We start from the raw sequence: 56,121 nt of genomic DNA, 5'->3' as shown, positions 1-56,121 counted from the left end.
TAGGGGTCCCAGAAGAGCTGGGCGTCGTAGTGGGTGTGGGGGTCGACGAAGCCGGGGGCGAGGACGAGCCCGTGCGCGTCCTCGCTGGTACGGGCTTCCTCGGTGACCGACCCGATCACGGCGATACGACCGTCCCGGATCCCTACGTCGGCGGTGCGAGCCGGCGCACCCGTCCCGTCGACGACAGTCGCGCCTTTGATGACGTGATCGAGCATGGGGCTTGCCTCCTCAATCTCCGGTGCGCTGGACGCGCCCCAAAGGGGCGCGGGGAACTGCGCGACCAGCCACAACCGACCCGCACCCCGCGACGGCGATCACGCCCCCTGCCGAAACCGCGTAGTCCTGTGCACAGGATCCGTATCGATCTTCGGAATCACGTGCTCCCCGATCAGCCGGATGGTCTGAAGGGTCTCCTCCTTCGGCACCCCCACAGGCAACCCGAAGCTCAACTGATCGGCCCCCGCCTGCTCCCACCGCTTGCACTGCGTGAGCACCTCGTCCGGATCCCCGCAGATCAACAGCTCCTCCTCGATGAGGAGTTCGACGAACTCGGCGGTGTACTCGGGCAGCGTCTCCGGCCACACGGGGAACCCCTCCGGCCGCGGGAACGTGTCGTGGTACCGGAACACCAGCGAGGGCAGATAGTGCAGCCCACCGTTGACGGCGACCTCGATCGCCTCGGCATGAGTAGGCGCACAGATCGCCGTCGTCGTCACCATCACGTTGTCGTTGACGAAGTCCCCCACCGGCTCGGCGTCCACGACCGCCGTCTTGTACTGCTCCAGCACCCACTCCATGTCGGAGACCTTCTGCACACTGAACCCGAGCACCCCGAGCCCCTTGCGCGCGGCCATCGCGTACGACGGCGGCGACCCGGCCGCGTACCACATCGCCGGGTGCGACTTCCCGTACGGCTTGGGCAGCACCTTCCTCGGCGGCAACTGCCAGTGCTTGCCCTGGAAGCCGACGTACTCGTCCTGGAGCCACATCTTGGGGAACTCGGCGATCGTCTCCTCCCAGATCTCCTTGGTGTGGTTCATGTCGGTGATGCCGGGGAGGAAGCCGAGGATCTCGTGCGAGCCGGCCCCGCGCCCGCTGCCGAACTCGAAGCGGTTGCCGGAGAGATGGTCGAGCATGGCGACCTTCTCGGCGACCTTCACGGGGTGGTTGACCTGGGCGAGCGGGTTGAAGATCCCGGAGCCGAGGTGGATGCGCTCGGTCGCGTGCGCCAGGTAGCCGAGGAAGACGTCGTTGGCGGAGAGGTGGGAGTACTCCTCCAGGAAGTGGTGCTCCGACGCCCAGGCGTACTTGAAGCCGGAGCGGTCCGCCTGGATGACGTACTCGGTCTCCTCCATCAGCGCCTTGTGCTCGGCGAGCGGGTCGGTCTCGGCGCGTTTGCCCACGTATCCCTGTACAAAGAGCCCGAATTCCAAGGAGGTTCACCGTCCTCAGTTGTTTCTGACGATACGTCAGATTGGCTTGCCGCCGACTGTGGCACCGGGCCCGTGGACCGTCAATAGCTGACGGCTCGTCAGATGATGCTGACCCCGGCCAGCCAGCCCCCGTCGATCACGAACGGCTGCCCGGTGATGTACGAGGAGTCGCCGGAGGTGAGGAAGAGCGCGAGCCGGGCCACCTCCTCCGGCTTGCCGATCCGGCCCAGCGGGACGAGCTTGCGGTACAGCTCGTCGAGGGCCCGAGAGGTCTCCTCGCCGTCGGCGGACGGGTCCAGGAGGGCCGGGTTGGACATGGCGGTGTCGATGGCGCCGGGACACATGGCGTTGACCCTGATGCGGCGGGGCGCCAGCTCCAGTGCGGCGACCCGGGTGAGCCCGAGGATGGCGTGCTTGGTGGCCGTGTACGTACCCACGGCCGCCATGCCGGTCATCCCGGCGTACGAGGCGGTGTTGACGATCGTGCCGCTGTCCTCCATCTCGGGCGCGACGGTCTTGACGCCGAGGAAACAGCCGACCTGGTTGACCCGTACGACCTGCATGAACTCGTCGAGGGGCGTGTCGACGAGGGCGTTGAAGCGCAGGATGCCGGCGTTGTTGACGAGCCCGTCGACGTGACCGTGGGCGTCCTTGGTGGCGGTGACGGCGGAGCGCCAGTCGTTCTCCTCCCCCACGTCGAGGTGGACGTACAGCGCGCCCAGCTCCTTCGCGAGGGCCTCGCCCTGTTCGTCGAGGACGTCGGCCACGACCACCCTCGCGCCCTCCGCCGCGAACAGGCGCGCCTCCTGCTCCCCCTGCCCGCGCGCGGCACCGGTGACGATGACGACACGGCCGTCCAGCTTGCCCATGCGGGGCCCCCTTCAACTCGGTGGGCTCAGCATCGTACCGCCGGAACTGACGATTCGTCAGATGGTGCCCGTCGCGCCCTGCTCCCGGAAGTGTGATTGCACAAGCACACAACAAGTGACCTACAGGTAGGGACATTTGACTCTGTCGGGGCGGCCGGGGAACTCCAATAATCCCCCACGGAGAAGTAAAGCCACCCCCAAGAGCGGAGCAGGCATGGCCAAGAGGAGACTGAAGAACAGGAAGGCCCGTTATGTGGCGGTCGGCGCGGCACTGGCGACCGGCGGCGGAATCATCGCCCTTCTTCCCTCGGCGAACGCGGCCGACGAGAAGACGCCGGAACAGATCATGGCGATGTGCGAGCGGTCCGCGGTCGTCAGCGGCAAGCAGCGCTCGGTACGCGACTTCAACGGCGGTTTCGCGGACGGGTTCCAGGCCGACAACTGCGATTTCGTCGAGACGAAGTTCGAGACCTTCGACGGCCCCACCGAGAAGGCGTCGATCGACTTCCCCAACTGCGAGCCGAACGCCACCGACCCGGCGAAGGTGTCCGTCACCTGGTCGGCCACCGCGGCCCAGGGAGAGGGCAAGTACACCGTGACCCAGCAGGGCGGCGGCGGGGGACTCTTCGGATTCCTGAGCGGGTCCTGGGTCAAACACAAGGGAACTCTGGACATGACCGTGAAGTCGGCGACCGCCGGCGCCACGGAACAGCGGGATGTACCGGTCGGCAAGGTGCTCCACATGGAGTTCACGCCGAAGATGCAGCGCATGACCGGCGAATGGCGGGTGCGGATCGACGCCCGTGAGGCGACGACCGTCACCAACGCCACCCCCGAGCAGAACTTCGTGGCGCCGGACGTCGTCGAAGGGCCCGTGGTCCTGCCGGGCGCGGCCGGCGCACCCGGTGTCGTGGACGGCACGTCCAAGGCGGTCCTGGAGGACTGCTGACTCCATCCCTCCACAGCCCCCCGGCCCACATACACAAGAACCCCCCAGGAGAATCCATGACCACCCGCACCCCCCGCGCGAGAAGGCACCGCGGCAGGAAGAAGCGCATCACTCTCGCCCTGGCTCCCGTGGCGGCTCTCGCGGTGATCGTCCCGCTGATGAACCAGGCCGGCGCAGCCACCCCGTCCGAGGTCACCTCCGACTGTGCCGCGGACTCGGACAAACTGGAGAACTGCGAGTTCGTCGACGTCCAGTTCAGGGCGAACAGCCTCGGGCCCAATCAGCGCGTTTCCCCCGTGACCCAGAACTGCGGAACGACGACCGCGGCGACGAGCACCTTCAGCGTGAGCACGTCCGTCACCAGAACCATCCAGCTGGAGGACGGATTCACGGCCGGCGCCGACACCAAGCTGGGGAACTCGTTCTTCGAGATCGGCCTGAAGTTCAGCACCTCGGAAATCAACATCACGCGCGACGACAAGACGACCGGTCTGGCCTTCAGCCGCTCCGACACCGTGCAGCCGGACAGTATCGGCTTCTTCATGTGGTCCGCCAAACGCACCGACGTGAGCGGATTCCTGAAGGCCACCTACAAGGAGGCCCAGGACGGCCAGAAGGTGTTCTTCGCACCCCGCGAGGGCGCCACGAGCGTGCACGTCTTCTATCCGCAGATACTGAAGAACGGAACGCCCGACGGCCGCCTCTGGCTGCGCAACGTGAAATGCGGAACTCCCGAGGCCAACGGAATCCAGAACTCGGGGAACAGCCTGCGCGCCGAGCCCGGATTCGGTGAGGGCGGCGACAACGCCACCGACGTCGAGATACCGCTGTCGGAGGTTCCGGCCTCCGCCTCCTGAAGATTGTTCTCAAGTGCGAAGCACGGGCGTGGCTCCCAGCCACCGCAGGACCGCGTCCGTGCTGCCGCGGGCGTCCAGCTTGGCGTAGATGTTGCTGAGGTTGTTGCGGACGGTCTTCTCGCTCAGCCGTAACCGCAGACTGATCTCCTGCGCGCCCAGGCCGGTCGACAGCAGCTCCATGATCTGGCGTTCGCGCGGCGAGAGCAGCGCGCGCAGCCGTTCCAGGGCGTCCCCGGCCCTGGGCATCCGCCGGGCCCCCTCGCGCAGCGCGGCGCAGGCGATCGGCGAGAGGTAGGTGTGCCCTACGGTGGCCGCCATCACGGCCGACGACAGCATGTGAGTGCAGTAGTCGCCCTCGACCAGGTAGCCCGCACCGCCCCGGAACACCTCGAGCACCGTCTCGGTGTCCTGCCGGGGGCTGACCACGATCACCGGGACGCTGCGGTCCCCCAGCGCCTTCAGCAGCGCCGGGAGGGACCGCGACGGCTCCTCGCAGCGCAGCAGGGCGACGTCGACGGCCTCGGGGATGCGGAAGGGCGGGGCCAGGTGCTCGACCCGGCCCACGTACCGGTCGTCCGGGGCGGGCCAGTCGTCGTGCGGCCAGGCGCCCTCTGCGCAGGCGAGGGCAACGGAGAGTCGCTGGGAGGATCGCACTGCACGTGTCCTTCCGCCGGAACCATCACGTCCGTACGTTCGTACATACGAGGCTCGGCGTGGACATGTTCAAAGCTTCAAGAAAATTCGGCTCAGCTGTCAGACAGGTGAGGTCAGGCCAGCAGCGGGGCCACCTCCGCCCCGAACTCGCTTATCTGGTCCGTGAGTTCGGTACGGTCCCGGCTGCGCAGCCGCACCTGGATCTGGTCCACGCCCATCACCCCATAGGCCCGCAGCGACTCGGCGAGCACCTCCGGCGGGCCCGTGAGGGTGCGGCGGCCGACGTCCCAGGCGGGCGTGCCGACGTACAGGGGCTCGGCGATGGCACCGACGGTCAGGGGCGCCTCGACGCCGGCCTCGGCGCGCAGCCGCCGGAGCGTGCCGATCTGTGCGGGCAGCCGGTCGCGGGGGTCGCCCTGCGGGAGCCAGCCGTCCCCCTTCAGCGCGGCCCGGCGTACGGCGGCGGGCGAGGACCCGCCGACCCAGACGGGGACCTGCGGCTGGGCGGGCCGGGGCCGCTGTCCGAGGTCGGCGAAGTCGTACAGCTTCCCGTGGTGCTCGGGGAACTCGTCCGGCCCGAGGGCCGCTCTCAGGGCGTCCACACACTCGTCGAGCACGGCCCCGCGCCGCCGGAACTCCACCCCCAGCGTCTCGAACTCCTCCGGTACGTGTCCGGCGCCGATCCCGAGGATCAGGCGTCCTCCGCTGAGGTGGTCGAGGGTGGCGTACTGCTTGGCGGTGACCAGGGGGTGGCGCAGACCGACGATCGCCACGTGGCTGAGCAGGCGGACGCGTTCGGTGACGGCCGCGAGGTGGGCGAGCGTGGCCACGGGGTCGTACCAGACCGTGCTCATCGCGGGTGCCAGGCGGCGCGGGATGGCGACGTGGTCGCAGCAGGCGACGTAGGAGAAACCGGCCCGGTCGGCGGCGCGGGCGAGGGCGACCAGGTCGTCGGGGCCCGCGCCGGCCTCCCAGGGTTCGGCGTAGAGGGTGCTCTGCGACTGGACGGGGAGCTGGATGCCGTAGGCGAGGCCGCCGCTCACCGGGCACCGCCGCCGCCCGGCCACAGGCCTTCCCCGGTGAGCCCCAGCAGACGGATCGCGTTGCCCCGGACGATCCGCTCGACGACGTCGGCGGGCAGGTGGCCCATCTGGGCCTCGCCGACCTCGCGCGACTTGGGCCAGGTGGAGTCGGAGTGGGGGTAGTCGGTCTCGTAGAGGACGTTGCCGACGCCGATGGAGTCGAGGTTGCGGAGCCCGAAGGCGTCGTCGAAGAAGCAGCCGTAGACGTGCTCGGCGAAGAGTTCGGACGGCGGCTGGTGCACCTTGTCGGCGACCCCGCCCCACCCGCGGTTCTCCTCCCACACCACGTCGGCGCGCTCCAGGATGTAGGGGATCCAGCCGATCTGCCCCTCCGCGTACATGACCTTCAGGCCCGGGAAGCGCTCGAACTTGCCGCTCATCAGCCAGTCGACCATCGAGAAGCAGCAGTTGGCGAAGGTGATGGTGGAACCGACGGCGGGCGGGGCGTCGGCGGAGGTGGAGGGCATACGGCTGCTGGAACCGATGTGCATGGCGATGACGGTGCCGGTCTCGTCGCAGGCGGCGAGGAATGGGTCCCAGTCGTCGGTGTGGACGGAGGGCAGGCCGAGGTGCGGGGGTATCTCGGAGAAGGCGACGGCACGAACGCCGCGGGCGGCGTTGCGGCGGACCTCCTGGGCGGCCAACTCCGCGTCCCAGAGAGGAATGATGGTGAGAGGGACGAGACGGCCTTGGGCATCGGGGCCGCACCACTCCTCCACCATCCAGTCGTTGTAGGCCCGGATGCAGAGCAGCCCGAGTTCGTGGTCCTCGGCCTCGGTGAACGTCTGGCCGCAGAAGCGGGGGAAGGTCGGGAAGCACAGCGCCGACTGGACGTGGTTGACGTCCATGTCGGCGAGGCGCTGCGGGACGTCGTACGACCCCGGGCGCATCTGCTCGTAGGTGATGACCTCCAGGCGGATCTCGTCCCGGTCGTAGCCGACGGCGGTGTCGAGGCGGGTCAGCGGGCGGTGCAGGTCCTCGTAGACCCACCAGTCGCCGACCGGCCCGTCGTCGCCGGGGCGGCCCATGACGGGCTTGAAGCGGCCGCCGAGGAAGGTCATCTCCTTCAACGGGGCACGCACGATGCGGGGTCCGGCGTCCCGGTACTTCTTCGGGAGGCGGTCCTGCCAGACGTCCGGCGGCTCAACGGTGTGGTCGTCGACGGAGATGATCTGCGGGAAGGGGGCGGAGATGGTCTCCGGGAAGGTGTCGGAGCTGGTCTCCGCAGAAGTGGCGGAGATGGTCTCCGGAAAGGCGTCACGGTTCTCCATGGGCTCACGGTAGCGCCGATCTGACGGCCCGTCAGGAACCCGGGACTGTTCGGCTTTGTGCGGAAGTGTGCGGAGAAGATGTGAGGGGCTTGTGATATCCCGTGCGTCCGGGTGTGCCCTGCCTGTGATCGCGTCCCGCCCGGCTGACGTGTCTGCCATGGACAAGGCAAACTGACCTAGTTGTTGAGGATGCCTAGGGGGACCCCGATGGACGACGGTGTACCGCGCGTGCCCGAGCAGAGGCGGCCCGGCTCCTCCGAGGAGCGGACGGCGCTGCGCTTCGGCCTGCTCGGCCCGGTGCGTGCCTGGCGCGGCGAGAACGCGCTGGCGACCGGTTCCCCCCAACAGCGCGCCCTGCTCGCCGCACTGCTGCTGCGCGAGGGCCGCACGGCGACCGCGGGCGAGCTGATCGACGCCCTGTGGGGCGAGGACCCGCCGTCCCAGGCGCTGGCCGCGCTGCGCACGTACGCCTCCCGGCTGCGGAAGGTGCTCGACCCGGGCGTCCTGGAGAGCGAGTCCGGCGGCTACGCGGTACGAGGGCTGCGAGAGGGCGCCCTGGACCTCACGGTGGCGCAGGAACTGGCGGCGGAGGCGGAGAAGGCGCGCGGGGCCGGAGACCTGTGCCATGCGCGGGAGGTGCTGAACCGGGCGCTGGGACTGTGGGACGGGGAGACGCTGGCCGGGATACCGGGCCCGTACGCGGAGGCGCAACGGGTCCGTCTGGAGGAGTGGCGGCTCCAGTTGCTGGAATCCCGCCTGGACATGGACCTGGAGCAGGGCTGCCACGCCGAGGCGGTCTCCGAGCTCACCGCGCTGACGGCCGCACACCCGCTGCGGGAGCGGCTGCGTGAACTGCTGATGCTGGCCCTGTACCGCTCGGGCCGCCAGGCCGAGGCGCTGGCCGTCTACACCGACACACGCCGACTCCTCGCCGACGAACTCGGCGTCGACCCCCGCCCCGGCCTGCGCGAGCTGCAGCAACGCATCCTCCAGGCCGACCCGGCCCTCGCCGAGCCGTCCGCCCCCGTCGCCGAACCGGCCGTCGTCCCGGTCCGCCCCGCCCAGCTCCCTGCCACGGTCCCCGACTTCACCGGCCGCGCCTCCTTCGTCGCCGAACTCAGCGACGTGCTGGCGTCGGCGGAGGGCCGCGTGATGGCCGTGTCGGCCCTCGCGGGCATCGGCGGCGTCGGCAAGACGACCCTGGCCGTGCACGTCGCCCACCAGGCACGGGGGGCCTTCCCGGACGGGCAGCTGTACGCCGACCTCCAGGGCGCGGGCGCTCGGGCCGCGGAACCGGAGACGGTACTGGGCGCGTTCCTGCGGGCCCTCGGAACGGCCGACTCGGCCATCCCGGACTCCCTGGAGGAACGGGCCGCCCTGTACCGCTCGGTTCTGGACGGGCGGCGGGTGCTGGTGCTGCTGGACAACGCGAAGGACGCGGCCCAGATACGCCCCCTGCTGCCCGGCACGGAGGGCTGCGCGGCCCTCGTCACCTCCCGCGTGCGGATGGTCGACCTCGCGGGCGCCCATCTCATCGACCTGGACGTCATGTCCCCCGACGAGGCGCTGTCCCTCTTCACGAAGATCGTCGGCGAGGAGCGGGTCGGATCCGAGAGAGAGGCCGCCCTGGACGTGGTCGCGGCCTGCGGTTTCCTCCCCCTGGCCATCCGCATCGCCGCCTCCCGCCTCGCCGCCCGCCGCACCTGGACGGTGTCGGTCCTCGCGGCGAAACTGGCGGACGAACGGCGCCGGCTGGACGAGCTCCAGGCCGGCGACCTCGCCGTGAAGGCGACGTTCGAGCTGGGATACGGGCAGTTGGAGCCCGCCCAGGCCCGGGCCTTCCGGCTGCTCGGGCTGGCCGACGGCCCGCACTTCTCGCTGGCGGCGGCAGCGGCGGTGCTGAACCTGCCGGTGGAGGACACCGAGGACCTGCTGGAGTCCCTCGTGGACACCTCGCTGCTGGAATCGGCGGCGCCCGGTCGCTACCGCTACCACGACCTGGTGCGACTCTACGCGCGTGCCTGCGCGGAACGGGACGAGTGGCCGCCGAGCGAGCGGGAAGCCGCTGTCTCCCGTCTGCTGGACTTCTACCTGGCCACCGCGGCCGGGGTGTACGCGATCGAGCGCCCCGGCGACCGCCTGGTGGACCACCTGGCCCCGACGCAGTACCCGGGCCTCGACTTCCCCGACCGCCGGGCCGCCCGCGACTGGCTCTACACCGAAGCCAACTGCCTTCTCTCGCTGGCCCGCCAGTCCGCAACCTGCCCGAACACCCTCCCCCGGGCCATCGACCTGCTGTGGGCCGCGCTCGACCTGTCCGAGTCGGGGGCGAACTCCCGGGAGTACGAGGCCACGGCGAAGGCGTTGCTCGAGGCCACCCAGCGGGCGGATGTGGCGCAGGTCGAGGCACGGGCACTGATGACGCTGGCCCACGCCCACCTCGACGGCGGCCGCTTCGACATGGCCGACGAGGAGGCGGAGCGGGTCATCCGCCTCGCCCACGAGGCCGACGACCTGTTGCCCGCGTGCTGGGCCGGCAACGCCCGAGCAGTCATCGCCCTCTACCAGAACCGCACTTCGGACGGCGAGGAACACCTCTCCCGGGCGATCGAGGACTTCCGCACCCTCGGCGACCGGCCGGGCGAAGCCAGCTCCCTGTGCAACCTCTCCCGCATCCACCTCGCCACCGGCCGCACCCAGAGCGCAGTCGCCCTGGCCGAGCAGGGCATGGAGATCTACGACGCCATGGGCAACTCCATGCGGGGCGCCAACGGCCGCTACGCGCTCGGCATGGCGCTCACCCAGTGCGGACAGCTCGTCGCGGCCGCCGACCGCCTCCACGAGGCCCTGGACGTCTTCCGCGACAGCCGCCAGCGCCTGTGGGAGGGCATGACCCTCTTCCGCCTGGCCGAGGTCGACATCGCCGGCCAGCGCTACGCCCAGGCCGCCGCCAACGCCGAGATGGCACTGACGGTACTGCGGGGCATCGGCGGCGAGTGGCGCCGCGGCAACGTCCTCACCGTCCTCGGCCACGCCCTGACCGGCGTGGGCCACACGGGAAGAGCCCGGGTCTGCTGGGAGGAAGCGATGCGGATCTACGAGGAGTTGGGGTCACCGGAGGCGGAGGAGCTGCGGGGGCTGCTGACTCCGCCGGTGCGGGCGGCGTGAGGCGGACGTAGGGGGCGCTGCGTCGGGCGTGCGTCGGGCGTGCGTCGGGCGGGTGTTGGGTGCTGCGTCGGGCGGGTGTTGGGCGCGGCGTCGGGCGGGTGTTGGGCGCGGCGTCGGGCGGGTGTTGGGTGCTGCGTCGGGCGGGTGTTGGGCGCTGTGTTGGGCGTGTGTTGGGCGCTGTGTTGGGTGCTGTGTCGGGCGTGCGTTGGGTGCTGCGTCGGGCGGGTGTTGGGCGCGGCATGGGGCGTTCATCATTCGTTTATCGCGGTCCAGCATTCTCAAGGCAGTCGATCCGTCGTGTCGGGGGGCAAACGGGTCGGCGCAGAGGCCGCGCACCGGCGAACTAGGGTTGGGCGGCCAGGCGGCCCGTCCGAACACCCACGGGGGAGTGCACGGACGGGCCGCCACCGATCACCGACGAACACGCCAAGTGGGGAGCGAACGAACATGAGCGACGAGCCGGTCGTCAAGCCGCAGGGAGACATCCACGCCACGTCGGAGCCTCTCAAGGCCGCCGAGGCCGCGGACGGCACGGTGACCCCTCAGGGCGACATCCACGCCACCGACGAGCCCGTCGAGACGAACGAGGCCAAGATCGAGACGAAGGGCGACATCCACGCGACGTCGGAGCCCTTCAAGCCGAAGAAGTAAGCCTTACAGCAAGAAGAGCTCGGGGGAGCTCCGGGGGAACGGCCGCGGCGGCGCGGAGCACGGAGGGGAGCCGCCGCGGCCGTAGTGCGTTCGGGATGCGTTTGGGGTGGGTTTGGGGTGTGTTTGGTCAGGCAGGGTTCTCCGCCACCTCGCACCACACCGTCTTTCCCCCCGCCCACAGCTCCACGCCCCACCGCAAAGCCAACTCGTCCAGGATCCTGAGCCCACGCCCCGCCTCGTCCTCGTCCGTGGCCTGCCTGAGGACCGGAAGAGCCCGCGCGTCCGGGTCGGCGACCTCGACACGGATCCGGCCGGCACCGTCCGCCCTGAACACCCGCACACGGACCGGGGTTCCCTCCCCCACGTGCCGGATGACGTTCGCGACCAACTCCGTGACACAGAGCTCCACCTCGTCGCAGGTCCCGACCAGTCGTCGGCGTACGGCACGACGCAGTTCCGGCACGGCCTCGGGGACGGCGAGGAGATCGAGGTCGAGGTCCGGCAGCCTGCGTACCGTAGCGGTGTGGTGCATAGGGGGCCTTCCGTACGTGTGCACTGCGTGACGAATCAGTCACACAGTGCCGTGAGAACACGTACCGTAGAAGGGTTTTCAACTGCGCAAGCCAACTGGCAAACGGCGGTGATGAGTCGTGCCCGCACGCAAGGACCCCGACGCGTCGGCGAACGTCCCTTCCTTCTACGGCGCCGAGTTGCGCTATCGAAGAGAGCTGGCGGGGCTGACCCTGGAGCAACTGGCGGAGGACAGCTTCCGCGGCATCCCCTTCCTCAGTCAGATCGAGCGCGGTGAGCGGCGCATGCCGCTGGATCTGGCCCGGCACGTCGACAAGGTGCTGAAGACGGACGGCTTCTTCGAGCGCCGCTGCGAGGACGCCCGCCGGGCACGGCAGTCGGGGCACGCGGAGTACTTCGCCGATGTGGCGGAGATGGAGCGGCATGCGGAGACGATTGAGGATTGACATCCTCCCCCTCTTAAAAGAGGGGGATTCCAACCGGTTTGGGTTGAGGTTCACGGACGTTCTTCGACCGCGTGGGCGGTGTCGTCCCTCCGGCACCGGCTGTTCGCCGGGGGCGGGGGATCCCGCCCTGTCCTGCCGCGACGTTGGATGCTGCGTTGGTGTCCGCGTTGCAGGTGAAGCCACAGGAGGAACAGACGAACTCGGCTTGGCTCTTGCGCGAGTTCTTGTCGATCCAACCGCAGGCACTGCACCGCAGAGACGTGTACGGGGCCGGGACGTCCTCGACCCGGCCGGGGGCCTTGTGCCCGGTGCGCTGCCGGAGCAGGCCCCAGCCCTGGGCGAGGATGCCCCGGTTCAGCCCCGCCTTCTGGCGGACGCCTCGGCCGGGCTGCTCCACGCTGCCCTTCGCGGAGCGGGTCATGCTCTTGATGTTCAGCTTCTCGAAGCGGATCAGGCCGTAGGTGCGGGCGAGCAGGGTGCTGGTCTTCTCGCACCAGTCCTTGCGGCGGTTGGCCTCGCGGGCCTTGAGCTTCGCGGCCTTCGCGTACCCGGCCGTCTTCCGCTCGCTGCCCTTGGGGGCGCGGGCGGCGCGCCGCTGGTGTTTGCGGATCTGTGCGCGTTCCCGGGCGGTGAGCTGGGGGCAGTTCAGTTTCCGCCCGTCCGACAGGGCGGCGGTGATGGTGACGCCGCGGTCGATGCCGATGACCTCGCCCGTGCCGGGCGCGGGCATCGGCTCGGGAACGACGGCAAACGCCACGTGCCACTGCCCGTTCCTCAATGTGACACGGAACGTCTTCGCGCCGGGCAGTTTCGCACCCTTGCCCCGGGCACTGAGACGGAAGCGCACCCAGCCGCAGCCGGGCACCTTGACCTGCGCCCACCGCCGGTTGAGCTTCCGTACCACGACGGACCGGCCCATGACCTGCCTGCCGGTCTTCGCGTTCAGCTTCGCCGAGCCGTCTGCGTGGTACTCGGGCACACGGTCGGTGCCGATGACACGGAAACCCTCGTGCACGAACTTCCTGCGCCAGGTCGGCTCACCGAACCCGGACGTGAAACGTGCCTGCTTGGCCGTGGCGAAGTCCTTGAGGGCCTGCTGCTGCACATCCGCGTTCCCGGCAGCCAGCCACTCGTTGTCCCGCCGGGCCTCGGTGAGCTGACGGCACTGCTCGGCGAACCCCGGCGCGGACTTGCGTCCCTTCCGCCAGTGCGCGTGCTGCTCGACGGCGAGGTTCCAGATGTACCTCGCGTGCGCGCAGTGCAGCAGCATCTGCCGCTCCTGCCCACCCGTCGGGTACATCCGAAACCGTGCCATGCCGTGAACCTAGACCACACGTTCCACGGCCGCGCGCACCATCGATCACCATCACCCGTGCGAGTGACCACCCCGCCCACCACCAGCCGCCGGCCATCAGCCACCGGCGCCAGGTCCCTCGACTCCCCGTCACCACCACCTGTCCGTGGCCACCCTCCGCATCCCGGACGAGAACCCCGGATCGCCCTGACGGCGATCCGGCTACCCCTGCCCCGCTCCGCGGGAGCAAGCACTCACCCCGGCCCTGAACGACCGGGCACCCTGCCCAAAAGCCAGGTGGAGGAGCGGAGGGCGTTGAGAGAGTTGGCCGTGGGTGGCGTGCTGCTCAATGCGCGTGCCCTCGAAGCCGGCTGGCCCCGGCGAAGCCTGAGCCGGGCTCTTCGTGCGGAGGGTTGGAGTCGACTCCAGGCGGGTGCCTGGGCGGAACCGGGGCTGCGTCCGGACCTCGTGACACGGCTCCGGGCGGTACAGCTCCTCAAGCCCGGCCTCGTCGTGAGCCACCGTTCCGCTGCCGTGCGAGGTGACCTGCGCCCCTCGGCGTTTCCAAGTCGCCGTGGGGCCGCCCGCTTCTTTGCCAGTGTCGTGCTTCCACGGCCCGCCTCAAGGGCGCTTCGCGTCGGCTGCGCCGATCGGCCTGCGGCCGACCCTTGACCCGGTCCGCTCCAGCACGGGTGAGAAGCGAGCGGGCGGCCGGGGAGGAGCGGGTCGCCTGGGCGTGCTTGCGGGTGGGGGCCTGCTGCGTTGCGGGCCGGGGCTCGCGGGCGCGTCGGCTGGTCGGGGGCACGCCGGGCCTGCTCAGCGACGGGGCCGTGTCCGTTTTCCCGGGTGGGCGGCTGCAAGGGGCGTTCGTCACGCTCACCTACTTCAGGAGCAGGCCACTCCCCCGCCAAGAAGGGGTTCTTGGCAGGTGTGGGCCACTTTTCACCGGGGCCGGGCCCTGGGGAATGGCGCAGGTCCTCCAGGGTCCTCGGGTCAGCCGGCGCCAAGGTGGCGAGCGGGCCTCCGCGGTCGTCTTGAGGTCGTGCAGCCAGGCTTCGAGGCCGGTGCCGAGGGCTGTGGTGGCGGTGGGGACGTCTGCTTCGACCTGGGGGCCGGTCCAGGTTTCCTCGGTGTGGACGTGGATGCCGGCCTTGGTCTTGGTGAAAGTCCACAGGTGGACGCCCTCGTCGATGCGCAGGCCCTCGCGGGTTGCCGTGGTCGGCTGCGCTATGGGGTCATGACGACCTTTCCGGTGGCCGTTCCCGACTCGGCCAGGCTCAGGGCCTCGGCGGCGCGGATGAGGGGGAGTCGGGCGGCGATGCGGGGGGTGACGTCGCCTCGCTGGAGGGCTGTGAAGAGGTGGGTGAGGTCTGAGGCGACGCGGGAGCGGAAGCGGGTCTTGGACAGGGCTCGGCCGGCCAGGACGTTGTAGAAGTAGGCGTGGCGGCGGTTGGGGAGGGCGTTCCAGAGCCATACGCGGGCGAGCAGCTTGAATACGGGCCACTGCTTGGAGCCCTCGTCGTCGAGGGTGGAGGCGCTGCCGTAGGAGACGAGGGTGCCGCCGGGGGCGAGGAGGTGCCAGGAGTCGACGATGCTTCGGCCGCCGACGTGGTCGAAGACCGCGTCCACTCCGGCGGGGGCGAGTGCGCGGACCTGCGCGGCCACGTCACCCGTGCGGTAGTCGACGGGGGTGACGCCCTGTTCCCGGAGGGCGTCGTGGTGGCGGGGCGACGCCGTGCCGATCACCTGCACGCCCGCGGCCCGCGCGAGTTGGACCAGGAGCGAGCCGACTCCGCCGTTGGCGCCGTGGACCAGGATGGTCTGTCCGGCGCGGACGCGTGCCTTGCGGTGCAGCATCTGCCAGGCCGTGATGCCGTTGAGCACCAGGGTCTCCGCCTCCGCCGCGTCGATCCCGTCGGGGACCGGCACCGCGTCCGCCGCGTCGACCAGCACATGGCTCGCCCAGCCGCCGACCTTGAGCAGTGCGGCCACCCGGGTGCCGGTCAGGGTCGGCTCTACGCCCTCGCCGGTCGCCTGGACCGTGCCGACCAGGTCGTAGCCGGGGACGAAGGGGAAGGGGGGCTGGTCGTAGTAGCGGCCTCGGCGCATCTGCTGCTCGGCGAAGGAGACTCCCGTCGCCTCCATACGGACCAGCACCTGGCCGGGGCCGGGGGTGGGGACCGGTCCGTGCCTGAGCTGCAGGCCTTCCGGGGCCACCTTGCCGGGCAGGACGACCTCGACGCGTTCGTTCATGGCTGGCTCCATGTCTTGAGTGGGTTACTTGCTCTCTTGTTCGTTAGAAGTTGTAACGCAAAGATGCAGTGAGAGTCAATAGGAATAGTGATAGCCTCTAACCATGGTCGAAAACGGGACGCAGACACCTCGCGAGCGCTACCGCGCCCAGGTGCGCGCGGAGGTCAAGGAGCGGGCTTGGGAGCAGATCGCCTCGGCGGGGGCGTCCGCGCTCTCGCTCAACGCGATCGCCAAGCAGATGGGGATGAGCGGGCCCGCGCTGTACCGGTACTTCGCCGGGCGGGACGAGCTGATCACCGAGCTCATCAGGGGCGCGTATCGGAGCCTTGCCGATACCTTCCGTGCGACCACCGAGGCCTCCGGGTCAGGGGCCGACCCGGCCGCCCTGGCGCACGCCCTGCGGGGGTGGGCCCTGGAGGATCCTCAGCGGTACCTCCTTGTCTACGGCACGCCCGTTCCGGGCTATCACGCGCCCGACGACGTCACCGGGATCGCGTCCGAGATCATGGCGACCCTGCTCGACGCGTGCGCCGCGTCGCCCCCCGACGGCCCCGTGACGCCGTTCGACGCGCACCTCGAAGAACACCGGCAGTGGGCGGGCGCGCACCCTGCCCCGCCCGCGGTCCTCCATCGAGCCCTGAGTTTCTGGACCCGGCTGCACGGGATCCTGTCCCTGGAGCTCGCGGGGCACTTCACCGGCATGGGATTCGACCCCGCGCTGCTCTTCGCGGCCGAACTGGAGGACCTGTCGACAGAAAGGTGACGCGGACCTCTTTGCATGACCATGCGTGATTATGCATAATCTTCCTATGTCCAAGGTCCTCACCTCCCTTCCCGCCGGCGAGCGCGTCGGCATCGCCTTCTCCGGCGGTCTCGACACCTCGGTCGCGGTCGCGTGGATGCGTGACAAGGGCGCCATCCCGTGCACCTACACGGCCGACATCGGCCAGTACGACGAGCCCGACATCGCCTCGGTGCCCGGCCGCGCGCAGACCTACGGTGCCGAGATCGCGCGCCTGGTCGACTGCCGGGCGGCGCTGGTCGAGGAGGGCCTGGCCGCGCTGACCTGCGGGGCGTTCCACATCCGCTCGGGCGGGCGTGCCTACTTCAACACCACGCCGCTCGGCCGCGCCGTCACGGGCACGCTCCTGGTGCGGGCGATGCTCGAGGACGACGTACAGATCTGGGGCGACGGCTCCACGTTCAAGGGCAACGACATCGAGCGGTTCTACCGCTACGGCCTGCTCGCCAACCCGCACCTGCGGATCTACAAGCCCTGGCTGGACGCCGACTTCGTGACCGAGCTCGGCGGCCGCAAGGAAATGTCGGAGTGGCTGCTCGCCCACGGCCTGCCCTACCGGGACAGCACGGAGAAGGCGTACTCCACCGACGCCAACATCTGGGGCGCCACCCACGAGGCGAAGACCCTGGAGCACCTGGACACCGGCGTGGAGACCGTGGAGCCCATCATGGGCGTACGGTTCTGGGACCCCGAGGTCGAGATCGCCACCGAGGACGTCACCATCGGCTTCGACCAGGGCCGGCCGGTGACGGTCAACGGCAAGGAGTTCGCCTCCCCCGTCGACCTGGTGATGGAGGCCAACGCCATCGGCGGCCGCCACGGCATGGGCATGTCGGACCAGATCGAGAACCGGATCATCGAGGCCAAGAGCCGCGGCATCTACGAGGCCCCCGGCATGGCCCTGCTGCACGCGGCCTACGAGCGCCTCGTCAACGCGATCCACAACGAGGACACCCTCGCCCAGTACCACAACGAGGGACGGCGCCTCGGGCGGCTGATGTACGAGGGCCGCTGGCTGGACCCGCAGGCGCTGATGGTGCGCGAGTCGCTGCAGCGCTGGGTCGGCTCGGCCGTCACCGGTGAGGTGACGCTGCGGCTGCGGCGCGGTGAGGACTACTCGATCCTCGACACCACGGGCCCGGCGTTCAGCTACCACCCGGACAAGCTGTCCATGGAGCGCACCGAGGACTCCGCGTTCGGTCCCGTCGACCGGATCGGCCAGCTCACCATGCGCAACCTCGACATCGCCGACTCGCGCGCCAAGCTGGAGCAGTACGCCGGCCTCGGCCTCATCGGCACCGGCAGCCCCGCCATCGGTGCCGCCCAGGCCGCCGCGACCGGCCTGATCGGCGCCATGCCGGAGGGCGGCGCCGAGGCCATCGCCTCCCGCGGCGAGGTCTCCGACGAGGACGCGCTGCTCGACCGCGCCGCGATCGAGTCCGGTAACGACTGACCCCGCAATGGAAAAGGCCGGCTCCTCGTCGAGTCGGCCTTTTTGCGTTACCCCAGCCGGTCCCGCAGGGCGCCCTTGAGGACCTTGCCGCTCGCGTTCCTCGGGAGTTCGCCGACGAACTCCACCGTCCTCGGCACCTTGTAGTTGGCCATCTCGCGGCGTGCCCACGCGATGAGTTCGTCCCCGGTCAGCGCTGCTCCGGGCCGGCGCACCACGTAGGCCCTGCCGACCTCCCCGAGTCGCGCGTCGGGCACGCCGATCACCGCCACGTCGGCCACCTCCGGGTGCAGGCCCAGGCGCTGCTCGATCTCCGCCGGGTAGGCGTTGAAGCCGCCGACGATGTACATGTCCTTGATGCGGTCGGTGATGCGGAGGTTGCCCGACTCGTCCAGGACGCCCACGTCTCCGGTGCGCAGCCAGCCGTCGGGGGTCAGGGTCTCGGCGGTGGCCGCCTCGTCCTCGTAGTAGCCGCGCATGACGTTGAAGCCGCGGACCCGTATCTCCCCCGGGACGCCCGGCCCCAGCGGTACTCCGTGCGCGTTCACGACCCTCACCTCCGTGCCGGGGATCGGGCGGCCGGAGGTCGAGGCGATCACCGAGGGGGCGTCGTCGCGGCGGCACATGGTGACGATGCCGCTGGCCTCGGACAGGCCGTACGCCGTGAGGACCGTGTCGACGCCGAGTTCGCCACGGAGGCGTTCGACCAGGCGCAGCGGCACCACGGCCGCGCCCGTCACGACGAGCCGCAGTGCGGAGAGGTCGTGGGTGTCCCGGGCGGGGTGGTCCAGGAGGGACTGGTGCAGGGTCGGGGGGCCGGGCAGGACGGAGACGCGTTCCGCCGCCACGTTGGCCAGGACCGTGTCCACGTCGAACACCGGCTGCGGGATCATCGTCGCGCCCCGCATCAGGCAGGCGATCACGCCCGCCTTGTAGCCGAAGGTGTGGAAGAAGGGGTTGACGATGAGGTAGCGGTCGCCGCGGCGCAGGCCCGCGAGGTCGCTCCACACCTCGTACGCCCGCAGCGTCTGGGCGTGGGTGATCACCGCGCCCTTCGGGCGGCCCGTCGTGCCCGAGGTGAAGATGATGTCCGAGGGGGAGGACGGGGAGACGTCCGCCGACCTCGCCTTCACCTCCGCCTCCCCCACGCCCTCCCCGCTCGCCAGGAAGTCCTTCCACGTGCGGAAGTCGGCCGGGGCGTCGTCCGAGAGAACCACCACCTGTTGCAGCGCCGGGAGTCCCGGCAGCGGGCCGGGGCCGTCTCCGTCGCCCGCCGCCCTTCGTAGGGCCGCCACGTACGAGGTGCCCAGGAACGTGCCGGTCACGAACAGCAGCCGGGCGCCGCCGCGGCGCAGTACGTCCGCCGCCTCCGCGCCCTTGAAGCGCGTGTTCAGGGGGATCAGGACCGCGCCCGCCGACACCGCGCCCAGCGCCGCGACCATCCAGTCGAGGGTGTTGGGGGCCCAGATGCCGACCCGGTCCCCGAGTCGCACCCCGTTCGCCATGCACGCGGCCGCCGCGCGCTCCACCCGCGCGCCCAGTTCGGCGTACGTGATCCGGGTACGCCCCTCGGCGACCGCCTCGACGTCCGCGTACCGCTCGGCGGCCGACCGGACCAGGCCCGGAACAGAGCCCCACTCCACATCTGCGCCCACCGCAGGCCTCCCAACCCAGGAGCTGACTACCCGTCAGATTAGCTGTAACCTGACGCACTGTCAGCAGCCGGGCCCCTCGCCGCGGAGGTAGCCACAGCATGGCCGGACTCAAGGACGCCACCGCCATCGTCGGCATCGGACAGACCCCCTTCGCCAAGCGCCTCCCCGAGGACGAACGGACGCTCGCCTGCCAGGCCGTCCTCGCCGCGCTCGACGACGCCGGCATCGCGCCCGGCGAGGTCGACGCCCTCGCCTCGTACACCATGGAGGAGACCGACGAGGTGGAGCTGGCGAAGGCGGTCGGGTTCGGGGACCTCACCTTCTTCAGCAAGGTCGGCTTCGGCGGCGGCGGTTCGTGTGCCACCGTCGCCCATCTCGCCGCCGCGATCGCCGCCGGGCAGGCCACGGTGGGGGTCGCCTGGCGGTCGCGGAAGCGCGGGAGTGGTCCCCGGCCGTGGACCGACACCGCGGTCCAGCTCCCCACCCCGGGCCAGTGGACGCGGCCCTTCGGCCTGCTCCGGCCCGCCGACGAGATCGCCATGCTCGCCCGCCGCCACATGCACGAGTACGGCACCACCCGCGACCACCTGTTCAACGTCGCCCTCGCCTGCCGCAACCGCGCCAACCAGAACCCCGCCGCCCTCATGTACGACCGCCCGCTGACCCGGGAGATGTACATGACCTCCCGCTGGATCAGCGAGCCCCTCTGCCTCTTCGACAACTGCCTGGAGACGGACGGCGCGTTGGCCTGTGTCGTGGTCTCCCGGGAGCGTGCGCGCGACTGCCGGCGACCGCCCGTCCACGTCCACTCCGCCGCCCAGGGGCTCCCCGCCCAGCACCACGGCATGGTCAACTACTGGAACGACGACCCCCTCACCGGCCCCGCCTGGACCGCCGCCCGCCACCTGTGGAAGCACTCCGACCTCACCCCCCAGGACGTGGACGTCGCCCAGATCTACGACGCGTTCACGCCCCTCATCCCCCTCTCCCTGGAGGGGTACGGCTTCTGCGGGCGGGGCGAGGGCGGCGCCTTCACCGAGGGCGGTGCGCTGGAGATCGGCGGGCGGCTGCCCCTGAACACCGGCGGGGGCGGGCTCAGCGAGGCCTATGTGCACGGCTTCAACCTCATCAACGAGGGCGTGAAGCAGCTGCGCGGGACCAGCACCGCCCAGGTTCCCGGCGCCGCCACCTGCCTCGTCACCGCCGGCGAGGGAGTCCCCACCTCCGCCCTGCTCCTGAGGAGTTGAGATGCTCCAGCCGATCACCGACCCCGACGGCGCCCCCTTCTGGCGGTACGCCGCCCGGGGCGAGCTGCGTGTCCAGGCCTGCGCCGACTGCGGCGAGCTGCGCTTCCCGCCCCGCCCGTGCTGCCCCCACTGCCAGTCCTTCGGGAGCGAGTGGCGCCCGATGTCCGGGCAGGGGCGCATCTGGTCGTACGTCGTCCCCCATCCGCCCCTGCTGCCCGACTACGCCGAGCAGGCTCCGTACAACGTGGTCGTCGTGGAGCTGGCGGAGGCGCCGCGCATACGGCTCGTCGGGAATGTGGTCGGCCGGGCGGGGGCGGCGCTCAACAGCCTGCCGACCGAGCGGATACGGATCGGGGCCCGGGTGCACGTCGTCTTCGACGGGGAGTCCGGGCTTCCCCAGTGGGTACTGGAGCGTTCGTGAGCCTGCGGATCAGCACCTACACGGACACCGGCGTCGCCGTCGTCACCCTCGACCGGCCCAAGAAGCTGAACGCGATCGACCTCGACACGGCCGGAGAACTGGCCGCCACCTGGCGCGCGTTGCGCTACGACGACTCGGTGCGGGCCGTCGTGCTCACCGGCGCCGGTCAGCGGGCGTTCTGCACGGGGCTCGACCGGGACGCGGTCGTGCCGCAGCCCGACTCCCCCTACATGCAGGACGATCCGCTTCTCGCCATCGGGCCGAAGGCGAACGACCTGTGGAAGCCGGTCGTCGCCGCTGTGGAGGGGATGGCCTGCGGGGGCGCCTTCTATCTGCTCGGGGAGTGCGAGTTCGTCGTAGCCGGTGCCGGCGCGGAGTTCTTCGACCCGCACACCACGTACGGCATGGTCAGCGCGTACGAGTCGGTTCTCATGGCGCAGCGGATGCCGTTCGGGGAGGTCGCCCGGATGATGCTGATGGGGGCGGCGGAGCGGATCGGGGCGCGGCGGGCCCATGAGATCGGGCTCGTCTCCGAACTCACGGAGGCGGGAGGCGCCTTGGCGGCCGCAGTGGCGTGCGCCACCGTCATCGCCGGGTATCCCGTCGAGGCCGTCCAGGGCACCGTACGGGCGCTGTGGACGGCCAAGGAGGCTGCGCGGGCGCAGGGGTTCGCGCAGGCGCCGCATCTCATCTCCCTGGGCAACCTGCCCCCGGCCCGCCAGGCCGAGCTGTTCGCCGGGCGGCGGGCCAGGGATCACCGGGTGCGGTGAGCGTCAGGTCACCGGCGTGGCGTACAGGTCGGCCTCGCAGTGGTCGATGCGGGGGAGGAGTTCGGTGTCCTCCACTTCCACCTTCACCGTCGTCGTGCTGTTCGCCGACACATAGGTCTGCGTGCTCTCCAGGGTGACCTGGTCGTCCTGCTCGTCCAGGAAGACGACGTCGAAGGTGAAGGTGCCCCCGGTGCCGTTCGGGTTGGTGACCGAGACGGTCGCGTACGGGGCCTTCTCGGTGGCGCAGCTGACCAGCTCCGTCTCGGCGTTCTCCAGCACCGGCGTGGAGGTGTCGCCGGACCCGCCGCTGCCGGAGGTGTCGTCGTCGTAGTCATCGTCGTCGTAGTCGCGGTAGCCCGAACCGCCCGAACTCCCCCCGGACGTCGACGACGAACTGTCGTGATCCTGGCTGGAGCTGCTGCACCCGCCGCCCCCGCCGCTGCCGTGGCTGCTTCCGTGGCCGTGGCCACGGCTCGTCGAGAAGCCGGTGAGCGACAGGACCACGAGTGCGGCCACCGCTGTCAACCTGATGCTGCGTCCCCGTGATTGCATGGCGGCCACCCTACGCACCACCTGTCACGGTCATGTCACCGCGTGGCGATGGCCGCGTACCCGGCGTAGCGTCTGGGTTGGAAGCGGCGCATGGCCGCTCCCCGATGCGACGGCCGCCGTCTGGATCCCCTTCCGTGCGCCCGGTACGACGGCCGTCACCGGTCGGGTCCGCGAAGCGGTCCCACCGGCCGTCAGGCCGTGCGTGCCGTCCCCGTCCCCTTCTCCGCGTCCAGCGCGTACACGCAGCGGTCCTTGCTGCACGCGTACACGACGCCGTCCCGGACGACCGGGGAGCCGGTGATCTCGCCGCCGGTGGCCAGCTTCCAGCGCAGGCGGCCGTCGTCGGCCTTCAGGGTGTACAGCAGGTGGTCCGTGGAGCCGAAGTGGATGCGGCCCTCCGCGACCGCGGGGGCGCCCACGATGTCGCCGCCCGCCTGGAAGCGCCACTTGGGGGTGCCGGTGACGGCGTCCAGGGTGTAGAGGCCCTTGCCGCTGCCGACGTGGACGTGGCCCGCGGCGACCAGGACCGGGTCGACGGACGCCCGGGACTCGGTGGCGATGCGCCAGCGGTCGCGGCCGTCGGTGGCGTCGAGGGCGTACACCGTGCCGAGGTAGTCGGCGAGGTAGACGCCTCCGCCGGTCACCGCGGGGCCAGGGACGAAGGTGGGCGGGGAGAGGAAGACCGCGGGGGCCTCGAAGTGCCAGCGGACCATGCCGCTCACCACGTCGACGGCCAGGACGCGCGAGCCCGCGGAGACGTACACGTACCCGTCGGGGCCGTGCGTCACCCGGACGGGGACGCCGCCGCAGGAGGCCGCGTCGCCGATCGGGTACGACCAGCGCTCGTCGCCGGTGCGGGCGTCGAGGGCGCGCAGGCGGGCGTCCTGCCAGACGAAGGCCGTGCCGTCGTACAGGTCGGGCCCGGCCTCGGGGGACTCGAAGTCGGTCTGGCAGCCGGTGACCTCCCACAGCTTCTGGCCGCCCGAGGCCTCCCAGGCCTGGACGCCGCCGCCGCGGGTGCCGGTGAGGACGGTGCCGCGGTCGGCCTTGAGGGAGTACACCCAGGCGTCCGTGGACAGCCGCCACAGGTCGCCGCCCTCGCGGGCGTCCAGGGCGAACAGGGTGGGGCCGTCGGAGGCGTGCACGCGGCCGTCGGCGACCGCCATGGACCAGGCGACGTCCCGGGTCTTGAAGCGGCGGCGGCCGGTGGCCACGTCGAGGGCGTGCACCTCGAAGGAGGTGACGTACACGAGGTCGTCGGCGACCTTGGGGGTGCCCCAGACGTCGTTGGACATGCGGAACCGCCAGGGCCGCCAGCCGGCCGCCGTCTCCGGGGGCGCGGGGGGCGGCGCGGGTACGGCGGGGTCGGCGCCGTTGAGACCGGGGCGGGGCCGGGACCAGGAGGCGACCAGGCCGGCCTCGGGCGGGGGTGCCTTGACGGCGGCGGCGCGGGCGTCGGCGACACGGGGGCCGGGGCCGATGGGTACGGCCGCGCCGGCCAGCCGCACGGGGCCGATGTCGGGGCCGCCGACCGAGAGGGGCTGCGGGCCGGGGACGACGGGGTCGTGCGAGGGCGGGGGCGGCACCGCGGGTCCGCTGGGCCGGCCGCCGCTGCGCGGCCCGGTGGACGTCGCTTGCGCGGGCGGGCGGCCGCCGCGGCGCGTCTCGATGAGGGCGACCGCCTTCTCGGGCAGCCACGCCGACGCCGTACCGCTGTCGTCGGAACCGGAGCCGAAGAGGTGGGGGGCCAGCTGGGCCTGGAGGTCGGCGGGGTTGGGGCGGCCCGTCGCCTCCATCTGCATACAGGACTCGATGAGGGGGCGCAGCTCGTCCGGGAGTCCTTCGAGGTCCGGGCCCTCCCGCAGCAGCATGAAGACCGTCTCGACCGGGTTGGCGCCGTGGAAGGGCGGGTGCCCGGTGGCCGCGAACACCAGCATCGAGCCGAGCGAGAACACGTCGCTCGCGCCGGTGACGCTGCGGGAGTCCTTGGCCTGCTCGGGGGACATGTAGGCGGGCGTGCCGACGGCGACGTTCGTCATCGTCAAACGGGTGTTCGATACACCGGAGGCGATACCGAAGTCGATCACCCGGGGGCCGTCCTCGACGACCAGCACGTTGGACGGCTTGAGGTCGCGGTGGACCAGGCCTGCGCCGTGGATGGACTGCAGGGCCTCCGCGACGCCCGCCGCGAACCAGCGCACCGCCTGGGCCGGGAGCGGCCCGCACTCGTTCACTATTTCCTCGAGCGAGGGCGCGGGCACGTACGCGGTGGCCAGCCACGGCACGGCGGCGCGCGGGTCGGCGTCCACGACCGCCGCCGTGTAGAAGCCCGAGACCGCCCGGGCCGCCTCCACCTCACGCGTGAAGCGGACGCGGAACAGCTGGTCCTCGGCGAGCTCCGTGCGGACGGTCTTGATCGCCACGCGTCGGCCGGACGCCGAGCGCGCGAGATAGACCAGCCCCATGCCGCCGGCACCGAGCCGTCCCAGCACCTCGAACGGCCCGATCCGCCGCGGATCGTGCTGCGTCAGCTGATCCACCACTTGCCTGCCACCTCCCCGTACGAGCCGCGTCGCATATGTACGCGACCCCGTGCAGCGTCTCACCACCGCACCGCCATGGCGGCACGCACCCCGATTCTTCCTGGCCGGGCCACAGGTTGCGAACCCGGTGAGAATTGGGGTGTCTCCCTGTTTATCAGGGTTCACCAGGACAAATATGACGGATCAGCGTTGCAGCACCGCGAACGACGCCCCCTGATTGTCGGTGACGACGCCCACCGTCCCGTACGAGGTGTCGAAGGGTCCCGCCTGGACACGGCCGCCGAGCCGGTTCACCGTCCCGAGTGCCGCCGCGCAGTCCGCCACACCGAAGTGGACCAGGAAGTGCGGCGGCATCTCGGCCGGGAAGACGTCGGAGACGGGGGCGCGGCCGAAGTCGGGGTCGGCGTCGGGGCCGAAGAGGGCGTCGTGGAAGAGGTCGCCGTAGAACGTGTTGGCGGCCTCGGTGTCGCGGGCGTACAGCTCGGCCCAGGCGAAGGTGCCCGGCTCGTGGCGGCGGCCGAAGCCGAGGTGCCTGTCCGGCTGCCAGAGGCCGAAGACGGCGCCCTCGGGGTCGGTGGCGAGGGCGGCGACGCCCAGGTCGCCTACCGGCATGGGCGCGGTGACCACCTGCCCGCCGGCCGCCCAGATGCGGTCGGCGAGGCCCTCGGCGTCCGGGGTGGCGAAGTAGACCGTCCAGACGGTGGGCATCCGGCCGTCCGTCTTCCGTCCGAGCGCGGCGACGGGCTCGCCGTCGAGTCGCGCCCACACGGACGGGCCGTAGGCCTCCTTGAAGGTCCACCCGAAGAGCTCACCGTAGAACCGCTCGCCCGCCGCCACGTCGGCCAGCTGGGCGTCCAGCCAGCAGGGGACGCCCTCTCTATACGCGGATGCCCTGTTTTCGGCCATACAGCCAACGTAACGTCGGCTCCCGCAGCCCGCAGACCAGGCACACCCGGCCCGCAGCACCCGCACACCCCATTTGCAGTCGGCCGAATCGCGCTCCCATCACCCCTCGGTAAGCTGACGGCATGACAGGACAAGTGCGTACCGTCGACGGCCGCGTGGCCGGTCGGCGCGGGCAGGCGACGCGGCAGAAGTTGCTCGACTGCCTCAGCGAGATGCTCAGCTCTTCTCCCTACCGGGACGTCAAGGTCATCGATGTCGCCCGGAAGGCGGGCACTTCGCCCGCGACCTTCTACCAGTACTTCCCGGACGTCGAGGGAGCCGTCCTGGAGATCGCCGAGCAAATGGCCGCGGAGGGCGCCGGTTTGACCGAGCTGCTCGAGGGCCGGTCCTGGGTCGGCAAGTCCGGCTGGCAGACGGCGCAGGAACTCGTCGACGGGTTTCTGGAGTTCTGGAAGAAGAACGACGCGATTCTCCGCGTGGTCGACCTCGGCGCCGCCGAAGGCGACAAGCGCTTCTACAAGCTCCGCATGAAGATCCTGAACTCGGTGAACAACTCCCTGGTGGACGCCGTCTCCGAGTTGCAGTCCAAGGGCAGGGTCGACAAGGACGTGAACCCGGCCGCGATCGCCGGTTCGCTCGTCGCGATGCTCGCGGCGGTCGCCTCACACCAGAAGGGCTTCCAGACGTGGGGCGTCAAGCAGGCTGAACTGAAGCCGAACCTGGCGCTGTTGGTGCACCTGGGCATCACCGGCAAGAAGCCGACGAAATAGCCCACGCCCACGTTCGTTCTTACGGTCACGTCCTGTCTGGCAGGCGGCGGTTCACCCTCGGGTGGCCGCGTCATGCGGGCAGTGGCCGCTGTGCGGGCAGTGGCCGGTCCTTCACCACATGCTTCATCACCAGCGTGGACGTCAGCCGCTGCACCCCCGGCAGCGTCGCCAGCCGCTCGTCGTACAGCCGCTGGAAGGCCGCGAGGTCGGCCGTCGCCACCCGCAGCAGATAGTCGGGGTCCCCGAACAGCCGCTGCGCCTCCAGTACGTGCTCCACCTCGCTCACCGCCCGCTCGAACTCGGCGACCGTGTCCCGGTCCTCCTGCCGCATCGAGACGAAGACGAGCGCCTCGAAGGTCAGCCCGACGGCGGCCGGGTCCACGACCGCCCGGTACCCGGTGATCGCCCCCGACCGCTCCAGCTCCCGCAGCCGCCGGTGGCACGGCGAGACGCTGAGCCGCACCCGCCCGGCCAGCTCGGTCACGGTCAGCCGCCCGTCGTGCTGAAGCTCGGCAAGAATCTTGCGGTCCATGTCGTCCATGAGGCAGATCCTCCCCCACTCACTTTGATTCCGAGCAAATTTCGGGAACACCTTCGGCCGGATCGCGCCTAATGTCCCCAGCATGGACTCCGCAACACTCATTTCCTTCCTCGCCGTCGACCTGCTGCTGGTGTGCGTGCCGGGCGCGGACTGGGCGTATGTGATCGCCGCGGGGCTGCGCGGGCGCTCGGTGGGCGCGGCGGTGGCCGGGCTGGTCTCCGGGTACGCGCTGCACACCGTCCTCGCGACGGCGGGGCTCGCGGTCCTGGTCGCCGGGTCGCCTGCGCTGCTGACCGCGCTGACGGTGGCGGGGGCGGCCTACCTGGTGTGGCTGGGGTGGAGTGTGCTGCGCCGGCCGGGGGTGCCGGAGGCGGGCGAGACGGCGGTGACGGGCGGCGGGCGGGTCTTCCTGCGCGGGGCCACCATCAGCGGCCTGAACCCCAAGGGGCTGCTGCTCTACCTCTCGGTCCTGCCCCAGTTCCTCGTGACCCGCGACGCGCACCTCCCGATCCCCGCGCAGACCGCCGTCCTGGGGCTGCTGCACATGGCGTGCTGCGCCGCCGTGTACGCGGCGGTGGGCGTCCTGGCCCGCGCGGTGCTCGGCGCCCGGCCCGCCGCGGCCCGGGCGGTCACCCGGACGTCGGGGGCGGCGATGCTGGGGATCGGGGCGTTTCTGCTGGTCCAGCGGCTGGCACTCGGCGGCTGATCCGGAACAGCCGGATCTCCCGCTCCACCCGCTCCTGGTACGTCGCGTACGGCGGCCAGAACGCCAGCACCGCCTGCCACGCCGCCGCCCGCTCCTCCCCCTCGAGAAGCAGTGCCGTGACCGGGACGTCCTCGCCCTTCCAGCTGATCTCGGCGTCGGGATGGGCGAGGAGGTTGTGGGTCCAGGCGGGGTGGCCGCCGCGGCCGAAGTTGGAGCCGACGAGGAGCCAGCCGCGCCCACCGCCCTCCGGCATGCAGGCGAGCGGTGTTCGACGCGCCTGCCCGCTGCGCGCACCGGTCGAGGTCAGCACGACCCCGGGCAGCAGCTGCGCGCTGAGCAGCACCTTTCCCCGCGTGAGCCGGTGCACGGCGCGGTCCAGCGCCGGAATGACGTGCGGGGCGACCTTCGCGAAGCCGCGCGTCGAGGACACCTTCTGCACCACCCGGACGCCGATCACACCGCCACCTCCGTCCGCTCGAAGAGTCGTGCCGTGTCGGCGGCGTGCGCCCGCAGTCGGTGGACCGGCCCGAAGAGCAGCTCGTCGCCCGCGGCCCGCTTGAAGTACAGGTGGGCCTCGTGCTCCCACGTGAACCCGATGCCGCCGTGCAGCTGGATCGCCTCCCCGGCGGCGGTGCGCAGCGCCTGAAGCGCCTGGGCGAGGGCGAGGCCGCCCACCCGTTCCGTGTGCGCGCTCGCCCAGGCGGCGTAGTAGGCCGCCGACCGCGCCGCCTGCACCTGGACGTACACGTCGGCCAGCCGGTGCTTGACGGCCTGGAAGGAGCCGATCGCCCGCCCGAACTGCTCGCGCTGCCCGACGTACTCCACCGTCCGCTCCAACGCCCGGTCGGCGGCCCCGACGGCCTCGCAGGCCAGGAGGGCGGCGAGCCGGTCACCGAGGGCGGAGAGGGCCGCCAAGATGTCCGCCTCCGGTTCACCCAGCAACTCGGCCGTTGCGTCCCTGAGTTGGACCCGGGCCCGGGGCCGCGTCGCGTCCAGCGCGGTCTGCCGGACGCGGACGAGTCCGGCCGCGTCCCCCGGGACGAGGAAGAGGAGGGTACGGGAGCGGGCGAAGCCGCCGGTGTGGGCGGCGACCACGAGGAGCCCGGCGCTGTGTCCGTCGAGGACCTGGTCCGCCTCCCCGTACAGCCGCCACCCGCCGCCCGGCCCCCGCCGGGCCTGCACTCCGCCCGCACGGCCCCCGCCCGCCCAGTCGCCGCCGTTGCCGCCGGTCAGCGCGAGGGCGGTGGCGAGGCCGGGGCCGGGCACCGCGAGGGCGGCGGTCAGGGTGCCGGCGGCGAGGCGGGGCAGCAGGTCGGCGCGCTGGGGGTCGGTGCCGAGGGCGAGGAGGAGGGGGGCGGCGAGTCCAGCCGTGGCGAGCAGGGGGGAGGGGGTCAGTGCGCGGCCCGTCTCCTCGCAGGCCAGGGCGAGTTCGGTGACCGTGCAGCCGACGCCGCCGTACTTCTCGGGCAGGGCCAGTCCGGGCAGGCCGAGTTGTTCGGCGAGGGCGGTCCAGAGGGCGGGGTCGTGGCCTGTGGGGGTGTCGAGGGCGGCGCGCAGCTCGTGGGGTCCGCAGCGTTTGTGGAGCAGTTCGCGCAGGGTGCGGCGGATCTCGTCCTGTTCGGCGGTGAAGCTGGCGTCCATGGCTGCCTTCCCTCCCGATCTGACGGTCCGTCATGTTAGGGGTGGGGGCCGGAGGCGGGAAGGCTGTCGCGCGTTTCCGATCTGATATACCGTCAGATTCATGGTGACCCCAGGGAACCGCAAGGTGGCCGTGGTCGGCGTGGCCCTGTCGGACTGCGGCCGGGTGGACGACACGACGCCCTACGCCCTGCACGCCCAGGCCGCCCGCAGGGCCCTGGCGGACGCGGGCCTGGACCGTGCGCTGATCGACGGCTTCGCCTCGGCGGGCCTGGGCGTCCTCGCACCGGTCGAGGTCGCCGAGTACCTGGGGATGCGCCCCACCTGGGTCGACTCCACCTCGGTCGGCGGCGCCACCTGGGAGGTCATGGCGGCCCACGCGGCGGACGCGATCACCGCGGGCCACGCGAACGCGGTGCTGCTGGTCTACGGCTCCACGGCCCGCGCGGACATCCGGGCGGGCCGGCGCACGGGCGACCTCTCCTTCGGCGCGCGCGGCCCCCTCCAGTTCGAGGTCCCCTACGGCCACACCCTCATCGCCAAGTACGCGATGGCCGCCCGACGCCACATGATCGAGTACGGCACGACCATCGAGCAGCTCGCGGAAGTGGCCGTCCAGGCCCGGGCGAACGCGGCACTGAACCCCGGGGCGATGTACCGCGACCCGATCACCGTCGACGACGTCCTCTCCGGCCCGATGATCGCCGACCCCTTCACCAAGCTCCACTGCTGCCTGCGCTCCGACGGCGGGGCGGCGGTGCTGCTGGCGGCCGAGGAGTACATACGGGACTGCCGCAGCACGCCGGTATGGGTGCTCGGCACCGGGGAGCACGTCTCGCACTCGACCATGTCCGAGTGGCCCGACTTCACGGTGTCACCGGCGGCGGTGAGCGGGCGGCGGGCGTTCGAGCGGGCGGGCGTGGGGCCCGAGGAGATGGACTTCGCCGAGATCTACGACGCGTTCACGTACATGACCCTCGTGACCCTCGAAGACCTCGGGTTCTGTGCGAAGGGCGAGGGCGGGGCGTTCGTGGAGAAGGGGCGGCTGACCCTGTCGGGAGCCCTGCCGGTGAACACGGACGGGGGCGGCCTTTCGGCCCAGCACCCCGGGATGCGAGGGCTGTTCCTGCTGGTGGAGGCGGTACGGCAGCTGCGGGGAGAGGCGGAGACCCGGCAGGTGCGGCGCGCGGACGGCGGGTTGCCGCGCCTGGGGGTCGCCTCCGGCACCGGGGGATGGTTCTGCTCCTCGGGGACGGTGGTCCTGGGGCGGGACTGACTGCCCGGCAAGGGCCGGCGACGGCGCGGCAACCTTTTCGGTCTTCGGCGACCACTGACGCATCGGAAGTTTTGAAGTTCGAAAGACGTGCTCCGCCGAACCGCGTAAGGATCATCCGTGGCATCCTCCTCGCACCGCCGTTCCCGCCCCGACCGGCGCCCGGCCCGCATACCCGCGATCGCGGTGGTGGCCGTGGCGGCCGTCGCGCTCGTCGTGTCCCTGGTCGTGGCCTTCCGCCCCGACGGCGGATCCGGCGGCGGTCAGGACAAGGTCGCGCCGGTGGCCGGCGCCCCGGCGAGCGTGTCGCCCACGGCAACGGCCTCGTCGGCGTCACCGGAACCGAAGCCGTCCACGGCGTCCCCGACCGCGACGGCCAGTAAACCGGCCGCTGGAAAGACTCCTTCGGCCAGTCCCACCACCGCACCCGCGTCCACGCGGCCGTCGGCCGAGCCCACCCCCAGGACACCGGTCGCCGCCGCCGCACCGTCGGCCGGCCGGATCCGGCCCGGAGCCACTTACAAGGGACTCGCCACCTCCTACGACGTCGGCAACGGCGACGGCGCCTGCTCCTACGGGCCGACCACCGACGTCATGACCGCCGCGATGAACACCGCCGACTACGAGACGTCCAAGGCGTGCGGCGCGTACGTCCTCGTCCGCGCGGGCGGCAAGTCCGTCACCGTCCGCATCACGAACGAGTGCCCGGCGCCTTGTGAGGCGGGCCAACTCGACCTCAGTCAACAGGCGTTCGCCAAGCTGGCGCCCCTCTCTGCCGGCCGGATCCCGATCACGTGGAGCCTGCTGAGCCCGAGCACGTCCGACACGATCTCGATCCGCTACAAGACGGGGTCCACCCAGTACTGGTGCGGCATCCAGGCGATCGGCCACCGCAATCCGCTGGCCCGCCTGGAGGTCCGTACGAACGGTGGCTGGAGCGCGCTGCCCCGCACCGAGTACAACTACTTCCTCTCCGAGCAGGGCGCCGGGTGCGGCGACGCGATCAGGCTCACCGACGTCTACGGGGAGCGGCTGACCGTCGAGGGGCTCGCCGTGCGCCCGGACGCCGTACAGGCGACACGGGTCCAGTTCGCCCGGCGCTAGGGCCTGTCTGACGATTCCCGTCGTCGCCCGGAGGGCGGCCTCGCGGCGTCAGGTGCGTGCTCTCGGCGTGCCGGGCGTAGACCCTCGTACTGGACGTACTTGGGTCTGCGCCCGGTGCGGCGAGAGGGCGTGCATGGCGTCGCGAGGCAGACGGGAATTGTCAGACAGGCCCTAGGGATGCCCGGCGGACGCCGGATACTCGGAGCATGGCTACGGATCTTCATGAGCTGCTGAGGTCACTGCGGGTGTGGGACCCGGAGGTGACCGAGCTTCCGGTGTTCGACCCTGAGACGGCGCCCGGCGAACCCCTGCCCCTCTTCACGGCCTGGTTCGCTGAGGCGGTGGCGGCCGGTGAGCGCGAGCCGCACACGATGACACTGGCGACCGCGGACGAGGAGGGCCTGCCGGACGCCCGCATCGTCATGCTGCACGGCGCCGACACCGACGGCTGGTCCTTCGCGACCCACACCACCAGCCGCAAGGGCCGCCAGCTCGCCGCCCACCCGTACGCGGCCCTCACCTTCTACTGGCCCGTCCTGGGCCGCCAGGTCCGGGTGCGCGGGCCGGTCTCCGTCGCCCCGGCCGAGGAGGCGCAGGCCGACCTGCACGCACGCTCGACGGGCGCGCTGGCTGCCGCGCTGACCGGGCGGCAGAGTGAGGTGCTGGGCTCGGCGGAGGAGTTGGCGCGGGCGTCGGAGGCGGCCTGGGAGCATGCCCGACAGGACCCGGCGGCCGAGTCCCGGACGTGGACGCTGTACCGGCTGCGGCCGGAGGAGGTCGAGTTCTTCCAGGGGGACAGCGCCCGCCGACACCTGCGGCTCCGATACCGGCGGCCGACGGGGGCGTGGGCCAAGGAGCTGCTGTGGCCCTGAGGGTGTGAAGGCGGGCTTTGGCCGAAGTCCTGACAAGCCGGACGCCGACCACCGATACTTTCCGGTGACTTCATGAACCAGTGGTGCCTGCGGCATCGGTGTGGTGTGAATCGGGGGCGCACATGGGCGACGACAACCAGACGCGGAACGACGCCTCCGGCAGGATGCGGAATCTGGTGCAGGCAGGCCCGATCAACGGAAACGTGATCATCCATTCGCCCCCCGATCAGGGCGGCCGGCCGTCCGGTGCGGACAGTGGTGTCACCGCCGTACGCGGCGCGCCCCGCCGAGGTCTGGGCGACCTGCTCGGGGACTGGCTGGCCGGAGGCGGACAGCGGCGGGTGCGACTGGCCGCGGGGCGACTGGAGAAGCGGTTCTCCGGAACGGGCCCGGACGGGACGGCTCTCGACCGGGCCGCACGCTCCTACCGTGACGCCTTACGCGTTGCTCTTCGGGTGGACCCGGATGCGGCCGCGGGATTCTTCCGCTCCTACGACCGCCTCATCCCGGACAGGTGTTACCCGTTCACTCCGTATGACGAAGCATGGCTGGGTCATGTGTCGCTGCGGGACGACCGTCATGTTCTGACCATCGTGTTCGAGATCGCGACCCGTGTGCGGCTGGACGCGCTTCAGATCCAGTCCCGGGACCGTATGGCGGCCTTGCTCGCCGACGGCGGTGACGCCGATTCGCTGGCCTCCCAGTTGTTGCGCTGGCAGGACCTGCACGTGCTCGGTGCCGAAGTCGCGGCCGTGGTGCTGCGCGGATACGTGGCCCGGGCCCGGTTGGAGCACGACACCCAACTGTGGCGATCGTTCTTCGATCACCTGCCGAAGCAGTGTCTGCCGGAGCTGTTCGACGTCCGGTGCTTCCTCGGGCGGGGCGCGGAAGCGGTCCGGCTGGCCGACACGTCCGCGCGTGAGAAGCAGGCGCTGGAGTGCTGTCTGGCGTCGTCAGCGATCGCCGACGCCGAGGCGGGGCTGGAACTGGCCCGCCGTGCGGCGGAGTTCGACGCGGTCGTCCAGCAGGCGAAGCACCTCGGGGACCTGCACTTCGAGGCGATGCGGTACATCGACGCGCTGCCCGCGTACCAGGAGGCCAAGCAGCTGGGCCGGGTGAGTGCGTGTCATGAGCACCTCGGTCAGTTCTTGGAGGCCATCGCCACCTGCCAGGCGGACGAACCGGACCGGCTCGCTCGCCTGGCCGGGCTGTGCCGGCCCGGGATCGACCTCCTGGTGGAGCGGCGGGAGTTCGCCGACGCGGCCCGGCAGGTGCAGGAGCTGGTCGTCCACCTGCAGCGAGCCGTGCCGGTCACACCGGCCGTGGTGAGTCGCCGGGAGGACGTGGACGTCCTGCGGGACGACCTGCTCCGGTCGGCCCGGATGCACTTCACCAGGACCACGCGGGAGCTGGCGGAGGGCGCCGACCGGCGGACCGCATACGGTGCCTGGAGCCGGTTCGAGGAGTCGGCCGGGGAAATCGCCGAAGCGGCGAGACGCGCCGAAGTCGCCGATGAGCTCTACCGGGCCGTGCGCCTGTTCCGGCAGGCCGGACTGCTGGGGGAGGCCGCCCGCGTCCTCAAGGGCGACGAGACACCCGAGGGCCGACACGCTCTCGCGGAGGTGTACGAAGCCGGCGGCGACCTTCTGGGCGCGGCCTCGCTCTACCAGCAGACCGACCGGCCCGGGCAGGCTGTCGACCTGTTCCGTCAGGCGGAGGACTTCGCCGCCGCCACCCGCTGCCTGGTCGACTGGCTGGGCGACGAGGCGATCGAGGACCCCCGCCTGGCCGACTGCCTGCGTCGTACCCGGGAGTTCGACGAGCTGGTCGGGCGTTGCGCGACCGCGATCCGGCTCCGCGGACGAGGCACACGAGCCTTCAACGAGCTGCGCCGGCTCCGTGAGGAGGACCTGGTACCACCCCACCGGTCGTCCGAGGTGGACAGCGTGCTGGCTCAGGCCGGTGCCGTGGAGCGGCATCGGTTCGAGGAACGGGCCGAGGCGTGGGTGGGCCAGGCGCGTGCCGAGACCGACGTGCGCTTCGCCCGGGTCTGGGGCCTCGACCTGGGCACCACCACCAGCGCCGCCGCGGTCTTCGACACCAGGACGGGGAAGCCCGTGCTGTGCCCGTGGAAAGGAGAGCCGCAGTTCGCCTCGACGTTGAGCCTGGACAAGCAGAAGAACGAGCTGATCGGCCTGAGCGGTGAGGAGACACTGGGCGGTCGGCTCCTGGGGCACATCGACGACGCCAAGCGGTGGATGGGCCACCGGAAGGGCTTCAAAATTCCCGGCCACGGCTACCAGCCGGAGGATGTGGCGGCCCGGGTGATCCGCCATGCCCGCAGCCTCGTCGAGGACTTCCTCGCCGCGCAGGTACGCGACCGCGTCGCCGAGCTGGCGCGCGACGAGCTGGGCGAGGTCTGGGACGAATGGCTCTCCTGGGCCGAGCAGAACCACGACCTGAGACTGGATCGTGGAGAGGCGGTCGTCACCGTTCCCGCCTACTTCACCAACAACCAGCACCATGCCACCCGCTCCGCCTGCGAGATCGCCGGGGTCAAGGCGGCACAGCTGATCCACGAACCGACCGCCGCATGCGTCGCCGTCGCGCACGACCGGCGGTTGGCGGGCCGGATCGCCGTCGTCGACCTCGGCGGCGGCACCCTCGACATCAGCCTCGTCGAAGTCACCGGCATCCGCCACAAGGTGAGGGTCGTGGCCGGAAACACCGAGTTCGGCGGCAAGAACCTCGACGCGGCGGTCGCCAAAGCGCTGGAGGGCAAGCTGGAACAACAGGGTGTTCCGCTGCCGCTCGGCCAGGCGGAACGTCGGCGACTGCTGATCGCGGCGGAACACCTCAAAGTGGCTCTGTCGGCACAGGAGCACGCCGAGTACCTCCTGCCCGGCTTCGCCGGCGTGGATCACCTGCGTCTGGAACTGAGCCGGGACGAACTGGCCGGGATCCTCGCCGCGCCACTGGACACCCTGCGCGATGCGTGCGCCGAGTTCCGGGCGTCCCTGCCGTATCCCCCCGACAGCCTGATTCTCGTCGGCCGCCCCATGCTGTCGCCCTTGGTGCGTGATGTGGTCGAGAAGGCCTTCGCGCTGGACCGGACGGCGACAGCGGACCCGATCAACTCGGTGGCGCGCGGGGCCGCTCTGATCGGCGCGAACCGCTCCGGCGCTCTGAAAGAGCTGAGGCTGGAAGACGTCACCGCACTGCCGCTCGGCATCGCTGTCGCGGGCGAGCGCTTCTCGGAGATCATCGCGCCCAACACACCGATCCCGGTCGAGCGAACGGAGATCTACACCACGACGCACGACATGCAGCGCGAGGTGGCCATCGAGGCGTTCAACGGATCGCTCACCAAGGAAGCGAAGATCGGCCAGTTCCGGCTGACCGGTCTGCCACCGGCCGCCAAGGGTGTTCCCAAGATCGAAGTGACCTTCAAGATCGATCACAACTGCGTTCTCGAAGTGACCGGAAGGGACCGGGCGACCGGCGAGTCCCGCTCGATCCAGGCCTACGACACCACACTGCTCAGGCCGGAACAGATCAAAGATCTGACGCTGCGTTACAAGGTCCAGCGCGAGCGTGAGGAGCGGGACCGCTCGCTGAAGAACGTCCGGGAACGGATCCACACGCTGGTCGACGAAGCCATGCACGACGACAGTGAGGCGGCATGGCGGGAGTTCCGCCACCGGAAGGCCGCTCACCGTCCGTCGCAGGCCAGGCTCGACGCCGATACGCAGCAGGCGCTGGTCGAGATGTTCAGCCAGGCCGACCAGATGGAGGTCGACCTGGACCTGGCTCGACGGGCACTCGGCAACCTGGTCGCGGACGCGCGGAACCACCTGGACCGCCCCGCCGAGGACGAGGCACTCACCGAGGGGGAACGCCTCGTCGGCCGGCTGCGCGGGCAGTTGAACCAGATTCGGCATCTCATGGCCCGGGTGGCGCCCTGGAACGCCGCGCTCATCAAGATCGCGGCGGCCGATCCCGATCCCCTCGTGCGCTTCAGGAATGGCTATGCCTGCGGCGAGTACCGCCAAGCCCTCGAAGCACTCGCCGACCTTCCCTCGCCCCCGGACGATCCCGACGACATCCGCAGGATGCTGCGCTGTGCCGCCGAAGTCGGCGACCGCGACCGATACGGCGCCATGCTCACCGCGAACGCCGGTCGGCTGTCCGCCGATCCCGTCGATCCGTCCAGGCCCGACACCTTCATCGACCGTGTCCGACCAGCCCTCGTACGGGTGCGAACAGCCGGTGGAGCCTCGGGGACCGGTTTCCTGATCCGGGACGACCTCGTCGTCACCAACCGGCACTGGCTGACTCCCGAGGCCGACGGGCAGCTCCCGGTGAGCGAACTTCACATCGACACCGACGCGGGCACGCGAACGGTGGAACGTGTCCACCTGCCGGATTCACCCCGCAGCGACGTCGCCGTACTCCGGCTCACGCAGCCGGTACCGCGGACTCCGCTGCGCCTGGGATACCCGAGGCTGATGCGCATCGGTGACCGTGTCTGGGCTCCCGGGCCCGACATCGGCACGCCGACCACGACGGTCTCCGCCGTCGTCGACAGGTTCGAGTCGTTCCCCGAAGAGGACCTTCACGTGGTCAGGGCGGGGTTGCCGGTACCGCCGTCCGGAAGCGGTGGTCCCCTTTGCAACGACCTGGGCGAAGTGGTGGGCATCCTGGCGATCAACCAGGACGCCGCCGCCACCGCGGACGCCGCGTACGCCTTGACCGTCGACTCCCTCAACCCGCTCCTCGCGCAGGCCGGCTTCGAAAGGCATCCGTAGGGCCACCTCACCCTCAGGGCATCCTGGCCCCGCTGGAGGGTGAGGTCACTTCCAGTGGGGTGTGGGGGTGCCGTCGGGGTCCAGACCGTGCGGCCATCTGCGACGGGCCTCGTCCGTGCCCGCGTATCCGGCGTCAGCGGCCCGCCGGTAGGCGGCTTCGGCCCCCTCCACGTCCCCGCTCTTCTCCCGCATCCGCGCGAGCTCCACGTGCACGGCCATCTCCCCGCCGGTCACGGCCCTCTGGAACAGGGCTTCAGCCCCCTCGGTGTCTCCGTCCTCCCACCGCGACCTGGCCAACTCCAGGAGGGCGTGTGTGCTGCCGGCTTCGGCGGCTCGCCGGTACTGGGCTTCGGCTCCCTCACGGTCCCCGGCCACCGTCCGCATCACGGCCAGAAGGATCATGCTGGTCGTGTCGCCGGTTTCAGTGGCCCGCCGGTACATGGCTTCAGCGCCGTCGACGTCCCCGACGCGCAACCGCTCCTGTGCAAGCTCCACGAGAGCTTCGGCGTCCCCGGTGTCGAGCAGTTGCCGGTGCAGTGCTTCGGCGCCCGCCTCGTCCCCGGCCTGCGCCCGCCGCCTCGCCAGCAACGCGAGTCCGACCGGGTTTCCCGAGTCAGCGGCCCGCTGGTAAAGGACTTCGACGCCGTCGCGGTTGGCCACCCGTCCGTTTGCCTGCGCCAGCTTCGCCCGGGCCTCTGCCAACTGGAGCAGGAACAACGGGTCAGCCGAGTCGGCGGCCCGGCGGTACAGCGCTTCGGCCCCCTCGGCGTCCCCGGCTGCACCACGCAGTTCCGCCAGGGTCAGCAGAGAGGTCACATGACCGGCGTCGACGGCCCGCCAGTACAGGGCTTCGGCCGCCTCCGTGTCGCCGGCCTCGGTCCGCATGCCTGCCAGTTGGACAAGGGCGAATGCGTCACCGCCCTCGGCGGCCCTTCGGTAGAGCGCTTCCGCTCCCTCACGATCCCCCTGCTTGTCCCGCTCCCTAGCCCTGAACACCAGGGCACCCCTGTCACCGGCATCGACGCCGCGCTGATACAGGGCTTCGGCCGCCTCCGTGTCGCCGGCCTCCATCCGCATGCCCGCCAGCTCCATGAAGGCGTGTGTGTCACCGCGCTCGGTAGCTCGGTGGAAGAGGTGATGGGCCCATTGCACACGCATCCGCCTGCGGGCTGCCTTGGCGAGTGCGACGAGGTCGTCGGCCTGGGGCAGGTGAGTATGAGCAGCGGCCCAGAAGGAGGCCGGCGGGCACAGGTGTCGGCGTGCGGTACGGCCGTGCTGTTCGAGGTAGTCGGCGAGTCGGAACACGGGCCCCGCCACCGAAAGCGGGGCACTCACGGCGCTGCCGGGAGGCCGGTGCCTGCGGCGGGGCGCGGTGCGGCGCAGGGGTGCCTGTTTGCCGTGGACGGGGCGGGCGAGGTCCGCGAACGCCGCTTCCGCCCAGTCGTCGCTGAGTTCGTCGTAGGCGTGGTCGTCGAGGTAGTCGGGCACGGCGTCGATCAGGAAGCTCTGCGGAAGGTGGAGGCCCACGCCGAGGCGCCGTGCGTCCATCGCGGCCTCGATGAGCGCCCTGACGGCCGGTGCGCCGGTCTCGTAGCGCCGTAGGAGCTCGGGAGCGCCGGCGAGATCCTGTGTCACCCGCCCGTCGGCGCGGGCGCGGGTCAGGGCGTCGGCCAGCAGTGGGTCGCCGCCGTCCGCGAGGGCCGAGGCCGCTGCCAGTGCCTCCTGGTCGAAGGACTCCGCGACGGTGACGGTCCGCCCGGCGAGGAGTTCCCGTGCCCGGCTGTGCGGGTCGGGCTCGTGCGGCCGGGGCAGGTCGGTGTACTGCTCGGCGTATTCCGGCCAGAGCGTTCCCAGGACCAGGACCGGCCCGCGCGCGGGATCGGTCACCAGGCCGTGCACGGCGGCCGCGATCTGCTCACCCAGCCGGGGATCGCCCAGGTAGTGCTGGGCTTCGTTGAGCCACACGACGGTACGGGGCACCACACATTGCAGGTCCGCCAGGGCGGCGTCGGCCCGCGTCGGGTCGAAGGGATGCCACAGCCGCCACCCGTCCACGGCCAGCGGCTGTACGGCTTCCCAGCAGGCCCGCGTCTTGCCCGTGGACGACGAGCCGACGAGGACCACCATGCGGCTGCGCCCCTCGCCGGCGTGCCGTACCGCCTCGGCGAGGACGCGGTCGTGGGCCCGGGGCACGTAGCCGGACAGCTCGGCGACCAGGGCGGGACCGGCGGGATGCACCTCCAGATCGTGGGGGTTCCACCGGCCGATCGGCCTGCCCGGGCCCGGCTCCGGCGCCTCCGTGGACCTGGCTTCACCGGTGGCGGTCCGGCGCAGGTCCAGCATCTCCTCGACGGGCAGGCGCAGCGCTCGGGCCAGTGCCGCGACCGTCTGCGCGGACGGGACACGGCCGTCCGCCTGGAAGGCCTCCTGGACGGTCGTCCGGCTGAGGTCCACCGCGTCGGCGAGGGTCTTCTTGGTCAGACGGGCACGGGCAAGACCGTGAGTCAACCGCTCGCGCAGTTCGGTGAGCGCCGCGGCGGACGCGACCTGCTCCTCGGCCATCTTCTTCTACCTCGCGTCCCCTGCCCGGTGTGTTCACCGATGTTCATCTTCGTCCGGTCGTACCACGGCGAACACGGATTCCGCGAACTTCGGGAACGTCAACGCCCCGCCGTCCCCTGGGAGTCCGCCGTGTCCCGTCTCGTCGTCGTTCTGCTCGCCGCCGCGCCGGTGGTGTCGTGAGCCGCCCGCGCCGCGCTCTACGCCCCCTCGAAGTCGTACACCGCGAAGTCCCGCACCGGGCGGTAACCGATGCGCTGGTAGAGGCCGTTGCTGGTGGGGTTGGCGAGGTCGGTGAAGAGCAGTACCTCTTCGGCGCCGTCCGCCAGGGCGGCCCGGCTGGTCTCGGCGGTCACGGCGCCCGCGTAGCCCTGACCACGCAGGTGGGCGGGGGTGTAGACGGGGCCCACGCGAACCTGGCCGGCTACTTTGGGAAGTACGCCCGCCATGGAGACGGGGGTGCCGTCCGGGGTCTCCCAGAGGGTGAGACCGTCGTGGGCGAGGCGGGCGTCGACCCAGCCGCCCGCGTCCTTCACGATCGCTTGCCCGGTGGCGTCGCCGAACTCCCCGTACCAGCGCGCCAGCTGCTCCCGGTACGCCTCCGTGGCGATCCTCGCCCGCCCGGCCGGCAGGGGCCGCGGCGCCGTGAGGGTGCCGAGCCGGTACAGGCGCTGTCGCTGGCGGAGGATCGCGGTGGCGCCCGTGTGGCGCTGCCAGGCCGCGGCGAACGCGGCGGCGCTGTCGCGGTCCCCGTTGACGCCGGGCACGGGCTGTCCGAGTCCGGCGAGCCACTGGGCGAGGGCGTCGGCCTCCTCGGCGGTGAGGGGTGTGATGGTCAGCCGGTGCGGTGGCGTACGGAAGAAGGCCGCGCGTACCGGGCCGTTCCCCTCCTGCAGCACGCCGAACACGGGCGGCTCGTCCCCGTAGGCGTCGAGGCCCCTCCTGCGCAGGGTCTCGGTGACCGTCAGGGGGACGGTGTGCAGGGCCGGGCGTGAGTGCAGGAAGTCGGTGGCGCGGGCCAGGAAGGCGTCGAGGTCCGGGACGAGGTGCCATTCAGGTGCGTCGGTCACGGCAGCTCCACCTTCGGATCCGTCGCCAGGCGGCCGTGGAGGTGTATGTCGCGGAAGGCGTCCTGGCGGCCGGCCTCGTACATGGCGCCTCGGAGCGTGCCCTCGTACGGGAAGCCGCAGCGTTCGGCGATGTGGCAGGAGGCGTCGTGGCCCAGGGCGTGGCCGAGTTCCAGGCGGTACAGGCCGAGGTCGGTGAGGGCCCAGTGGGCGGCGAGGGTGAGGGCGCGGGTGGCGGCGCCCCGGCCGCGGGCCTCGGGGAGGATCCAGTAGCCGACGCGGGCGACGCGGAACGCGGGGTCGATCATGTTGACGCCGACGTGCCCCAGCGTCGTACCGCTCGCCGCGTCCGTGACGCGGAACGAAGCGCTGGTGCCGTCCGCCGCCTGTTCCGCCTTGCCCCGCAGCGACAGACGGGCGCTGTCGAGGTCCGTGATCGGTGTCATGGGGGTGTTCCAGCGCCGGAACTCCGGGTCGGACTGTCCGCGCAGCCAGATCTCGGCCTGGCTCTCGGAGTCCGCGTCCCAGTGACACAACCGGAGTCCGTGACCGTGGAGTTCGGGGAAGGGGCCGATGAGGGACTGCTCGCTCGTGTGTGCCATCGGATCATTCAAGCCCGAGCGGCAGGCGGGTTCAGCTCAATTCCGGGAAGTCCCGAGAGGCCACCCGTCTGAACACCGGCACACCCTCCCGGAACACCACCTCCAGCTCCATCCCCGCCCGCAGCTCCCCCGCCCCGCACTCCACGACCTCCGTCATCATCCGCGGCCCCTCCGCGAGGCCGACCACGGCGGCGACGTATGGGGTGCGCTGCCCGAAGGGGGGCAGGTCGTTGCGGTGGACGACGGACCAGGTGTAGAGGGTGGCGCGGCCGGTCGCGGGCTGCCAGGTCACGTCCTCGCTCCAGCAGTGCGGGCAGAACTCGCGGGGGTAGTGGTGGGCCCGCCCGCACGCCGCGCAATGCCTCAGCAGCAGCCGTCCCTCGGCGGCCGCGTCCCAGTAGGTGCGCGTGAAGGCGTCGGGTTCGGGGAGGTCGTGGCGGGCCCCCGATCCGGAGGTGGTGCCACCGGTCATCAGAACCACCCCAGCGCGCTGTCCAGCGACCAGGTCTGCCATGACATCCCGAACAGTCCGACCGCCGAGATCAGCCCCATCATCGCGTTCTGTCCCTGCTCGGCCCAGTCGTGGACCATGAGCGTGAAGTAGAGCGCGTTGAGCAGGAGGCCGCCGGCCAGGGCGACCGGGGTGAGGAAGCCCAGCACCAGGCCCGCGCCGAGCGCGAGTTCCGCGTACACGACGACGTACGCCATCGTCCGCGGCCGGGGTGCGACCACGGCCTGGAAGCCGGAGCGCACCACGTCCCAGCGGTGCTTCGCCGCCACGTCGGCCGCCCAGGCGATGCCGGTCCCGCGCTCGAACCAGCCCTTCTTGTCCTTGTGCCGCCAGCTCTCCAGCCACCACAGCCCGAGCCCGATCCGCAACACGGCCAGCCACTCCGCCCCGTTGAGCCAGATCGTGTCCATGAATCTGACGGTACGTCAGATCGGTCGGGTCGGGAAGCCCATGGGTTCCCAATGAGAGGGGCCCATGGGTTTCCCATGAGAGAAGCCTGTGCGCCTGCCATGAAGCTGTGCATCGCCCGTGAATGCCCCTAGATTGTTGGCAATTTTGTCCGCAACCCGGCTACGTTCGCTGACGCAAGCCGACGAACCGAGGGAGTCGCATCGTGAAGCACAGGGCCGTGAAGCGCAGGACCGTCGTCATGGGGATCGGCGCGACCGCCGGTGTCGCCGCCGTCGGGGGCATCGCCTTCAGTGCGCAGGCGTCGACCGACTCGCAGTCCACGTCGCCCTCGTCGTCCTCGTCGTCCTCGGACTCGCTGGTCTTCGACCCCGACGGCTACACGAAGCTCACGACGACCGTCACGGACACCGACGGCACCGACCACTTGGTGACCTACCACTTCTGGAAGGCGATCACCTACGTCGCCAAGCCGGTGGACGAGAAGTACCAGAGCCTGAACGTCAGCGTTCCCGTCGAGATCGACGGCAAGGCGATCGACGCGACCGACGCGCCGATCCTGTTCGCCAACACGGTGGGCGGTTACATGCCGTCGTCCGTCACGGACGCCACCGGCGTGGGCGCCTCCGGAGCGCCCACCGGGCCGGGCGGGCCGGGCGGGGGCGGTGCCGCCAGCCCGTCACCCGGCGCCTCGGCTCCCGGCGCCGACGGCAACACCAACGCCAACGGCGGTGCCCTGAACACCAACCAGTACCTGGCCCTGGCCGCCGGGTACGTCGTCGTCGAGCCCGGCGCCCGCGGCCGTACCCTCAAGAACTCCGACGGCGAGTACTACGGCACCGCCCCGGCCGTGATCGTCGACCTCAAGGCGGCGGTGCGCTACGTGCGGTTCAACAAGGGGCGGATACCGGGGAACGTCGACCGGATCATCTCCGCGGGCACCAGCGCCGGTGGTGCGGTCTCCGCACTGCTCGGCGCCTCCGGCGACAGCCCGCTCTACGACCGGTACCTCGAGGAGATCGGCGCGGCCGACGCCTCCGACGCCATCTTCGCCACCGGCGCCTGGTGCCCGATCACCGACCTGGAGCACGCCGACGGCGCCTACGAGTGGAACTGGGGCACCAACGCGCTGAACACCGGCAAGGTCGTCGACCAGACGGTGTCGAAGGAGCTGCAGGCGCAGTTCGCCGAGTACCAGGCGTCCCTGAAGCTCAAGGGTTTCGGCGGGTTCGGCGCACTCACCGCCCGCAACTACGACGCGTACCTGGTGAAGCAGTACCTGGAGCCGTCGGCCACCACGTACCTCGCCGCCCTGTCGGACGCCGACCGCGCGACCTACCTCGCCGCCAACACGTTCATCACCTGGAAGAACGGCCGGGCCACGTTCTCCTGGGCCGGCTTCCTCACCCACGTCGGCGCCCGCAAGAAGACCACGCCGGCCTTCGACGCCTTCGACCTGTCCACGGGCGAGAACAACGAGTTCGGCAAGGGCACCACCGCCAACCGCCACTTCACGGCCTACAGCCTGAAGAACGACACCACCGGCGTCACGGGCAAGCGGCTCGACAGCGACATCCCCGAGCTGCTGCGGCTGATGAACCCGATGTACTTCCTGGCCGAGAAGGCCAACCCCCAGCGCACGAGGCACTGGTGGATCCGTCTCGGCACCAAGGACTCCGACACGTCCCACACGGTCTCCGCGAACATCGCCGCCGCCGCGCACGGTCTCGGCGACGACGTCAGCCACCTCTACTACTGGGACCAGGGCCACGGCGCGAACACCGACCCGGGTGACTTCATCAAGTGGATCGCCAAGGTGTCGGGTCACAGGACCAAGGCGAAGGCCGAGTAGCCCCCGCCGCCCCCGCCGCCCCCCGAACGTGGCGGCGCCGTCTTCCCGTCATAAAGCGGTGGCCGCCACCCACCCGCGACGCCGGGCCCTGCGCACCAGGGCCCGGCGTCGCGGTGCGCCCAAAGCTGCCCGTTGCCGCCCGGTGTCGCCTGGTGTCACCCGCTGTCGCCCGGCGTCGCCCGCGCTCCCGAAACCCCCACGACCCGACCCTCTACGTCACCGGTCCCACCCATTCCTCCTACAGCCGTGATCAATCCGCAATCAATTCCGGTCTTGACCGAGACCCATCAACACCGCACGTGATTACGCTCGCGCTCATGGCCGACTCCACCCCGCCCGCTCCCCCCGCCGTCGATGAAAGCGCGCACCGCGCCGACCATCCCGTCTACGTCATCGGCGGCGGCCCCGGCGGCCTCGCGGCGGCGTACGCGCTGCGCGCCCAGGGGATACGCGCCGTCGTCCTGGAGAAGTCCGACCGTGTCGGGGCGTCCTGGCGGCGCCACTACGACCGGCTGCACCTGCACACCACCCGGCGGCTGTCCGCCCTGCCCGGGCTGCCGATGCCGCGCAAGTTCGGGCGGTGGGTGTCCCGGGACAACGTGGTGCGGTACCTGGAGAAGTACGCCGAGTACCACGAGCTGGAGATCGTCACCGGTGTCGAGGTCTCGCGCGTCGAGCGCTCCCCCGACGGCACCGGCTGGCTGCTGCACGCCACCGGCGGCCGTGAACTGACCGGCGCCGCGGTCGTGATCGCCACCGGCTACAACCACACCCCGCGCATCCCGGACTGGCCGGACCGCGACGCGTACTCCGGCGAGCTGCTGCACGCCCGCGACTACCGCAACGCCCAGCCCTACGCCGGCCGGGACGTCCTCGTCGTCGGCATCGGCAACACCGGCGCCGAGATCGCCGTCGACCTGGTGGAGGGCGGCGCCTCCCGGGTCCGCCTCGCCGTGCGTACCGCCCCGCACCTCCTGCGCCGCTCGACGGCCGGCTGGGCCTCCCAGTACACGGGCGTCCTGGTACGGCGCCTGCCGGTCGCCCTCGTCGACCGGCTCGCCAAGCCCCTGGGCAAGCTGAGCGTGCCGGATCTGTCGGCCCACGGCCTGCCCCGCCCCGACACCGGCCTCTACAGCCGGGTCAACGAAGGCGCGATCCCCGTCCAGGACGTCGGCCTCATCGACGCGGTGCGCAAGGGGAAGGTCGAGATCGTGGCCGCCGTCGACGGCTTCGACGACGGCAAGGTGGTCCTCGCCGACGGCACCCGCGTCTCCCCCGACGCGGTCATCGCGGCCACCGGTTACGTCCGCGCCCTCGAAGACCTCGTCGGCCACCTCGACGTCCTGGGCCCCGGCGGCAGACCGGTCGTCCACGGCGCCCACACCCCGCCGAACGCGCCCGGCCTGTACTTCACCGGCTTCACCAACCCGATCAGCGGCATGTTCCGCGAACTCGCCCTCGACGCGCAGAAGATCGCGAAGGCGGTGGCGAGGAACGGCGCGGAAAAGGTGTCCAGAATCCCGGGCTGACCCGACGTCCGGTGTCGGGGATCCTGGACCGAGCACCGGGTCGAACTCCGGACTCATCCACCCGTTCTTTGCGTGCACGCTTATTCCTGACGGTCCGTCAGTTCAGTAACCTGACAGGGCGTCAGTTATTGCCGTCATCACAGAGCGGGCGGACCGATGCTTGGATCAACCCACGGCACCCTCACCACCGACTCCCGCCGGGCCCGGGTCATCGCGTGCGGTGAGCCACCCGCGCCCGCCGTCCACGGCCGCCCGGCCGACGTGGACGACCTCGACGTCAGCGGCCGTCCGCTGTACGCCGAAGTCCCCGATCTGGACCGCTTCTTCCGTCCCGAGTCCGTCGCCGTGATCGGCGCGTCGGACGCCGAGGGGCGGCCGAACACCGGTATCACAAGGCAACTGCTCTCCTGGGCCGAGCGGGTAGGGGCGCGTCTGCATCCCGTGCATCCGACCCGTGAGGCCGTCTTCGGCATCCCCTGTTCTCTTTCCGTCGCCGACCTGCCCGAGCAGGTCGACCTCGCCGTACTGCTGGTCGCCGACCCTCTTTCGGTGATCGAGCAACTGGACGAGGGCAAGGTGAGGTTCGCGGTCGCCTTCGCCTCCGGGTTCGCGGAGACGGGTGCGGAGGGCGCGGCCGCGCAGGACCGGCTGGCCGCCGCCGTCCAGCGGTCGGGGCTGCGGCTGCTCGGACCGAACACCAACCTCAACGCCTTCGAACGGTTCCGGGACGACCTGGACGGCCCCGCCATCGCCCTCATCACCCAGTCAGGGCACCAGGGCCGCCCCGTCTTCGCCCTCCAGGAACTCGGCGTCCGCCTCTCCCACTGGGCTCCGACCGGCAACGAGGCCGACCTGGAGACCGCCGACTTCATCTCCTACTTCGCCGAGCGGCCCGAGGTGGGCGCCATCGCGGCCTACGTCGAGGGGCTCAAGGACGGCCGCTCCTTCCTCCTCGCCGCCGACCGTGCCGCCCGGCGCGGTGTGCCGGTCGTCGCGGTCAAGGTGGGCCGAACCGAGACCGGCTCCCGCACCGCCGCCTCCCACACCGGCAAGCTGACCGGCGCGGACGCAGTGGTGGACGCGGCGATGCGGCAGTACGGAGTGATCCGCGTCGACGGCCTCGACGAACTCCAGGACACCGCCGCCCTGTTGGCCCGGGCCCGGCCGCCGCGCGCGGACGGGGTCGTCGTCTACTCGATCTCGGGCGGCACGGGCGCGCACGTCGCCGACCTCGCGACCGGGGCGGGCCTGCGGCTGCCGGTGCTGTCCGAGGCCAGACAGGCCGAGCTGCACCAGTGGATACCCGACTACCTGAACGTGGCCAACCCCGTCGACAACGGCGGGCATCCGGTCGGCGACTGGCGCGGGCGGAAGATCATCGACGCGATCCTCGCCGATCCGGAGGTGGGGGTGCTGATCTGCCCCGTCACCGGCCCGTTCCCGCCGCTCAGCGACCGGCTCGTGCAGGACCTGGTGGACGCGGCCGAGCACACGGACAAGCTGGTGTGCGTGGTGTGGGGGTCACCGGTCGGCACGGAGCCGGCGTACCGCGAAGTACTGCTGGGCTCCTCACGGGTGGCCACCTTCCGGACCGTCGCCAACTGCCTCACCGCCGTGCGCGCCCACCTCGACCACCACCGCTTCGTGCGCGACTACCGCTCCCCCTTCGACGAGGCCCCGCGCACCGCGTCCCCCTCCTTCCGCAAGGCACGGATGCTGATGCGGCCGGGCCAGCAGCTCAGCGAGCACGCGGCGAAACAGCTGCTGCGGGCGTACGGCATCCGGGTCCCGCGCGAGCAGCTGGTGACCAGCGCCGCGGCGGCCGTACGGGCGGCGGGTCTGGTCGGCTACCCGGTGGTGATGAAGGCGTCCGGGGCGCAGATCGCCCACAAGACCGAGCTGGGCCTGGTGAAGGTCGGCCTGACCTCGGCGAGCCAGGTCCGGGACGCCTACCGCGAGCTGACCGACATCGCCCGCTACGAGGGCGTCGCGCTGGACGGCGTCCTGGTGTGCCAGATGGTCGAGCGGGGCGTGGAGATGGTAGTCGGCGTCACCCACGACGACCTGTTCGGCCCGACCGTGACCGTCGGCCTCGGCGGAGTCCTCGTCGAGGTGCTGCGCGACACGGCCGTACGCGTGCCGCCCTTCGGTGAGGAACAGGCCCGCGACATGGTCACCGAACTACGCGGCCGGGCCCTCCTGGACGGGGTCCGGGGCCGGCCGCCGGCCGACCTGGACGCGCTGGTGGAGGTCGTCCTGCGGGTGCAGAGGATGGCGTTGGAGCTGGGTGACGAGCTCGCCGAGCTCGACATCAACCCGCTGATGGTGCTGCCCCGGGGACACGGGGCGGTGGCGTTGGACGCGTTGGCGGTGTGCAGGTGAGGGATGCGTCGATGAGGGGGGTGCGCGGGACGCCGTACCGGCGAAGATTCCGTCATGGACGAGACGAACGAGGCGAACGATGCGAACGGGACGGGTGGGCGAGTCGGGAGGAGCCCGCGCGTCGGAAGGGGCTGGAGGGACGAGCCGATCGAGGCGTGGAAGGCCCGACAGCCGACGGCCAAGGCGCTCTTCGCGGCGGTGCGGCAGGGCGACGTCGACGGGATACGCGCGCTCATCGAGGCCGGGGCGGATCCGGACCAGCTCATCGGCGAGTACGACGACTGGACGCCGCTGACCCTGGCGGCGGCCGAGGGACACCGCGCCGTCGTGGAGGTGCTGCTCGACGCCGGAGTCCACCCCGATTCCCAGAACCGGTTCGGGTACCTGCCCTTGGTGCTGGCGGCGACGAGCGGCCCGCAGCCCCACTCGGAGATCGTCGACCTGCTGCTGCGGCACGGGGCGGACCTCGACGCGGAGATGAAGGGCAGGTCCGCCCGTGCATGGCTGGCCCTTCCCCCCAGAACGGAGCATGACCGTGCCCGAGCCGTGGATACGCCACCGGACTGACCACCACGTCACCCACCTCACCCTCGACCGCCCCGAGACCCTGAACGCCCTCACGCCCGACCAGCGCGACCGCCTGATCGAACTCCTCGCCGAAGCCTCCGCCGACCCGGACGTGAGGGCGGTGGTCCTCACGGGAACGGGCCGGGGATTCTGCTCGGGCGCGGATCTGCGGGGCGGGTCCGCGTCCGGGGAACGGATCGCCGGAGACGTCGCCCGCACCCTCCGCCTGGGCGCCCAACGCCTCATCGCGGCCGTCCTCGACTGCGAGAAGCCGGTGATCGCCGCGGTGAACGGCACGGCGGCCGGCCTGGGCGCGCACCTCGCGCTCGCCTGCGACCTGGTCCTGGCCGCCGAATCGGCCAGGTTCATCGAGGTGTTCGTACGCCGGGGCCTGGTCCCCGACGCCGGCGGTGCCTACCTCCTCCCCCGCCTGATCGGCCCGCAGCGCGCCAAGGAGCTGATGTTCTTCGGCGACGCGCTCACCGCGCCCGAAGCCGAACGTCTGGGTCTGGTCAACCGGGTCGTCCCCGACGGCGAGCTGGACAAGACGGCCCGCACGTGGGCCGAACGCCTCGCCACCGGCCCGACCCGCGCCCTCGCGCTGACCAAGCACCTCGTCAACGCCTCCCTGGACACCGACCGGGCCACCGCCTTCGCCGCCGAGGCCGCCGCGCAGGAGATCAACATGACGACGGCGGACGCGAGGGAGGGCGTGGCGAGCTTCGTGGCGCGGCGTACGCCGGATTTCAGGGGCCGGTAAGGCGCCCCCTCCCACCCCTTCCTACCTGACACACCGTCAGCTTCAATGGAAGGCATGATGGGACACGCAGGGATGGCCGCCGCAGCCGTCCGTTACCTCCAGGGGCGCCCGGTCGAGGCGTTGCCGCGCCCCGAGCTGCGGTGCGTCCGCGACGACGAGCGGGCGCCGTTGGACCAGGGCGACTTCCGTCGCGTCCTCGGGAACTTCGCCACGGGCGTCACCGTCGTCACCGCCCCCGCCACCACCGCCGACGAGGGCCCCGCCGGCTTCGCCTGCCAGTCCTTCACCTCCCTCTCCCTCGACCCACCCCTGGTCGCCTTCATGGTCGGCCGGACGTCAACGACGTGGCCGCGCATCGCCCGCGCCGGGGTCTTCTGCGTCAACGTCCTGAGCGCGCACCAGGGCGACCTGTGCCGCGCCTTCGCGGTGAGCGGCGCCGACAAGTTCACAGGCGTCCCGTACGACCCCGCCCCCGCCTCCGGCTCCCCCCGCCTCGCCGGCACACTCGCCTGGATCGACTGCACCATCCACGCGGTACACACGGGCGGCGACCACCTCATCGTCGTGGGCCGCGTGAACGCCCTGGGGGCGGCGGAGGGAGACGGCGCGCCGCTGCTGTTCCACAGGGGGCGGTTCGTCTAGGGGTTGCTCACCCGACGCGTTTCTCAGTCGGTGCGAGCGCCGTCGCCCAAAGTGGTGATCGGCCGGTCCTGGCCACACCAGGCGTACGTAGGCCGACCCTGAGGGCTTGTCAGGGGCAAGCGAGGGTCTTCTCGGGGCCATACCTGATCTCGGGTACGGGTGCCGGCGGACAAGATCGATACATGACGAACCGACCTCGGGGAACCCACGGGACCGCACTGACGCGGACCGCTTTCATCGCCGCACCCCTGTGCATGCTCGCCTACGGAACCATCCGTCTGTCCGACCCGGACCACGGTCCGGGGCTCGCCTGGACCAGCGGTCATGTCGCCCTGTTATGCGGGGTGTTGCTCTTCGGCGCGATCTTCCTGGGCCTGCTCCGGCTGTCGGAGCCGACGACCGGCGCGGCACGGATGAGCGCCCGCGTGGCGACGTCACTCGGGCTGGTGGGGGTGGTGGCGGTCACCACCCAGGGCGTCATCGATCTCGTCGTCGGCTTCCGGGCGGGCGACCGGGCCGGGATGGACCGACTCTTCGAGGACATACAGAGCCACCCGGGTGTGTTGCCCGCGGTGTACACGGTCGGCCCGATGCTGTTCTACGTCGGCCTGCTGTGGCTGGTGATCCAACTCACCGTGCAGCGCCGCATCAGCGTCTGGCGTCCCGCGCTGGTGGTGCTCGGTACGGCGACCATGGCTGCCAGTCTGGATCTGATGCCGCTCGGCGGGCTCCTCTTCGCCGCGGCGCTGTCTCCCCTGGGGCGCGATGTGGCAGTTCTCCGCGCTGCGGTGCCTGGAGCTCACGCCCGCACGCAGGGGGTGCAGGCCTCGGCGATCGACAGGCCGTTCTCGTAGAGGTGGTGCCGGGTGATCCGGCCGTCCTCGACGGTGAGGCGCAGCGCGAACGGGCCTTCGAAGGACTTTCCCGTCGCCCGTACGGTCCCCGACAGGTGCCCCATCAGGACGGCGTCGGTGCCGTCGACGAGGAAGGTGTCGACGCTGGCGCGCGCGTCCTCGGGCACTGTGTGCTCCATCAACTCCGCGCCTTGGGCGGCGCAGTCGGCGGCGGTGGACCGCGGGCGGATCCACGGGACGGCGGGGTTCTCGGCGAGCAGCCAGTCGACCTCGTCGGCGAAGAGCGCGACGAGCCGCCCGGTGTCACCGGCCAGCCGAGCCGCGAGGAACTCCTGCACGACGGCCCGGGTGGCTTCGGCGACAGAACTCGCCGTGGTGGCAATGGACTCGACTGGCATCGCGCTCTCCTCGTGGTTGCGGCCCGATCCCGGCGGGCGTTCCCGTCGAGGTGTCCGATCCTGCCGGGGGTGGGGAGAGCGGTCGATTACCCCGGGGGTAATGAGTGGCCCATGGTTGTCGCGGACCGACAGCGCAGCTCTCAGGCAGCCGTCGGCGCAGGGCTCGTCGTCCTGCGCCGGATCACCAGCGCCATCAGCGCCGCCACCGCGCACAGCGCGCCCGACGCGTACCAGACGACGTCGTACTCGCCGAAGACGTCGCGGGCGACCCCGCCCAGGAAGGCGACCAGAGCCGCGCCGACCTGGTGGGAGGCGAGGACCCAGCCGAAGACGATGGCGCTGTCGTCGCCGTAGTGCTCGCGGCAGAGGGCGAGGGTGGGCGGGACGGTGGCGACCCAGTCGAGGCCGTAGAAGACGATGAAGAAGAGCATCGGGGGGTGGACCGAGGGGGCCAGCAGGATCGGGAGGAAGAGGAGCGAGACGCCGCGCAGCGCGTAGTAGACCGCGAGCAGGCGGCGCGGTTCGAAGCGGTCGGTGAACCAGCCGGAGGCGATCGTGCCGACGACGTCGAACACGCCGATGACCGCGAGCAGGGAGGCCGCCGCCGTGACGGGCATGTGGTGGTCGTGGGCGGCGGGCACGAAGTGGGTCTGGATCAGGCCGTTCGTCGACGCGCCGCAGATCGCGAAGGTGCCGGCCAGCAGCCAGAACGGGCCGGTGCGGATCGCCGAGAGCAGGACGGTGACCGTCCGCCGCGCGGCCCCCTGCACGGGGGCGGGCTTGGGCACGAACTCCTTCGCCCCGTACGGCTTCAGGCCCACGTCCGCCGGGTGGTCGCGCAGCAGCAGCCAGACGAAGGGGACGACCGCGAGGGCGGCGAGGGACACGGTGACGGCGGCCGGGCGCCATTCGTGGGTCTCGACCAGCCAGGACAGCACCGGCAGGAAGATCAGCTGGCCGGACGCGGAGGCCGCGGTGAGGATGCCGCTGACCAGGCCCCGGCGCTCGGTGAACCAGCGGTTGGTCACCGTCGCCGCGAAGGCCAGCGCCATCGAGCCCGAGCCCAGGCCCACCAGCAGGCCCCAGCACAGCAGCAGCTGCCAGGCCGCCGTCATCCACACCGTCAGGCCGGAGCCGACCGCGATCACCGTGAGGGCCACGGCGACCACCCGGCGGATGCCGAAGCGGTCCATCAGCGCGGCGGCGAAGGGGGCGGTCAGGCCGTACAGCGCGAGGTTGACGGAGACGGCGGCGCCGATCGTGCCGCGCGACCAGCCGAACTCCTGGTTCAGCGGGTCGATGAGCAGCCCGGGCAGGGAGCGGAAGGCGGCCGCGCCGATGATCGTCACGAAGGTGACGCCGGCGACGAACCAGGCACGGTGGATGCGGGGACGCTTACGGGATTCCGCTACGGCAACGGGGGCTTCGGTCGTCTGAGTCACATCATCGAGCTTCCGGCCTGCGGTCCGCGCGAACGAGTGGCCCGGAGGACACCATTCGCTAGGATCGGGCCATGGCCGCTCGTTCCTCCTCCGCGTTCCGCCCGCACCGCGTCGTCGTCCTCGCCCTCGACGGGCTGCTCCCCTTCGAGCTGGGCATCCCGCACCGCATCTTCGGCCGCCCCAAGGACGCCAGGAAGCGGCATCTGTACGAGGTCGTCACCTGCTCGATCCGGCCGCCCGGCCCGGTCGAGACCGACGCCGACTTCGCCATCCACGTCACGCACGGCCCCGAGGCCCTGGCCACCGCCGACACGGTCATCGTCCCGGCGTCGTACGAACTCGGCCCGGTGTACGAGGAGGGCGTCCTCACCGACGAACTGGCCGCCGCCCTCGCGCACATCCGGCCCGGCACCCGGCTCGCCTCCATCTGCACCGGCGTGTACGTCCTCGCCGCCGCCGGACACCTCGACGGCCGCCCGGCCACCACGCACTGGATCGACGCCGAGCGCCTGCAACGCCTCTTCCCGCGGGTCAAGGTCGACCCGGACGTCCTCTTCATCGACGACGGCGACGTCCTCACCTCGGCGGGCGTCGCGGCCGGGATCGACCTGTGCCTGCACATGGTGCGCCGCGACCACGGCACGGCGATCGCCAACGAGGTGGCCCGCCGGACGGTCGTACCGCCGCACCGCGACGGCGGGCAGGCCCAGTACATCCAGCGGCCCGTCCCGGACCCGCAGCAGGCCACCACGATCGGGGCGCGCGCGTGGGCGCTGGGACGGCTGCACGAGCCGATCCAGCTGCGGGACATGGCCGCGCAGGAGTCCATGTCGGTACGCACCTTCACGCGCCGCTTCCGTGAGGAGTCCGGCGTCAGCCCCGGCCAGTGGCTCACCCGGCAGCGCGTCGAACGGGCCCGCCACCTGCTGGAGTCCAGCGACCTGTCCGTCGACCGGGTGGCCCGCGAGGCGGGCTTCGGCACGGCCCAGTCGATGCGCCAGCACCTCCAGGCGGCACTCGGGGTGACGCCTACCGCCTACCGCAGGACCTTCAGAACAGGCACGGACGAAATCGGCGTCAGAACGTGAGCACCCCCCGCGCCACCCGCCCCGCCTCCGCGTCCGCCGCCGCCTTCTCGAAGTCCTCCACCGGGTACGTCGCCGTCACCAGCTCGTCCAGCAGCAGCCGGCCCTGCCGGTACAGCTCCGCGTACAGGGCGATGTCCCGCTGGGGGCGGGAGGAGCCGTAGCGGCACCCCAGGATGGACTTGTCGAGGTAGAGGGAGGAGACGAGGAAGGACGCCTCGGCGGTCGCGGCGGGTACGCCGAGGAGGACCGCCTGCCCACGGCGGTCGAGGAGGTCGATCGCCTGCCGGATCAGCTCCACCCGCCCGACGCACTCGAAGGCGTGGTCCGCGCCCGTCGGCAGCAGCTCGCGCACGCCGTCCGCCGACGTCAGGAAGTCCGTCGCGCCGAACTGCCGCGCCACCGCCTCCTTCGCCGGATTGGCGTCGACGGCCACGATGCGCAGCGCCCCCGCGATCCGCGCCCCCTGGATGACGTTGAGGCCGATCCCGCCGGTGCCGATCACCAGCACGCTGTCCCCGCGGTCCACATGCGCGCGGTTGAGCACGGCCCCCACTCCGGTCAGCACCCCGCACCCGATGAGCGCGGCGGACGCCATGGGGAGGTCCTTCGGGACGCGCACCGCCTGGACGGCCTTCACCACCGTGCGTTCGGCGAAGGCGGAGTTGGCCGCGAACTGGTACACCGGCCGCCCGCCGCGCGAGAAGGGCCGCTCCGGTCGCCCGATCGCCTTCCGGCACATCGTCGGGCGGCCCCGGCCGCACTGCGCGCAGGTGCCGCAGCTGGCGAGCGTGGACAGCGAGACGTGGTCCCCGGGTGCCACGTGGGTGACGCCCGCGCCGACGGCCTCCACCACACCCGCGCCCTCGTGCCCCAGCACCACCGGCGCCGGGAACGGAATCGTCCCGTCGATCACCGACAGGTCGCTGTGGCACAGCCCGGCCGCGGAGATCGCCACGAGCACCTCACCGGGTCCCGGGTCGCGTACGACGAGATCGTCGACGACCTCCGCCCGCTTCCCGTCGAACAGCACGCCTCGCATCAGACGACCCCCTTGGGCTCCCTGGGCAGGCCGAGCACACGCTCGGCGATGATCGTGCGCTGGATCTGGTCCGAGCCGCCGTAGATCGTGTCGGCCCGGGAGAACAGGAACAGCTGCTGCGCCGCGTCGAGTTCGTACGGCGTCGAAGGCGACCAGTCCACCGGCCCGACGCCCGCCGCCGCCCCGCGCACCCGCACCGCCAGCTCCCCGAGCCGCTGATGCCACCCGGCCCACAGCAACTTCGCCACACTCGCCGCACCCGCGTCCCCCGAACTCCCGAGGGTTCGCAGGGCGTTCCACCGCATGGTGCGCAACTCCGCCCAATGCCGCACCAGTTGATTCCGTACGACGGGATCGTCCGCCGCTCCCGTCTCCACGGCCGCCCGCACCACCCGCCCCAACTCCTCGGCGAACCCGATCTGCTGGGCGAGCGTCGAGACCCCCCGCTCGAACCCGAGCAGACTCATCGCGACCCGCCAGCCCTCCCCCTCACCCCCGACAAGGTGCTCCACGCCCGCCTGCGCCCCGTCGAAGAACACCTCGTTGAACTCGCTGGTACCGGTCATCTGCCGAATGGGCCGCACCTCGATCCGCCCCGGCTGATCCATGGGCACGAGCAGGAGACTCAGCCCGCGGTGGCGCGACGACTCGGGGTCGGTGCGGGCCAGCACGAAGCACCAGTCGGCCTCGTGGGCGAGCGAGGTCCAGATCTTCTGCCCCGTGATCCGGTAGTACGGCCCCTGCGCCTCCCGTACGGCCGCGGTCCGCACCCCGGCCAGGTCCGAGCCCGCCCCGGGCTCGCTGTACCCCTGACACCACAGCTCGTCCCCGGCGGCGATCGGAGGCAGGAAGCGCCTCTTCTGCTCCTCGGTGCCATGGGCGAGCAGGGTGGGCGCGAGCAGGTT

The 56,121-nt window shown here is 71.3% G+C and carries 49 protein-coding genes and 1 pseudogene (2 of these 50 only partly in view); 25 read left to right on the top strand and 25 right to left on the bottom strand.

Annotation, left to right across the window (positions count from 1 at the left end):
• The 3 genes from ACFYWX_RS13050 to ACFYWX_RS13040 form a co-directional block, all read right to left on the bottom strand.
• A protein-coding gene (locus ACFYWX_RS13050; RefSeq protein ID WP_389424033.1) for an amidohydrolase family protein crosses the window boundary here: on the bottom strand, positions 1-215 show its 5' portion. The gene continues 1,516 nt to the left of window position 1, outside the view; the window shows 215 of its 1,731 coding nt (coding positions 1-215); it begins with the start codon at positions 213-215; its stop codon lies off the left edge, out of view.
• A 99-nt stretch (positions 216-314) separates the two neighbouring features.
• On the bottom strand, positions 315-1,433 hold the full coding sequence (locus ACFYWX_RS13045; RefSeq protein WP_389424032.1) for an LLM class flavin-dependent oxidoreductase: 1,119 nt from the start codon (positions 1,431-1,433) through the stop codon (positions 315-317).
• Positions 1,434-1,531: 98 nt separating this feature from the next.
• Entirely contained in the window at positions 1,532-2,302 is a 771-nt protein-coding gene (locus tag ACFYWX_RS13040) for an SDR family NAD(P)-dependent oxidoreductase (protein WP_389424031.1), read from the bottom strand.
• A gap of 214 nt (positions 2,303-2,516) precedes the next feature.
• Here ACFYWX_RS13040 and ACFYWX_RS13035 point away from each other — a divergent pair, with 214 nt between their 5' ends.
• Together ACFYWX_RS13035 and ACFYWX_RS13030 are read left to right on the top strand one after the other, a co-directional pair.
• Positions 2,517-3,251, top strand: coding sequence for a hypothetical protein (locus tag ACFYWX_RS13035; protein ID WP_389424030.1), 735 nt, complete (start codon positions 2,517-2,519; stop codon positions 3,249-3,251).
• A gap of 56 nt (positions 3,252-3,307) precedes the next feature.
• Positions 3,308-4,108, top strand: coding sequence for a hypothetical protein (locus ACFYWX_RS13030; RefSeq protein WP_389424029.1), 801 nt, complete (start codon positions 3,308-3,310; stop codon positions 4,106-4,108).
• Between the two features lie 9 nt (positions 4,109-4,117).
• On the opposite strand, the gene ACFYWX_RS13025 is transcribed toward ACFYWX_RS13030, so the two are convergent.
• The 3 genes from ACFYWX_RS13025 to ACFYWX_RS13015 all read right to left on the bottom strand — a co-directional run bounded on the left by ACFYWX_RS13025 (position 4,118) and on the right by ACFYWX_RS13015 (position 7,115).
• On the bottom strand, positions 4,118-4,762 hold the full coding sequence (locus tag ACFYWX_RS13025; protein WP_389424028.1) for a response regulator transcription factor: 645 nt from the start codon (positions 4,760-4,762) through the stop codon (positions 4,118-4,120).
• A 113-nt stretch (positions 4,763-4,875) separates the two neighbouring features.
• Entirely contained in the window at positions 4,876-5,805 is a 930-nt protein-coding gene (locus ACFYWX_RS13020; RefSeq protein ID WP_389424027.1) for an LLM class F420-dependent oxidoreductase, read from the bottom strand.
• Complete coding sequence (locus ACFYWX_RS13015) at positions 5,802-7,115, bottom strand: amidohydrolase family protein (RefSeq protein ID WP_389424026.1); 1,314 nt, start codon at positions 7,113-7,115, stop codon at positions 5,802-5,804. Before ACFYWX_RS13015 ends, ACFYWX_RS13020 begins: the two co-directional genes overlap by 4 nt.
• Before the next feature lie 207 nt (positions 7,116-7,322).
• On the opposite strand from ACFYWX_RS13015, the gene ACFYWX_RS13010 reads away from it, so the two are divergent.
• Together ACFYWX_RS13010 and ACFYWX_RS13005 are read left to right on the top strand one after the other, a co-directional pair.
• Positions 7,323-10,283: a BTAD domain-containing putative transcriptional regulator gene (locus ACFYWX_RS13010; protein WP_389424025.1), complete on the top strand. Its 2,961-nt coding sequence runs from the start codon at positions 7,323-7,325 to the stop codon at positions 10,281-10,283.
• 447 nt (positions 10,284-10,730) lie between these two features.
• Positions 10,731-10,934 (top strand): hypothetical protein, encoded by a 204-nt coding sequence (locus tag ACFYWX_RS13005; RefSeq protein WP_389424024.1) that lies wholly within the window; start codon positions 10,731-10,733, stop codon positions 10,932-10,934.
• A 127-nt stretch (positions 10,935-11,061) separates the two neighbouring features.
• Here the strand turns inward: ACFYWX_RS13005 and ACFYWX_RS13000 are convergent, their stop codons facing one another.
• A complete protein-coding gene (locus ACFYWX_RS13000; RefSeq protein ID WP_389424023.1) occupies positions 11,062-11,466 on the bottom strand; it encodes an ATP-binding protein in 405 nt (134 codons plus the stop codon).
• Between the two features lie 118 nt (positions 11,467-11,584).
• Here ACFYWX_RS13000 and ACFYWX_RS12995 point away from each other — a divergent pair.
• Positions 11,585-11,908: pseudogene (locus tag ACFYWX_RS12995) on the top strand (helix-turn-helix domain-containing protein); the annotation flags it as partial.
• A 16-nt stretch (positions 11,909-11,924) separates the two neighbouring features.
• Here ACFYWX_RS12995 and ACFYWX_RS12990 read toward each other — a convergent pair.
• Positions 11,925-13,226 (bottom strand): RNA-guided endonuclease InsQ/TnpB family protein, encoded by a 1,302-nt coding sequence (locus ACFYWX_RS12990; RefSeq protein ID WP_389424022.1) that lies wholly within the window; start codon positions 13,224-13,226, stop codon positions 11,925-11,927.
• A gap of 1,206 nt (positions 13,227-14,432) precedes the next feature.
• Complete coding sequence (locus ACFYWX_RS12985) at positions 14,433-15,470, bottom strand: medium chain dehydrogenase/reductase family protein (RefSeq protein WP_389424021.1); 1,038 nt, start codon at positions 15,468-15,470, stop codon at positions 14,433-14,435.
• 91 nt (positions 15,471-15,561) lie between these two features.
• On the opposite strand from ACFYWX_RS12985, the gene ACFYWX_RS12980 reads away from it, so the two are divergent.
• Both ACFYWX_RS12980 and argG read left to right on the top strand, forming a co-directional pair.
• Positions 15,562-16,221 carry a TetR/AcrR family transcriptional regulator gene (locus ACFYWX_RS12980; protein ID WP_389424020.1) on the top strand — a complete coding sequence of 220 codons (660 nt, stop codon included), beginning with the start codon at positions 15,562-15,564 and terminating at the stop codon, positions 16,219-16,221.
• A 46-nt stretch (positions 16,222-16,267) separates the two neighbouring features.
• The gene (gene argG, locus ACFYWX_RS12975; protein ID WP_389424019.1) at positions 16,268-17,713 is read left to right on the top strand and encodes an argininosuccinate synthase; all 1,446 of its coding nucleotides are present in this window, start codon (positions 16,268-16,270) and stop codon (positions 17,711-17,713) included.
• Positions 17,714-17,760: 47 nt separating this feature from the next.
• Here argG and ACFYWX_RS12970 read toward each other — a convergent pair whose 3' ends face one another.
• The gene (locus tag ACFYWX_RS12970) at positions 17,761-19,365 is read right to left on the bottom strand and encodes a FadD3 family acyl-CoA ligase (protein WP_389424018.1); all 1,605 of its coding nucleotides are present in this window, start codon (positions 19,363-19,365) and stop codon (positions 17,761-17,763) included.
• Positions 19,366-19,463: 98 nt separating this feature from the next.
• On the opposite strand from ACFYWX_RS12970, the gene ACFYWX_RS12965 reads away from it, so the two are divergent.
• Genes ACFYWX_RS12965 through ACFYWX_RS12955 form a run of 3 tightly spaced genes read left to right on the top strand, consistent with a single transcriptional unit; the run spans position 19,464 to position 21,803 of the window.
• Entirely contained in the window at positions 19,464-20,612 is a 1,149-nt protein-coding gene (locus ACFYWX_RS12965) for a lipid-transfer protein (protein ID WP_389424017.1), read from the top strand.
• 1 nt (position 20,613) lies between these two features.
• Complete coding sequence (locus ACFYWX_RS12960) at positions 20,614-21,033, top strand: Zn-ribbon domain-containing OB-fold protein (RefSeq protein ID WP_389424016.1); 420 nt, start codon at positions 20,614-20,616, stop codon at positions 21,031-21,033.
• Positions 21,030-21,803 (top strand): enoyl-CoA hydratase/isomerase family protein, encoded by a 774-nt coding sequence (locus ACFYWX_RS12955; RefSeq protein ID WP_389424015.1) that lies wholly within the window; start codon positions 21,030-21,032, stop codon positions 21,801-21,803. The genes ACFYWX_RS12960 and ACFYWX_RS12955 overlap by 4 nt, the downstream gene beginning before the upstream one ends.
• A 3-nt stretch (positions 21,804-21,806) precedes the next feature.
• Here ACFYWX_RS12955 and ACFYWX_RS12950 read toward each other — a convergent pair whose 3' ends face one another.
• The 3 genes from ACFYWX_RS12950 to ACFYWX_RS12940 form a co-directional block, all read right to left on the bottom strand.
• On the bottom strand, positions 21,807-22,319 hold the full coding sequence (locus ACFYWX_RS12950) for a hypothetical protein (RefSeq protein WP_389424014.1): 513 nt from the start codon (positions 22,317-22,319) through the stop codon (positions 21,807-21,809).
• 227 nt (positions 22,320-22,546) lie between these two features.
• Positions 22,547-24,898, bottom strand: coding sequence for a PQQ-binding-like beta-propeller repeat protein (locus tag ACFYWX_RS12945; RefSeq protein WP_389424013.1), 2,352 nt, complete (start codon positions 24,896-24,898; stop codon positions 22,547-22,549).
• Between the two features lie 183 nt (positions 24,899-25,081).
• The gene (locus ACFYWX_RS12940; protein ID WP_389424012.1) at positions 25,082-25,804 is read right to left on the bottom strand and encodes a VOC family protein; all 723 of its coding nucleotides are present in this window, start codon (positions 25,802-25,804) and stop codon (positions 25,082-25,084) included.
• Positions 25,805-25,938: 134 nt separating this feature from the next.
• On the opposite strand from ACFYWX_RS12940, the gene ACFYWX_RS12935 reads away from it, so the two are divergent.
• Complete coding sequence (locus ACFYWX_RS12935) at positions 25,939-26,574, top strand: TetR family transcriptional regulator (RefSeq protein ID WP_389424091.1); 636 nt, start codon at positions 25,939-25,941, stop codon at positions 26,572-26,574.
• A 70-nt stretch (positions 26,575-26,644) separates the two neighbouring features.
• On the opposite strand, the gene ACFYWX_RS12930 is transcribed toward ACFYWX_RS12935, so the two are convergent.
• Positions 26,645-27,115, bottom strand: a complete 471-nt coding sequence (locus ACFYWX_RS12930; protein ID WP_389424011.1) for an Lrp/AsnC family transcriptional regulator — start codon at positions 27,113-27,115, stop codon at positions 26,645-26,647.
• A gap of 82 nt (positions 27,116-27,197) precedes the next feature.
• Between ACFYWX_RS12930 and ACFYWX_RS12925 the strand changes: the two genes are divergently transcribed.
• Positions 27,198-27,821: a LysE family translocator gene (locus tag ACFYWX_RS12925; RefSeq protein WP_389424010.1), complete on the top strand. Its 624-nt coding sequence runs from the start codon at positions 27,198-27,200 to the stop codon at positions 27,819-27,821.
• On the opposite strand, the gene ACFYWX_RS12920 is transcribed toward ACFYWX_RS12925, so the two are convergent.
• Together ACFYWX_RS12920 and ACFYWX_RS12915 are read right to left on the bottom strand one after the other, a co-directional pair.
• The gene (locus tag ACFYWX_RS12920) at positions 27,745-28,278 is read right to left on the bottom strand and encodes a nitroreductase family deazaflavin-dependent oxidoreductase (RefSeq protein WP_389424009.1); all 534 of its coding nucleotides are present in this window, start codon (positions 28,276-28,278) and stop codon (positions 27,745-27,747) included. The genes ACFYWX_RS12925 and ACFYWX_RS12920 overlap by 77 nt on opposite strands.
• On the bottom strand, positions 28,275-29,462 hold the full coding sequence (locus tag ACFYWX_RS12915; protein ID WP_389424008.1) for an acyl-CoA dehydrogenase family protein: 1,188 nt from the start codon (positions 29,460-29,462) through the stop codon (positions 28,275-28,277). The genes ACFYWX_RS12920 and ACFYWX_RS12915 overlap by 4 nt, the downstream gene beginning before the upstream one ends.
• Positions 29,463-29,565: 103 nt before the next feature.
• Between ACFYWX_RS12915 and ACFYWX_RS12910 the strand changes: the two genes are divergently transcribed.
• The 4 genes from ACFYWX_RS12910 to ACFYWX_RS12895 all read left to right on the top strand — a co-directional run bounded on the left by ACFYWX_RS12910 (position 29,566) and on the right by ACFYWX_RS12895 (position 37,516).
• On the top strand, positions 29,566-30,735 hold the full coding sequence (locus tag ACFYWX_RS12910; RefSeq protein ID WP_389424090.1) for an acetyl-CoA acetyltransferase: 1,170 nt from the start codon (positions 29,566-29,568) through the stop codon (positions 30,733-30,735).
• Between the two features lie 117 nt (positions 30,736-30,852).
• Positions 30,853-31,836: an expansin EXLX1 family cellulose-binding protein gene (locus ACFYWX_RS12905; RefSeq protein WP_389424007.1), complete on the top strand. Its 984-nt coding sequence runs from the start codon at positions 30,853-30,855 to the stop codon at positions 31,834-31,836.
• A 206-nt stretch (positions 31,837-32,042) separates the two neighbouring features.
• The gene (locus tag ACFYWX_RS12900) at positions 32,043-32,708 is read left to right on the top strand and encodes a pyridoxal 5'-phosphate synthase (RefSeq protein ID WP_389424006.1); all 666 of its coding nucleotides are present in this window, start codon (positions 32,043-32,045) and stop codon (positions 32,706-32,708) included.
• A 122-nt stretch (positions 32,709-32,830) separates the two neighbouring features.
• Entirely contained in the window at positions 32,831-37,516 is a 4,686-nt protein-coding gene (locus ACFYWX_RS12895) for an Hsp70 family protein (protein WP_389424005.1), read from the top strand.
• Positions 37,517-37,561: 45 nt separating this feature from the next.
• On the opposite strand, the gene ACFYWX_RS12890 is transcribed toward ACFYWX_RS12895, so the two are convergent.
• Positions 37,562-40,078 carry a hypothetical protein gene (locus tag ACFYWX_RS12890; RefSeq protein WP_389424004.1) on the bottom strand — a complete coding sequence of 839 codons (2,517 nt, stop codon included), beginning with the start codon at positions 40,076-40,078 and terminating at the stop codon, positions 37,562-37,564.
• A gap of 39 nt (positions 40,079-40,117) precedes the next feature.
• Between ACFYWX_RS12890 and ACFYWX_RS12885 the strand changes: the two genes are divergently transcribed.
• Entirely contained in the window at positions 40,118-40,258 is a 141-nt protein-coding gene (locus ACFYWX_RS12885) for a hypothetical protein (protein WP_389424003.1), read from the top strand.
• Positions 40,259-40,275: 17 nt separating this feature from the next.
• Here the strand turns inward: ACFYWX_RS12885 and ACFYWX_RS12880 are convergent, their stop codons facing one another.
• From ACFYWX_RS12880 to ACFYWX_RS12865, 4 genes are read right to left on the bottom strand one after another with little or no spacing between them, the layout of a single operon-like run.
• Complete coding sequence (locus ACFYWX_RS12880) at positions 40,276-41,145, bottom strand: GNAT family N-acetyltransferase (protein ID WP_389424002.1); 870 nt, start codon at positions 41,143-41,145, stop codon at positions 40,276-40,278.
• The gene (locus tag ACFYWX_RS12875) at positions 41,142-41,744 is read right to left on the bottom strand and encodes a GNAT family N-acetyltransferase (RefSeq protein ID WP_389424001.1); all 603 of its coding nucleotides are present in this window, start codon (positions 41,742-41,744) and stop codon (positions 41,142-41,144) included. Before ACFYWX_RS12875 ends, ACFYWX_RS12880 begins: the two co-directional genes overlap by 4 nt.
• A 31-nt stretch (positions 41,745-41,775) precedes the next feature.
• Complete coding sequence (locus ACFYWX_RS12870) at positions 41,776-42,216, bottom strand: Zn-ribbon domain-containing OB-fold protein (RefSeq protein ID WP_389424000.1); 441 nt, start codon at positions 42,214-42,216, stop codon at positions 41,776-41,778.
• A complete protein-coding gene (locus tag ACFYWX_RS12865) occupies positions 42,216-42,665 on the bottom strand; it encodes a DoxX family protein (RefSeq protein WP_389423999.1) in 450 nt (149 codons plus the stop codon). The genes ACFYWX_RS12870 and ACFYWX_RS12865 overlap by 1 nt, the downstream gene beginning before the upstream one ends.
• A gap of 239 nt (positions 42,666-42,904) precedes the next feature.
• Between ACFYWX_RS12865 and ACFYWX_RS12860 the strand changes: the two genes are divergently transcribed.
• The 7 genes from ACFYWX_RS12860 (at position 42,905) to ACFYWX_RS12830 (ending at position 51,249) form a co-directional block, all read left to right on the top strand.
• Positions 42,905-44,515 (top strand): subtype B tannase, encoded by a 1,611-nt coding sequence (locus ACFYWX_RS12860; protein WP_389424089.1) that lies wholly within the window; start codon positions 42,905-42,907, stop codon positions 44,513-44,515.
• Between the two features lie 317 nt (positions 44,516-44,832).
• Positions 44,833-46,044 (top strand): flavin-containing monooxygenase, encoded by a 1,212-nt coding sequence (locus ACFYWX_RS12855; RefSeq protein ID WP_389423998.1) that lies wholly within the window; start codon positions 44,833-44,835, stop codon positions 46,042-46,044.
• Positions 46,045-46,200: 156 nt separating this feature from the next.
• On the top strand, positions 46,201-48,426 hold the full coding sequence (locus ACFYWX_RS12850; protein ID WP_389423997.1) for an acetate--CoA ligase family protein: 2,226 nt from the start codon (positions 46,201-46,203) through the stop codon (positions 48,424-48,426).
• A 54-nt stretch (positions 48,427-48,480) separates the two neighbouring features.
• Positions 48,481-48,993, top strand: coding sequence for an ankyrin repeat domain-containing protein (locus ACFYWX_RS12845; protein WP_389423996.1), 513 nt, complete (start codon positions 48,481-48,483; stop codon positions 48,991-48,993).
• Entirely contained in the window at positions 48,956-49,753 is a 798-nt protein-coding gene (locus tag ACFYWX_RS12840) for an enoyl-CoA hydratase/isomerase family protein (RefSeq protein WP_389423995.1), read from the top strand. The genes ACFYWX_RS12845 and ACFYWX_RS12840 overlap by 38 nt, the downstream gene beginning before the upstream one ends.
• A gap of 57 nt (positions 49,754-49,810) precedes the next feature.
• The gene (locus ACFYWX_RS12835) at positions 49,811-50,395 is read left to right on the top strand and encodes a flavin reductase family protein (RefSeq protein ID WP_389424088.1); all 585 of its coding nucleotides are present in this window, start codon (positions 49,811-49,813) and stop codon (positions 50,393-50,395) included.
• 182 nt (positions 50,396-50,577) lie between these two features.
• Entirely contained in the window at positions 50,578-51,249 is a 672-nt protein-coding gene (locus ACFYWX_RS12830; protein ID WP_389423994.1) for a hypothetical protein, read from the top strand.
• On the opposite strand, the gene ACFYWX_RS12825 is transcribed toward ACFYWX_RS12830, so the two are convergent.
• A complete protein-coding gene (locus tag ACFYWX_RS12825) occupies positions 51,195-51,647 on the bottom strand; it encodes a nuclear transport factor 2 family protein (protein ID WP_389423993.1) in 453 nt (150 codons plus the stop codon). The two genes, ACFYWX_RS12830 and ACFYWX_RS12825, sit on opposite strands and share 55 nt — an antisense overlap.
• Positions 51,648-51,787: 140 nt before the next feature.
• Complete coding sequence (locus ACFYWX_RS12820) at positions 51,788-53,089, bottom strand: MFS transporter (protein WP_389423992.1); 1,302 nt, start codon at positions 53,087-53,089, stop codon at positions 51,788-51,790.
• A gap of 71 nt (positions 53,090-53,160) precedes the next feature.
• On the opposite strand from ACFYWX_RS12820, the gene ACFYWX_RS12815 reads away from it, so the two are divergent.
• On the top strand, positions 53,161-54,177 hold the full coding sequence (locus ACFYWX_RS12815; protein WP_389423991.1) for a GlxA family transcriptional regulator: 1,017 nt from the start codon (positions 53,161-53,163) through the stop codon (positions 54,175-54,177).
• Here ACFYWX_RS12815 and ACFYWX_RS12810 read toward each other — a convergent pair.
• Positions 54,167-55,216 carry a Zn-dependent alcohol dehydrogenase gene (locus ACFYWX_RS12810; protein ID WP_389423990.1) on the bottom strand — a complete coding sequence of 350 codons (1,050 nt, stop codon included), beginning with the start codon at positions 55,214-55,216 and terminating at the stop codon, positions 54,167-54,169. The two genes, ACFYWX_RS12815 and ACFYWX_RS12810, sit on opposite strands and share 11 nt — an antisense overlap.
• A protein-coding gene (locus ACFYWX_RS12805) for an acyl-CoA dehydrogenase family protein (protein WP_389423989.1) crosses the window boundary here: on the bottom strand, positions 55,216-56,121 show its 3' portion. 249 nt of this gene lie beyond the right edge of the window; 906 of the gene's 1,155 nt are visible here — the last part of the coding sequence; its start codon lies off the right edge, out of view — the gene reads right to left on this strand; it ends in the stop codon at positions 55,216-55,218. The genes ACFYWX_RS12810 and ACFYWX_RS12805 overlap by 1 nt, the downstream gene beginning before the upstream one ends.

The sequence above is a fragment of the Streptomyces sp. NPDC002888 genome, assembly GCF_042888465.1.
Classification (GTDB): domain Bacteria; phylum Actinomycetota; class Actinomycetes; order Streptomycetales; family Streptomycetaceae; genus Streptomyces.
The sequence above is the reverse complement of the archived record's forward strand: the minus strand, read 5'-3'. Positions and strand labels throughout refer to the sequence as shown.

What these genes read in the sequence shown, in the direction of transcription:
- ACFYWX_RS13040 (WP_389424031.1), bottom strand. Translation starts at nt 2,302, where the DNA reads ATGGGCAAGCTGGACGGCCGTGTCGTCATCGTCACCGGTGCCGCGCGC.
- ACFYWX_RS13035 (WP_389424030.1), top strand. Translation starts at nt 2,517, where the DNA reads ATGGCCAAGAGGAGACTGAAGAACAGGAAGGCCCGTTATGTGGCGGTC.
- ACFYWX_RS13030 (WP_389424029.1), top strand. Translation starts at nt 3,308, where the DNA reads ATGACCACCCGCACCCCCCGCGCGAGAAGGCACCGCGGCAGGAAGAAG.
- ACFYWX_RS13015 (WP_389424026.1), bottom strand. Translation starts at nt 7,115, where the DNA reads ATGGAGAACCGTGACGCCTTTCCGGAGACCATCTCCGCCACTTCTGCG.
- ACFYWX_RS13010 (WP_389424025.1), top strand. Translation starts at nt 7,323, where the DNA reads ATGGACGACGGTGTACCGCGCGTGCCCGAGCAGAGGCGGCCCGGCTCC.
- ACFYWX_RS13005 (WP_389424024.1), top strand. Translation starts at nt 10,731, where the DNA reads ATGAGCGACGAGCCGGTCGTCAAGCCGCAGGGAGACATCCACGCCACG.
- ACFYWX_RS13000 (WP_389424023.1), bottom strand. Translation starts at nt 11,466, where the DNA reads ATGCACCACACCGCTACGGTACGCAGGCTGCCGGACCTCGACCTCGAT.
- ACFYWX_RS12990 (WP_389424022.1), bottom strand. Translation starts at nt 13,226, where the DNA reads ATGGCACGGTTTCGGATGTACCCGACGGGTGGGCAGGAGCGGCAGATG.
- ACFYWX_RS12985 (WP_389424021.1), bottom strand. Translation starts at nt 15,470, where the DNA reads ATGGAGCCAGCCATGAACGAACGCGTCGAGGTCGTCCTGCCCGGCAAG.
- ACFYWX_RS12980 (WP_389424020.1), top strand. Translation starts at nt 15,562, where the DNA reads ATGGTCGAAAACGGGACGCAGACACCTCGCGAGCGCTACCGCGCCCAG.
- argG (WP_389424019.1), top strand. Translation starts at nt 16,268, where the DNA reads ATGTCCAAGGTCCTCACCTCCCTTCCCGCCGGCGAGCGCGTCGGCATC.
- ACFYWX_RS12965 (WP_389424017.1), top strand. Translation starts at nt 19,464, where the DNA reads ATGGCCGGACTCAAGGACGCCACCGCCATCGTCGGCATCGGACAGACC.
- ACFYWX_RS12960 (WP_389424016.1), top strand. Translation starts at nt 20,614, where the DNA reads ATGCTCCAGCCGATCACCGACCCCGACGGCGCCCCCTTCTGGCGGTAC.
- ACFYWX_RS12940 (WP_389424012.1), bottom strand. Translation starts at nt 25,804, where the DNA reads ATGGCCGAAAACAGGGCATCCGCGTATAGAGAGGGCGTCCCCTGCTGG.
- ACFYWX_RS12930 (WP_389424011.1), bottom strand. Translation starts at nt 27,115, where the DNA reads ATGGACGACATGGACCGCAAGATTCTTGCCGAGCTTCAGCACGACGGG.
- ACFYWX_RS12925 (WP_389424010.1), top strand. Translation starts at nt 27,198, where the DNA reads ATGGACTCCGCAACACTCATTTCCTTCCTCGCCGTCGACCTGCTGCTG.
- ACFYWX_RS12915 (WP_389424008.1), bottom strand. Translation starts at nt 29,462, where the DNA reads ATGGACGCCAGCTTCACCGCCGAACAGGACGAGATCCGCCGCACCCTG.
- ACFYWX_RS12900 (WP_389424006.1), top strand. Translation starts at nt 32,043, where the DNA reads ATGGCTACGGATCTTCATGAGCTGCTGAGGTCACTGCGGGTGTGGGAC.
- ACFYWX_RS12895 (WP_389424005.1), top strand. Translation starts at nt 32,831, where the DNA reads ATGGGCGACGACAACCAGACGCGGAACGACGCCTCCGGCAGGATGCGG.
- ACFYWX_RS12890 (WP_389424004.1), bottom strand. Translation starts at nt 40,078, where the DNA reads ATGGCCGAGGAGCAGGTCGCGTCCGCCGCGGCGCTCACCGAACTGCGC.
- ACFYWX_RS12885 (WP_389424003.1), top strand. Translation starts at nt 40,118, where the DNA reads ATGTTCATCTTCGTCCGGTCGTACCACGGCGAACACGGATTCCGCGAA.
- ACFYWX_RS12875 (WP_389424001.1), bottom strand. Translation starts at nt 41,744, where the DNA reads ATGGCACACACGAGCGAGCAGTCCCTCATCGGCCCCTTCCCCGAACTC.
- ACFYWX_RS12870 (WP_389424000.1), bottom strand. Translation starts at nt 42,216, where the DNA reads ATGACCGGTGGCACCACCTCCGGATCGGGGGCCCGCCACGACCTCCCC.
- ACFYWX_RS12865 (WP_389423999.1), bottom strand. Translation starts at nt 42,665, where the DNA reads ATGGACACGATCTGGCTCAACGGGGCGGAGTGGCTGGCCGTGTTGCGG.
- ACFYWX_RS12860 (WP_389424089.1), top strand. Translation starts at nt 42,905, where the DNA reads ATGGGGATCGGCGCGACCGCCGGTGTCGCCGCCGTCGGGGGCATCGCC.
- ACFYWX_RS12855 (WP_389423998.1), top strand. Translation starts at nt 44,833, where the DNA reads ATGGCCGACTCCACCCCGCCCGCTCCCCCCGCCGTCGATGAAAGCGCG.
- ACFYWX_RS12850 (WP_389423997.1), top strand. Translation starts at nt 46,201, where the DNA reads ATGCTTGGATCAACCCACGGCACCCTCACCACCGACTCCCGCCGGGCC.
- ACFYWX_RS12845 (WP_389423996.1), top strand. Translation starts at nt 48,481, where the DNA reads ATGGACGAGACGAACGAGGCGAACGATGCGAACGGGACGGGTGGGCGA.
- ACFYWX_RS12840 (WP_389423995.1), top strand. Translation starts at nt 48,956, where the DNA reads ATGACCGTGCCCGAGCCGTGGATACGCCACCGGACTGACCACCACGTC.
- ACFYWX_RS12835 (WP_389424088.1), top strand. Translation starts at nt 49,811, where the DNA reads ATGGGACACGCAGGGATGGCCGCCGCAGCCGTCCGTTACCTCCAGGGG.
- ACFYWX_RS12830 (WP_389423994.1), top strand. Translation starts at nt 50,578, where the DNA reads ATGACGAACCGACCTCGGGGAACCCACGGGACCGCACTGACGCGGACC.
- ACFYWX_RS12825 (WP_389423993.1), bottom strand. Translation starts at nt 51,647, where the DNA reads ATGCCAGTCGAGTCCATTGCCACCACGGCGAGTTCTGTCGCCGAAGCC.
- ACFYWX_RS12815 (WP_389423991.1), top strand. Translation starts at nt 53,161, where the DNA reads ATGGCCGCTCGTTCCTCCTCCGCGTTCCGCCCGCACCGCGTCGTCGTC.
- ACFYWX_RS12810 (WP_389423990.1), bottom strand. Translation starts at nt 55,216, where the DNA reads ATGCGAGGCGTGCTGTTCGACGGGAAGCGGGCGGAGGTCGTCGACGAT.